Raw genomic sequence first — 57671 nt, 5'->3', positions numbered from 1 at the left:
TTGCAAGGATGGATGCAAATCAGGCAAAAGCCAGTTGCACTATCTGCAAAAATCGTGCTATAGTCTTGGGCTTGGCTGGTGATTGGTTTTCAGGGTTTACCCTAAACGAGTTGCTAGCCACCTGAGCGGTAACCAATCTCTGGATTCCAGAGCCAAAATCGAGGCGCAAGCCAAGGTGGCGGGGTTGCAAGATAGGATGCAAATCAGGCAGAAGCCGGTTGCATAATCTGCAAAAGTTGTGTTATAGTTTCAGGCTTGGCAGTTGCCGAAAAATTAGGGTTTACCCTGATATTTCGATAGCTGCTAAAGAGAAGCAGACCTGAAGAGGTTGTGAGTCAAGCGGTAGAGTGGAGCGAAAGCAGAAACGAAGCCAACTTGACAAACGATAAAAACTCCTTCATAATCTCGCCTCTCTGCTGCTGAAAACAGCAAGCGACGCGGTAGCGAAAGCAGCCCGAAGCGAGCTGGATTGAGGTAGTAGCAGTAAGTAGTACAGAATTTAGCGGTACCGCTCTTTAACAATTAAACAACCGATAAGTGTGGGCGCTTGATGCGATGCACTGTGATTAAGTAAGGGGTTAAACCCGAGTTTATTCACAAGCACAAGAAATCAAGTGCTCACTAGAAGTGAAGTACCTTAGACGTCAAGTTTAAGAACATACCTCACTTCCTTTGAGTAGCGACGTATGACCTGGTTCGGATTTATTCGGACCAAGAATACGAACAAATACAGAGATTAAACTGAAGAGTTTGATCCTGGCTCAGATTGAACGCTAGCGGGATGCCTTACACATGCAAGTCGAACGGCAGCACGGACTTCGGTCTGGTGGCGAGTGGCGAACGGGTGAGTAATGTATCGGAACGTGCCTAGTAGCGGGGGATAACTACGCGAAAGCGTGGCTAATACCGCATACGCCCTACGGGGGAAAGCAGGGGATCGCAAGACCTTGCACTATTAGAGCGGCCGATATCGGATTAGCTAGTTGGTGGGGTAATGGCTCACCAAGGCGACGATCCGTAGCTGGTTTGAGAGGACGACCAGCCACACTGGGACTGAGACACGGCCCAGACTCCTACGGGAGGCAGCAGTGGGGAATTTTGGACAATGGGGGAAACCCTGATCCAGCCATCCCGCGTGTGCGATGAAGGCCTTCGGGTTGTAAAGCACTTTTGGCAGGAAAGAAACGTCATGGGTTAATACCCTATGAAACTGACGGTACCTGCAGAATAAGCACCGGCTAACTACGTGCCAGCAGCCGCGGTAATACGTAGGGTGCAAGCGTTAATCGGAATTACTGGGCGTAAAGCGTGCGCAGGCGGTTCGGAAAGAAAGATGTGAAATCCCAGAGCTTAACTTTGGAACTGCATTTTTAACTACCGGGCTAGAGTGTGTCAGAGGGAGGTGGAATTCCGCGTGTAGCAGTGAAATGCGTAGATATGCGGAGGAACACCGATGGCGAAGGCAGCCTCCTGGGATAACACTGACGCTCATGCACGAAAGCGTGGGGAGCAAACAGGATTAGATACCCTGGTAGTCCACGCCCTAAACGATGTCAACTAGCTGTTGGGGCCTTCGGGCCTTAGTAGCGCAGCTAACGCGTGAAGTTGACCGCCTGGGGAGTACGGTCGCAAGATTAAAACTCAAAGGAATTGACGGGGACCCGCACAAGCGGTGGATGATGTGGATTAATTCGATGCAACGCGAAAAACCTTACCTACCCTTGACATGTCTGGAATTCCGAAGAGATTTGGAAGTGCTCGCAAGAGAACTGGAACACAGGTGCTGCATGGCTGTCGTCAGCTCGTGTCGTGAGATGTTGGGTTAAGTCCCGCAACGAGCGCAACCCTTGTCATTAGTTGCTACGAAAGGGCACTCTAATGAGACTGCCGGTGACAAACCGGAGGAAGGTGGGGATGACGTCAAGTCCTCATGGCCCTTATGGGTAGGGCTTCACACGTCATACAATGGTCGGGACAGAGGGTCGCCAACCCGCGAGGGGGAGCCAATCCCAGAAACCCGATCGTAGTCCGGATCGCAGTCTGCAACTCGACTGCGTGAAGTCGGAATCGCTAGTAATCGCGGATCAGCATGTCGCGGTGAATACGTTCCCGGGTCTTGTACACACCGCCCGTCACACCATGGGAGTGGGTTTTACCAGAAGTAGTTAGCCTAACCGTAAGGGGGGCGATTACCACGGTAGGATTCATGACTGGGGTGAAGTCGTAACAAGGTAGCCGTATCGGAAGGTGCGGCTGGATCACCTCCTTTCAGAGCTTAAGTGCTCGTATTAAGTGTCCACTCTTATCGGTTGTTTAATATAGCTGGGATCAGTTGTAGGCATGGGTCGAGGGGTTCTTCCCCAAGTCTTCAGCTACCTGACTACTGATCCGAGAAGGTTTTGGGTCTGTAGCTCAGTTGGTTAGAGCACCGTCTTGATAAGGCGGGGGTCGTTGGTTCGAATCCAACCAGACCCACCAAAGTATTTCGCGTGGTGTTATCACTGTGTGGGATATGGGGGTGTAGCTCAGCTGGGAGAGCGCCTGCTTTGCAAGCAGGATGTCATCGGTTCGATCCCGTTCACCTCCACCATTGATTCTCAAATAAGTCACCTGGTGGTGATGTAGAGGCTAACTCATAGCATCGTTGTTTACGATTCTATGAGTTAGGTTTTACCTAACAGCTATATTCGTTCTTTAACAATCTGGAAGAAGCACAACGAAATGTACTTATTAAGTACTCAGCGCAAGCTGAAGAAAATAAGTACGGGTTGTGATTGCATTATTTTTGTTCCAAGTTCTCAAGACTGAGGTGAATAACCTCAGACTGCTTTGAAACTTATGAACGGCACAAACGCTAATACTCAGGTCCTATAGCCTACAGCGTTATAGGATCAAGCGACTAAGTGCATATGGTGGATGCCTTGGCGATCACAGGCGATGAAGGACGTAGTAGCCTGCGAAAAGCTACGGGGAGCTGGCAAACAAGCTTTGATCCGTAGATATCCGAATGGGGAAACCCACCGCAGCAATGCGGTATCCCTAGCTGAATACATAGGCTAGTGGAGGCGAACCGGGTGAACTGAAACATCTCAGTAGCTCGAGGAAAAGAAATCAACCGAGATTCCGAAAGTAGTGGCGAGCGAAATCGGAAGAGCCTTTACGTTTTAGCATGCAAGATAATCGAAGGGGATGGAAAGCCCCGCCGTAGCAGGTGATAGCCCTGTAGATGAAATTTTGTGTGTGGAACTAAGCGTAAGATAAGTAGGGCGGGACACGTGAAATCCTGTTTGAAGATGGGGGGACCATCCTCCAAGGCTAAATACTCGTGATCGACCGATAGTGAACCAGTACCGTGAGGGAAAGGCGAAAAGAACCCCGGAAGGGGAGTGAAATAGATCCTGAAACCGTATGCATACAAACAGTAGGAGCCTCCTTGTGGGGTGACTGCGTACCTTTTGTATAATGGGTCAGCGACTTACATTCAGTGGCAAGGTTAACCGAATAGGGAAGCCGTAGCGAAAGCGAGTCCGAATAGGGCGATTCAGTCGCTGGGTGTAGACCCGAAACCAGATGATCTATCCATGGCCAGGTTGAAGGCACGGTAACACGTGCTGGAGGACCGAACCCACTAATGTTGAAAAATTAGGGGATGAGCTGTGGATAGGGGTGAAAGGCTAAACAAATCTGGAAATAGCTGGTTCTCTCCGAAAACTATTTAGGTAGTGCCTCAAGTATTACTGCGGGGGGTAGAGCACTGTTATAGCTAGGGGGTCATGGCGACTTACCAAACTATGGCAAACTCCGAATACCCGCAAGTACAGCTTGGGAGACAGAGCACCGGGTGCTAACGTCCGGACTCAAGAGGGAAACAACCCAGACCGCCAGCTAAGGTCCCGAATTATCGCTAAGTGGGAAACGAAGTGGGAAGGCATAGACAGTCAGGAGGTTGGCTTAGAAGCAGCCATCCTTTAAAGAAAGCGTAATAGCTCACTGATCGAGTCGTCCTGCGCGGAAGATGTAACGGGGCTAAGCGATAAACCGAAGCTGCGGGTGTGCACTTTTAGTGCACGCGGTAGGAGAGCGTTCTGTAAGCCTGCGAAGGTGGCTTGTAAAGGCTGCTGGAGGTATCAGAAGTGCGAATGCTGACATGAGTAGCGATAAAGGGGGTGAAAAGCCCCCTCGCCGTAAGTCCAAGGTTTCCTGCGCAACGTTCATCGGCGCAGGGTGAGTCGGCCCCTAAGGCGAGGCAGAGATGCGTAGCTGATGGGAAACTGGTTAATATTCCAGTACCGTCGTACAGTGCGATGGGGGGACGGATCGCGGAAGATCATCAGGGTGTTGGATGTCCCTGTTGCTGCATCGAAGATGGCGCTTAGGCAAATCCGGGCGCGTAAATCAAGGGTGTGACACGAGCGAGCATTGCTTGCGAAGTGATTGGAAGTGGTTCCAAGAAAAGCCTCTAAGCTTCAGCTGTACGAGACCGTACCGCAAACCGACACAGGTGGACGGGATGAATATTCCAAGGCGCTTGAGAGAACTCAGGAGAAGGAACTCGGCAAATTGATACCGTAACTTCGGGAGAAGGTATACCCCGGTAGTGTGAAGCGCCTGCGCGCTTAGCATGATGGGGTCGCAGAGAATCGGTGGCTGCGACTGTTTATTAAAAACACAGCACTCTGCAAAGACGAAAGTCGACGTATAGGGTGTGACGCCTGCCCGGTGCCGGAAGGTTAAGTGATGGGGTGCAAGCTCTTGATCGAAGCCCCGGTAAACGGCGGCCGTAACTATAACGGTCCTAAGGTAGCGAAATTCCTTGTCGGGTAAGTTCCGACCTGCACGAATGGCGTAACGATGGCCACACTGTCTCCTCCTGAGACTCAGCGAAGTTGAAGTGTTTGTGATGATGCAATCTACCCGCGGCTAGACGGAAAGACCCCATGAACCTTTACTGTAGCTTTGCATTGATCTGTGAACCGGCCTGTGTAGGATAGGTGGGAGGCTTTGAAGCGTGGTCGCTAGATCACGTGGAGCCAACCTTGAAATACCACCCTGGTTTGTTTGCGGTTCTAACCTTGGTCCGTTATCCGGATCGGGGACAGTGCATGGTGGGCAGTTTGACTGGGGCGGTCTCCTCCCAAAGTGTAACGGAGGAGTTCGAAGGTACGCTAGGTACGGTCGGAAATCGTGCTGATAGTGCAATGGCATAAGCGTGCTTGACTGTGAGACTGACAAGTCGAACAGGTGCGAAAGCAGGACATAGTGATCCGGTGGTTCTGAATGGAAGGGCCATCGCTCAACGGATAAAAGGTACTCTGGGGATAACAGGCTGATACCGCCCAAGAGTTCATATCGACGGCGGTGTTTGGCACCTCGATGTCGGCTCATCTCATCCTGGGGCTGTAGCCGGTCCCAAGGGTATGGCTGTTCGCCATTTAAAGAGGTACGTGAGCTGGGTTTAAAACGTCGTGAGACAGTTTGGTCCCTATCTGCCGTGGGCGTTGGATACTTGACGGAGCCTGCTCCTAGTACGAGAGGACCGGAGTGGACGTACCTCTGGTGTACCGGTTGTCATGCCAATGGCATTGCCGGGTAGCTAAGTACGGAAGAGATAACCGCTGAAGGCATCTAAGCGGGAAACTCGTCTGAAGATTAGGTATCCCGGGGACTTGATCCCCCTAAAGAGTCGTTCGAGACCAGGACGTTGATAGGTCAGGTGTGGAAGCGCAGTAATGCGTTAAGCTAACTGATACTAATTGCTCGTGAGGCTTGATCCTATAACACTGATGGTTATTGACCTGGTGATATAGCGTTCCAAGTGTCGTTCAATACAAAATCTGACTGCACCGTCGGCAGTCAGCCAACAATTACACCCCCCTGTGCATGATCATCGAGCTAGCCTCTGATCATCCACACGTTGTGTTTCTTCCAAGATTGGAGCAGTTGCCTAACCGCAGCCGCTCAACCAGTTACGCCTGACGACCATAGCAAGGTGGTACCACTCCTTCCCATCCCGAACAGGACAGTGAAACGCCTTCGCGCCGATGATAGTGGACGGACGTCTGTGAAAGTAGGTCATCGTCAGGCTTTTATTCCGCAAAACCCCACAGGTAATCCTGTGGGGTTTTGTCTTTGGGGCGCGGGTTTTACCTGCGTTATGTATTGGCCGCGCGATGCGCGGTATGAATATCGATACCCAATGTAGAAAACCCCTCGCAGCTGACGCTGCGAGGGGTTTTTTATTGGTCGTTATGTTTAGACGCTGGGAACATTCGGTAGGCCATTATGTATCTGCGGGATTAATCAGAGCCGTCAGAATATGGTCGCTCCACGCGCCATTGATATTGAGATAAGAATGGGCCAACCCTTCACGCTGGAACCCCAAGCGAGCCAGCAGACGGGCGCTACGCGTATTTTCCGGGCGGTAATTTGCCATGATGCGGTGCAGTTTCATTTTCTGGAAAACATGTGTGATGGCAGCCGTTAGTCCTTCGTGCATCAGCCCCAGCCCTTGCAGGGGCTCGGCAATCGAGTAGCCGAGATGGCAGGCTTGGAAGGGGCCGCGGACAATATTGGTGAAATTGCACGCCGCACTGAGCTTGCCATTTTCGGAACTGAAAAACAGCAGGTGCAAGGCATCCCCGCGGGCGGTGGCTGAAGCCATTGCGTTCAACCTTTGCTTGACCGCGTTCAGCTCAAAGAATGCTTCGTTGCGTAGCGGTTCCCACGTTTGGAGATAGGCTCGGTTTTGCACCAAGTACGCTTGCACGCTTTTCGCGTGGGATGCGTCGGCTTTGCGTAGCAGCAGCCGGCCAGTGGAAAGCCCAGCTGACGGAAAGTCGGATATGAGTGGCCCGGTGTTCAAGGTGTTGTGCCGTTGGCGGTGCGTGTGTACTGCTGGCGGTCTATACCGTGACGTTGCAGCTTGTCGTAGAACGTCTTGCGAGGAATGCCCAAGGACTCGAGCGTTGCCTTGATATCGCCGTGGTGAGCCTGAAGCGCGTCGCGAATAAGCTGTGCTTCGAATTGCTCCATGCGTTCAGGCAGGCTTTGTGAGTTGCTGTCGGCGGTTGGGGAATCGCTTGCCGATGTGTTCAACACGCCCAACACCACGCGCTCTGCGTAGTGAGCCAGTTCACGGACGTTGCCCGGCCAATCGTGGGTCAAGACATGCTGGTTAACTGATGCGGGGAGTTCAGGGATGTCGCGGTGAAAGCGGCGCGACGCATGCCCCAAATAGTGAGCAAACAATAGTGGGATGTCGTCCCGGCGTTCGCGCAGGGGCGGGATACGGATCGTGACGACATTGAGCCGGTAGAACAGGTCTTCACGGAACTTGGCACGAATGGCGGGGCTGCCCAGATCTTCCTTGGTGGCGGCGACAACACGCAGATCCAGATTGCGGACCTCGTTGCTGCCTAATGGCGTGATCTGGCGCGACTCCAGCACTCGGAGCAGTTTCACTTGCACGGCCAGCGGCATGCTTTCGATTTCGTCTAGAAAGAGCGTGCCGCCACTGGCGTGTTCGATGCGGCCAATACGCTTTTTCTGGGCGCCGGTGAACGCGCCAGCTTCATGGCCAAACAGTTCACTTTCAATGACGCTTTCTGGCAGTGCGCCGCAATTGATTGCGACCAGAGCACGGTGTCGGCGCCGGCTGAGCCGGTGCAATGCGGTGGCGACCACTTCCTTGCCCGTTCCCGTTTCGCCTTCTACCAGCACATCTACGTCGGCATCGGCAATATGGCGCAACGTTTGTTTAATGCGTTGCATGGCCGGAGTCGTGCCGATGAAGGGCACTTCGTCTGCCTCGACCGCGAAGGCGGCTTCACGCAGCCGGCGGTTTTCCAGAACCAGATGGCGTTTTTCTGCCGCGTGCGTGATGGCGGTGATGAGGCGGTCCGCGGAGTAGGGTTTAGCTAGAAAATCATAGGCACCGTCATGCATGCACTGCACGGCAGTAGCGATATCGCCGTGGCCCGTGATGAGGATGACCGGGATTTCGGGGTCGACATCGCGCAGGCGGTGAAAGAGTTGCAGGCCGTCGATATCTGGCATGCGTATGTCGCTAACGACGACGCCATCGAAATCGCGATGCAGGGTTGGGAGCGCTGAACGGGCCGTCGCGTGGGCGTCCACCGTAAAGCCTTGCAGCTTCAAGGTTTGGACATTTGCGCGCCGTAGTTCGTCATCATCGTCAATAAAGACAACGTGCGGATGAAATGTGTCACGCAGGCTATGGTTCGCCGACACGGCAACCGAGGCGGAAAATTCTGGGGCGCGAGTCATGAAGATAGTGTCGAAACAGGGTGGCCTGGCCGTGCTCTACGCAGGGTCAGGACGAACATGGCGCCGATGCCGGGGCCGTGCGGTGTAGGAAAGCTGGGATCGTTAGGCTGCGCTGCACGCAAATCGCCTCCGAATTCGGTAACGATGTCGCGGCAGATGACCAGACCCAGGCCCAGCCCTTCCGGTTTGGTCGTGTGGAATGGCGTGAATAGGCGGGCGCGGGCGTCTTCCGACAAGCCGGGCCCGTTGTCATTGACGTACACCTGCACCGTGGCGCCCAAGTCTTGAAGTGCCACGATGACGCGGCCGTCGGGGCGGCCTTCCAGGGCCTCCAGCGCGTTTTGCAGCAAGTTCACAAGAACCTGTTCCAACCGGACCCGGTTGGCGCGAACCAGATAGTCCTGCTGTTCTGGTGGACGCTGCAACACGACGCCTTGACGGCGCGCGCGCGGCCCCACAAGCAGCAGCGCGCCTTCCAGCGCTTCTATCAGACGGGTGGGGCCGACCGAGGCGCCGGCTTTGCGAGAGAACGCCCGTAATTCACCGGTGATATGGCCGATGCGGTCGGTCAGCGATGCAATGGTGCCCAGATTTTCTTTTGTGGAGTCGTAATCCCTCCTGCGCAGGAACTCGGAGGCGTTATCGGCATAGGCGCGAATGGCGGCTACCGGTTGATTGATCTCGTGGGCGACACCGGCGGCGACCTGCCCCAACAGAGCCAACTTGCTGGCTTGTACGAGTTCGTCCTGCATGGTGTGCAGACGGGCCTCGGTGCGTTGGCGCTCATCCATTTCGTCATGCAGTTGTTCATTGACTTCAAGCAACTGCGATGTGCGTTCGTCTACCAGCGATGCAAGTTGGCTGCTGATAGCAGCCTGTTGAGCTGCGCGTTCGCGGTTGAGGTGGCGGCGGTAAAGCAGGATGCCAATCAACGCGGCTAGCGCGCTTTGTGCCAATAAGGCCGCCAATTGGGCGTTGGCGGTGGCTTGGCCGATGGCCGCTTGCACGGGCGATAGCAGGTGCAACGTCCAGCCCGGAGATTCAGCGATAGGCAGGGTGGTGTGCAATAAGGGTGCGCCTTTGGGAACCAGAGGCAATGCTTCGTCAGCCCGTACCAATTGTCCTGTGCTGACCTGCGCAAGCGGAGGCGAAAGCGGAAGGGTCTGGAAGCGGGCGTCCCCGAATTGCAAGCTGCTGCGCAGCGATTGGGCCATTTCGGGCGGCAGCGGCGCAAGCACGTCGAAGCGCCAAGTAGGAATGCTGCCCAGCAGGACCACGCCGTGGCCGTCTGTGACAAAGATCGGCGCGTTGGACTGGCGCCAGTCAGACTCCAGATCTCGAAAATCGACTTTAAGTACAACAACGCCAAGCATGGCGCCGTTGGCGTCATCCACCCGGCGAGACAAGTACAGGCCAGCCTCATGGCTGACTGTGCCCAAGGCAAAGTGTTCAGCCGAGCCGTTGATAACGGACCCTTGAAAATAAGGCCGGAATTGGTAATCCACGCCGACAAATGTGGCGGGTTCTCGCCAGTTGCTGGCTGCAACGGCCAAGCCTTTTTTGTCGAGCAGATAGATGGCCGAAGCGCCCACCCCATGGCTCAGCGTGTCGAGCTTGTCGTCCAGGGATTCGATTTGTGCGGCGGACGCGCCTTGCAGTGCCGCTCGCACGTCGACATCACGTGTCAGGACAAAGGGCAGCGCCCTGAATTTGTCCAGGTTATTGCGCAGCAATGCGGCGTTGATCTGGCCGGCGCTGCGTGCCTGAATCGCGGCCTGCTGGATGGCGTCCTCGCGAGCCCATACGGTTGCGGCGTGCAGTACGGCAAACACAATGCCGGCGGCCAGCACGATCATGACCGCCCAGAAGCGCCAAGCCCGGGATCGTGGATGGCGTGGTGGCAGCAATGGGGCGGATTCGATCTGGGAGCCGGAATTTGGCAAGCGGGAATTCGACATGGAGTGTGCGGTTATCCGCACATTCTATCTGAATTCTGTGTGAGATTTCGCCACTCGGTAGCTATGCAAAAACCGTCCTGAAAAGAAAATCCTATGTCTTTCAACGGCTTGCGGGTTCTGTCTGACAGAAATTCCGCTTGGCATGAGTCTTGCATATAGGTATGCAAGCCGCGCGACCTTGACCATGCGGTGAAATCGGCTTGCGGCGAGAACGCAAGGCCATAAAACAGAAAACGTCCCGTCGCCCGTCGCGCACAGCCGCCCGGAGCAAGGGGCAATTGGTGGGGACAATCCCAATGATCGAAGTAGATCAAGTCGCGCCTGCGCGCAAGCTCAAGTTCTATCAAATCCTGTATGTGCAGGTGATTTTCGCCATCGTGGTGGGCATTTTGCTGGGCGCGTTCAAGCCGGAATTAGGCCAGCAGATGCAGCCTTTGGGAGATGCGTTCATCAAGCTGGTGAAGATGATTATTGCGCCGGTGATTTTCCTGACCGTGGCGTCTGGTATCGCTGCCATGAGCGACCTGAAAAAGGTGGGTCGTGTGGCTGGCAAAGCCATGCTGTATTTCCTGATCTTTTCTACGCTGGCGTTGATCGTGGGGATGCTGGTCAGCCATCTGGTTCAGCCGGGCGCAGGGATGCATATTGATCCCAAGACGCTGGATGAGAAAGCGGTGGCAACCTATGTGGCCAAAGCGCATGACTCGACCATCACCGGCTTTTTGATGAACATCATTCCCACGACGATCTTCAGTCCGTTCGTGGGCGGCGATATTCTGCAAGTGTTGTTCGTGGCGGTGCTGTTTGGCATCTCGCTGGCCATGGTGGGCGAGCGCGGCAAGCCGATCCTGTCCTTCATGACGGCGCTGGCTCAGCCGATCTTCAAACTGGTCGCGATTCTGATGAAAGCGGCCCCGATTGGCGCCTTCGGCGCGATGGCGTTCACCATCGGCAAGTACGGCATCAAATCGGTCGTCAACCTGGCAATGCTGGTGGGCACGTTCTACGCGACCTCGGTGTTGTTCGTTGTGGTCGTGCTGGGTCTGGTTGCCCGCTATAACGGCTTCTCTATCCTGAAACTGGTGCGCTACATCCGCGAAGAGCTGCTGCTGGTGCTGGGAACGAGTTCGTCGGAAGCCGCGTTGCCCACCTTGATGCAGAAGATGGAACGCGCTGGGTGTTCGAAGTCCGTAGTTGGTCTGGTCGTGCCCACGGGATATTCGTTCAATCTGGATGGCACCAATATCTACATGACGATGGCCGCGCTGTTCATCGCCCAGGCTTGCGATATTCCGTTGTCGCTGGGCGATCAGATCTTGCTGCTGGCCGTGGCGATGCTGAGTTCGAAGGGCGCTGCGGGTGTGACGGGCGCGGGCTTTATTACGCTAGCTGCAACCTTGTCGGTTGTGCCGTCGGTGCCACTGGCCGGGATGACGCTGATCTTGGGTGTGGATCGTTTCATGTCCGAGTGCCGTGCGCTGACGAATCTGGTCGGCAATGCGACTGCCGCAGTGGTGGTTGCGCGCTGGGAGGGTGAGTTGGACAAGGATCAATTGCATGCCGCGCTTGAGGGACAAGTGCTGGATGCGCCCTTGGCGGAACCGCACGCGGCCTTGGGCCAGCCGGCGGAGCAAGTTTGATTCGTGCAGCATGAAAAAATCCCCCCGCGTTGGAAGACCCGGGGGGATTTTTTTGTGTAGAGAAGGCACTCGGTTCAGGGGATTTGAATACCCGCCATCCGCAGCAGATTGGACGTTTCGAAGAGCGGCAGGCCCATCACGCCGGTGTAGCTGCCCGAAATGTGTGAGATGAACGTGCCGGCCAATCCCTGGATGCCATAGGCGCCCGCCTTGCCAAAAGGCTCGCCGCTGTCGCAATAGCGCCCGATCTCGTCGTCGGTCAGGTCGCGCATACGGACCTCGGTGATGGAAACGGTTTCCAGCAACTGTTCGCCCGTCCAGACGGCGACTGCCGTATGCACTTGGTGGGCTGCGCCGGATAGGGCACGCAGAATGCGTATGGCGTCGTCACGGTCAACAGGTTTACCTAAGACGTCGCCATTCAAGATGACGGTGGTGTCCGCAGCCAGCAAGGGGCGCTTAATCAGGTTCTGCTCTTGCATCCAATCGCGGCCGCGCAAGGCCTTGTCACGCGCGGTGCGCCGCACGTAGTCGGCCGCGCTTTCGCCAGCGTGTTGGGGTTCGTCTTCGCCAGGAGGGGCGGGTACGAGCAGGACGTCATGCGTCAGGCCGATCTGCGTCAGCAATTCTCGGCGCCGCGGGCTGGCCGAGGCAAGATAGAGGCGCGCGGTGGGGGCGGTTTGGTCGGCTTTGTCTGTCATGCGAGAACGGAGAGGGCGCCGGCCCGGCCAGCGGTCAGGCGCGGTGATAGGGGTGATTGGTCATGATGGCCCACGCGCGGTAGAGCTGCTCGGCCAACACCACGCGCACCATCGGGTGCGGCAAGGTCAGCGAAGACAGCCGCAACTGGCCACTGCACGAGGCTTTCAGGTCGGCATCCAAACCATCGGGGCCGCCCACGAGAAAGGCGACGTCTTGTCCGCCTGCCCGCCATTGTTCAAGCTTTTGCGACAAGGCCATGGTGGTGAGATCGCGGCCGCGTTCGTCCAGCGCCAGGCGCAAGGCGCCAGGGGGCAGTGCGGCTTCGATCCGTTTGGCTTCCGCCGCCATCATCTGCGCGGGCGTCTTTCCGGTGGTGCGGGGTTCTGGCTTGATTTCGCGCAGTTCCAGCGCGCAATCGGCCGGCAGGCGTTTGGCGTAGTCAGACCAGGCGGTTTCGACCCAGTCTGGCATCCGAGTGCCCACGGCCACGACAATCAATTTCACGACGCAGACTCAGTCTTCGGCGTCTTGGTAGGCGCTGTCGCTGGGGATGGGCGCCACCCGAGTGGATTCGGGCAGAAGCTTCAAGCGTACCGGTTTGCCGCCCCAGATTTCTTCCAGGTTGTAGTACTGGCGGATGGCGGGCTGCATGATGTGCACCACGATATCGCCCAAGTCGACGACAACCCATTCACCGGTGTCCTCGCCTTCGATGGTGATACCGGTGAGTGACAGCGAGCGGCCGCGATCTGCCACGCTGGAGGCAAGGGCGCGGGTTTGGCGGTTGGAGGTGGCGCTTGCAATCACAACGCGATCGAACAGGCTCGTCAGATGCGTGGTGTTGTAGACCTTGATGTCTTGCGCCTTGACGTCTTCGAGGGCATCGATGACGGCGCGTTGGAGTTTCGTTATATCCATAGCTGCAAATATAACCCGCGGACGGACGGCGGATGCCGGCTCCGTGGCGTTTTTGGCGCCAGGCGGGTGTGGGTTTATCGGTAAAGTTTGTGCGCCGCAATATAGGCGGCAACCGGGGCGGCCAGTTGGCCGTCCGTAGATTCGCCTGCCGCCAGGCGCCGGCGGATGTCCGAAGCGGACACCTGCATAGGGGGAAAAGGGAGTTCTTCGAGGGGATGGCCCAGTTCGGCCAGCCATGCCGCGAGCTCGGCGGGCGGTGCAATTGGCGTGCCGGGGCGCGTTGCCACCGCCAGGTCTACCAGGCGGGCAATGTCCCGCCAGTCGCGCCAGGTGCAAAAGTTGGCGAGCTGGTCGCCGCCCAGCAGCCAGACGTGGCGCGCGTCCTGAGGCAGGGCGCGCAGCGTGTCGATGGTGTAGGTAGCGCCGCCGCGGTCGATTTCAATGGGGTTGACGATCAGGCCGGGGTGTCCCGAGATCGCCAGTTCCAGCATGTCGCAACGCTGTTGGCCGGTAGCGTGCAAGGCCGCTCGCTGCCAGGGATTGGCGGCTGGGATCAATTCCACGGCAGCCAGGTCCAGCGCCTGTAGCGCATTTTCCGCTAACGCGATGTGCGCGACGTGGACGGGGTCGAAACTGCCGCCCAGGAGCCCGATGCGCTTCAAACCCAGTCCCGCGGCGTCAGGAAAGCGGCCAGTTCGGATTCGGGCGTGCCGGCCTCCGGCTGCCAGTCGTAGCGCCATTGCGCCAACGGAGGCATGGACAGCAGGATGGATTCGGTGCGCCCGCCGGATTGCAGCCCGAACAGCGTGCCGCGGTCGAATACCAGATTGAATTCGACGTAGCGGCCGCGGCGGTAGGCCTGGAAATCGCGCTCGCGCTCGGAATAGGGCAATTCGCGGCGGCGTTCGACGATGGGCAGATAGCTGGACAAAAAGGCGTCGCCGACTGATCGGGTCAGGGCAAACGACGCATCAAAGCCCGGCGCATTCAAATCATCGAAGAAAACGCCGCCGATGCCGCGTGTTTCATTGCGGTGCTTCAGGAAGAAGTATTCGTCGCACCAGCGCTTGTAGCGCGGGTAGTACTCAGGCCCGTGGCCGGCCAGCGCGTCGCGGCAGACGGTGTGGAAGTGCCGGGCATCTTCTTCGAAGGGATAGTAGGGCGTCAGGTCGATGCCGCCGCCAAACCAGAAAACATCGGCCTCGTCCTGGCCTGGCCGAGCGGCCGCCACAAACATGCGCACGTTCATGTGCGTGGTCGGGACGTAGGGGTTGCGCGGGTGCAGCACCATGGACACGCCCATGGCTTCCCAGGAGCGGCCGGCCAATTCGGGGCGATGAGCGCTTGCCGAGGGCGGCAGCTTGGAACCCTTGACGTGGCTGAACAGCACGCCTGCCCGTTCGAACAGCTTGCCGCCTTCAAGCAGACGCGACAGGCCGCCGCCGCCTTCCGGCCGGGTCCATTCATCGGCGCGAAAGGCAGAGCCTTCCGCGTCTTCCAGAGCGCCGACAATGCGGGCCTGCAAACCGGTGAGGTAGTCGCGGACGGTGGCAACGGGCAAGGCGTTCATCAGGGCTTTCCGGTTACGCGTTGGACTTGGGTTTTTGTTGCGACGGCTTCAACGCGCGCCAGCCGATGTCGCTGCGGTACTGGCGTCCATCGAAATGGATGCCGTCAATGGCTTCGTACACGCGATCGCGCGCCATCTTGACCGAGTCGCCCAGCGCCGTTACGCACAGCACGCGGCCGCCGGTGGTCTTGACCTCGTCGCCGTCCAGTTCAGTGGCCGCGTGAAAGACCATGCAGTCTTCGGCATCGGCGGGCAGGCCGCGAATGACGTCGCCCGTGCGCGGCGTGTTGGGGTAGTTGTGCGAAGCCAGTACGGCGCCCAACGCGGTGCGGCGGTCCCAGACGATGTCGGCCTGGTTCAGCGTGCCGTCCACGGCGTGCTCAAGGGCGTCCAGCAGGTCGCTCTTGACGCGCATCATGATGGGCTGCGTTTCCGGGTCGCCCATGCGGCAATTGAATTCCAGGGTCTTGATCTCGCGGTCAGGATCATCGCCGGAGGCGATCATCAGGCCGGCGTACAGGAAACCCGTGTACGGAATGCCGTCGCGCGTCATGCCCTGCACGGTCGGCAGGATGATTTCGCGCATGATGCGGTGATGCAGTTCCGGGGTGACGATAGGCGCGGGCGAATACGCGCCCATGCCGCCAGTATTGGGGCCCAGGTCGCCGTCTTGCAGACGTTTGTGGTCCTGGCTGGTGGCCAGCGCCAGCACATTGCGGCCATCGCACATGACGATGAAGCTGGCTTCTTCGCCCACCAGGCATTCTTCGATGACGACACGGGCGCCGGCCGCGCCCATGGAGCCATCGCCCAGCATCGCGTCGACGGCGGCGTGCGCCTCTTCCAGGGTGGCGGCAACCACCACACCCTTGCCAGCGGCCAGGCCATCGGCCTTGATGACGATGGGGGCGCCTTCCTGATCGATATAGGCGTGCGCTTGAACGGGGTCAGTGAAGGTGGCGTAGCGGGCCGTCGGGATGTTGTGCCGGACCATGAAGGCCTTGGCGTAATCCTTCGAGCTTTCCAGCTGCGCAGCGGCCTTGGTGGGGCCGAAGATCTTCAGGCCGCGGGCGCGGAAGACATCGACGACGCCAGCTGCCAGCGGGGCTTCCGGACCGACGACGGTCAGGGCGATGCCCTCTCGCTGCACGAAATCAGCCAATTCCTCGGCATTGGTGAGCGGGATGTTTTCGATCTGCTCGGCCCGTTGCGTGCCGCCGTTACCCGGAGCGACGTACACCTTGTGTACGCGCGGGGAGCGGGCCAGCCGCCAGGCGAGGGCATGTTCGCGGCCGCCAGAGCCAATTACCAGGAGTTTCATGTTGCGTGAGTCTGAAGGTTGCCACTCTAGCCCGTGGAGAAGGCAACGGATCTGGGACAGCCCAGATCCGATTTACATCCTGGTGCGCCAGTGGCTCATGCCCCTGGCGCGTCAGGACATGGGGAGTTACTGCGCTTCGTCGAAAATGACGTTTGTATAGACTTCCTGCACGTCGTCCAGGGCTTCCAGGGCATCGAGCAGTTTTTGCATCTTGATGGCGTCATCGCCGGCCAGCTCGGTTTCGTTCAGGGCCTTCATGACGATACCGTCGACTTCGGCCTTCAGGCCGGCATCGTCGAAAGCCTTGCGGACCACTGCGTAGTCGGGCGGGGCGCAAACCACTTCAATCACGCCTTCTTCGTCGGTCGTCACGTCTTCGGCGCCAGCGTCCAGCGCGATTTCCATGATTTTGTCTTCCGCCGTGCCAGGCGCAAATACGAACTGCCCGCAATGCTTGAACATGAAGGCCACCGAGCCTTCCTGGCCCAGATTGCCGCCGTTCTTGGCAAAAGCGTGGCGGACGTCAGCCACGGTGCGAGTGCGGTTGTCGGTCATGCAGTCGACAATGACGGCTGCGCCGCCAATCCCGTAGCCTTCGTAGCGGACTTCCTCGTAGGCGTCGCCGTCGGCGCCGCCTGCGCCACGCTGGATCGCGCGCTGGATGTTGTCCTTGGGCATGTTGGCGTCGGTCGCCTTGTCCCAGGCCATGCGCAAGCGCGGGTTGCTGTCAGGGTCTGGGCCGCCGGCGCGCGCCGCTACGGTGATTTCACGAATGATCTTGGTCCACAGCTTGCCGCGTTTGGCGTCTTGACGCCCTTTGCGGTGCTGAATATTGGCCCATTTGCTGTGTCCGGCCATGGCTTCCCAGGGTAATTTGTCTGCAAAAAAGGCATTTTACCGTGCCGGCGGCCCGCGCGCCCGGCAGAGGGGGGCATGTGTCCTTATTGCCACGCGCACAAGCCGGCTGCGAGGCTCTACACTTGGACATCCCTAGAATCCCTGGTCCGGAGCGCTGCATATGCCCAACCCCATCGTCATTGCTAAAAATGCGCAGACCGAGTTGGCGCTGCTGCCCGCTCTGGCCAATCGCCACGGATGTATCACCGGGGCCACGGGCACTGGCAAAACTGTCACGCTGCAAGTGCTGGCCGAATCTTTTTCCCGTATCGGCACGCCGGTATTCATGGCGGACGTCAAGGGTGATCTGACTGGCATTTCGCAGGCCGGCACGGCCAGCCCCAAGCTGGCTGAACGCTTGAAGAGCCTGGGCCTGCCGGAACCTGTTTGGGGCGCCAGCCCGGTCACGCTCTGGGACGTGTTTGGCGAACAGGGGTCACCGGTCCGGGCCACCATTACCGATATGGGGCCGCTGTTGCTGTCCCGTATTCTTGAATTGAACGACACCCAGGAAGGGGTGCTGACGCTGGTCTTCAAAGTGGCCGACGATGAAGGCCAGTTACTGCTGGATCTGAAAGATCTGCGCGCCATGCTGCAGAATGTGGCCGACCGGTCCGCTGAATTGAAGACCCGCTACGGCAACGTGTCAGCGGCCAGCGTCGGCGCTATTCAACGAGGCCTGTTGGCCCTGGAATCGCAAGGCGCAGAAAAATTCTTTGGCGAACCCATGCTGGACGTGGCGGACCTGATGCGCACCGACGCTCAGGGCCGCGGCATGGTGAACGTGCTGGCAGCAGACAAGCTGATGCAGGCGCCGCGCCTCTACGCCATTTTCCTGCTCTGGCTGCTGGCGGATTTGTACGAAAAGATGCCTGAAGTGGGCGATATGGACCAGCCCAAATTGGTCTTTTTCTTCGATGAGGCGCATTTGCTCTTCAACGACGCGCCGCAAGCGCTGCTGACGAAGATCGAGCAGGTGGTGCGTCTGGTCCGCTCCAAGGGGGTAGGCGTCTATTTTGTGACGCAGAATCCGCTGGATATTCCGGATACTGTGCTGGGCCAACTGGGTAACCGTGTCCAGCATGCCTTGCGGGCGTTCACGCCGCGCGACCAGAAGGCGGTCAAGACGGCAGCGCAAACCATGCGCCCCAACCCTGGCCTGGATATCGAAGCGGCCATTACAGAATTGGGCGTAGGCGAAGCGCTGGTGTCGCTGCTGGATGCCAAGGGCCGGCCTATGCCCACCGAGCGCGCATACATCGTGCCGCCCGCCAGCAGGATCGGCCCCGCAACGGACGCGGAACGTCTGGCCTTGCGCCAAGGCAGCCCGATGGCGGCCAAGTACGAAAAGGCCATCGACCGGGAGTCGGCCTACGAAGTGCTGGCTGGTCGCGCCGCTGTGCCGGCTGGACAGGCGGGCGCAAAGGGCGCGCCCGCTCAAACCGGAGGAGGCGCCCAGGCGCCAGCCGAGGAATCGGGTGGCGGCCTGATGGGCAGTCTTAACGACGTTTTGTTTGGGTCAACCGGCCCGCGCGGCGGCAAACGCGACGGCGTCGTGCAGACCATGGCCAAAACCACTGTCCGGTCAATCGCACGCGAATTGGCTCGCGGCATTCTGGGATCTCTGCTGGGGTCGAAAACCCGCCGTTGACAGGTCATTTCGTAACTGCCACCTTCTCTAGTCTGCCGTTTTGTAACTAAGGTGTTGCAGTTTTGCCGTTTATGCCTATGATTCTGGGCGGCATATCCAAGGCAAATAAAGGAAACGTGGTGGCTAAGAAACACAAGATTGCAGTGCTCCCAGGGGACGGAATTGGCAAGGAGGTCGTTCCGGAAGGTCTGAAAGTGCTGGATGCTGTCGCGACGCGATTTGGCATCGATTTCCAGTGGGACCATTTCGACTGGAGCTGCGACTACTACGCCAAGCACGGCAAAATGATGCCGGACGATTGGAAGGCGCAGATCGGTCAGCACGAAGCGATTTTCTTTGGATCGATTGGCTGGCCCGCCACGGTGCCGGACCACGAAGCGCTGTGGGGATCACTGTTCAAATTCCGCCGCGAGTTCGACCAATACATCAATTTGCGTCCGGTGCGCCTGATGCCTGGTGTGCCGTCGCCGCTGGCGGACCGCAAGCCGGGTGATATCGATTTCTTTATCGTCCGCGAAAATACCGAGGGCGAATACTCCAATAGCGGCGGTCGCCTGTTCGAGGGGACTGAGCGCGAAGTGGTCATCCAGGAAAGCGTGTTCACCCGCATCGGCGCCGATCGCGTGCTGAAGTTTGCCTTCGACCTGGCCCAAAAGCGTGGCAAACACCTGACCGCGGCAACCAAGTCCAACGGCATCTCGATTTCAATGCCGTGGTGGGATGAGCGAGTGGCCGACATCGCCGGGAACTATCCCGACGTTCGTTGGGACAAATACCACATCGATATCCTGTGCGCGCATTTTGTGCAGCATCCGGATTGGTTCGACGTGGTGGTGGCTTCCAACCTGTTTGGCGACATTCTTTCCGATCTCGGACCGGCATGCACGGGTACGATTGGTATCGCCCCTTCCGCGAACCTGAATCCCGAGCGCAAATTCCCGTCGTTGTTCGAACCGGTACACGGCTCGGCGCCAGACATCTATGGCAAGGGTATTGCCAACCCAATCGGCCAGATCTGGAGCGGTGCGCTGATGCTCGATTTTCTGGGGTATCCCGAAGCGTCGGCCGCTGTCGTGAAGGCGATCGAGACCGTTCTGGCGGAAGGTCCGCGTACGCGCGACATGAAGGGCAACGCTTCCACCGTCGACGTTGGCAACGCAATTGCGTCGCTGATCTAGGTTTGTTCAAAGCACTTTGCGGGTAGGCCACTCAGGCTTGTAATGGAAGACTCAACCCTCTCATCCTCCGGCGACCATGTAGGCGGCGGACGGGCCGATCGTTTTGTGCGCAAGCTCTTTCGCGTACTGCGCTCACGCACGCAACGGCACAATCAGCATTTGTGGCCGTTCGTCCGGATTTGGAGGGATAGGTCTGGCGCTATCTGCGGGTTTCGCGCCTTTGGCCGCTCACTGCCAGTAACGCCGCTCGCGCAGGGTTATGACCCTGCCGACAAAGCGGTGCATTTGATTTTGAGCGGTCCATCGGTCTCTGAAATTCCCTATGACCGCTTGGATATCGGGGTGGCGATGGGCGTCAACGGCGCTATTGCGCTGGCCCGCAAGTTCGACCTGCCGTTCAAGTATTACTGCATCATCGATCAGAATTTCGTGCGGGACCGTATCGAACTGGTCCGCGAAATCGTGATGAGAGATCTGACGCTGTATGTCTTCCCGGAGGTCTTGCGCTACATCATGCAGGGCATTCCGCAGGAGTACATCCGGTGCCGGATCTGCATTATTGAGTTGATTTCCGAGCGAGCCTATCAGCGTAGTGCGGCGCCTGCCGTGTTGAAGCGCATTGCCGCGGCAACGCCCGACGTGCATTTACTGGATGCCAAGCAGGGTTTGGGCTACAGCTTTGATGCGTCCCTGGGGGTGTTCGACGCCGACACGGTGGCCTATGCTGCCTTGCAGGTGCTTGTTTCCAGCGGAGCCCGGCAGGTGTATGTGCACGGGCTGGATCTGACCTTGCACAGCGGGCTGCGCTTTTATGATGAAGGCGAACGTCCGCAAGCCAGCCGGCTGGCGCGCAATTTCACGCGCCTGATCGAGCCGTCGTTCCGGTTCGCGTCCAAGCACTGGCGTGACCGCGGCGTGTCCGTGTTCAACCTGTCTCCGGTCAGCGCGCTGCCGCCCGATATCATCGAGCGGATGGACTGGCAGGTATTGCTAAAAGACGAGTCGATTCGAGCATGAAGCAAGGGCGCCAATTGGCGCCCCTGCTTATTCAGTCTTCGGCTGGCGTATCAGTGCGCGCCTGCTGCGGCTTCCGCGGCGCCGCCACCGCCCGCCTTGGCAGAGCGGGGACGAGCAAACCACACCAATACCGTCAACATCAAGAAGATGACTGCCGAGGCGTAAAACACGTCCGTGGCGGACATGGTGAATGCCTGCGCGTTGACCAGTCCGTCGACCATGCTCAAAGCCTGTTCGTGGGACATGCCCATGCCATTTTGCAAGGTGTTCATGGTCTGGTCGAATGCCTGCTGCCCGGGCCTGGCGATCTCGGTCAGTTGCGCATGGTGCATGGTGGCGCGGTTTTCCCATAGCGTCGTGGCGATGGATGTGCCGAACGCGCCTGCGGTCAAACGCAGGAAGTTCGACAGGCCCGACGCGGCGGGAATACGCCAGGGTTCGATGCTGGATAGCGTGATCGACGTCAGCGGCACAAAGAACGCCGCCATGGCCGCGCCCTGGATGATGGTCGGGAGCATCAGCGTGCGCACATCGGTCTGGGTATTGAAGCCCGAACGCATGAAACACACCAGCGCGAAGATCAGGAATGCCACCGTCACGATCTGGCGTGGATCACGCGTGGCCAGCATCTTGCCCACAATCGGCGTCAGCAGAATGGCGAGCAGCCCGACCGGTGCCGTCACCAGCCCAGCGTAGGTGGCGGTGTAGCCCATATTGCTTTGCAGCCAAAGGGGCAGCAGCACGACGTTGCCGAAAAACACTCCATAGGCCACCGCCAGCGTGACGGCGCCGACTGAGAAGTTGCGGATCTTGAACAGGCGCAAGTCCACCACGGGGTGGGCGTCGGTCAACTCCCAGATCAGGAAGAAGACGAACGCCACGAATGCGGTCGCCGCCAGGGCGATGATGGTGGGGCTGGCGAACCAATCCAGTTCCTTGCCCTTGTCCAGCATGATTTGCAGGGCGCCCACCCAGACAACCAGCAGCACCAGGCCGAGTTTGTCGATGGGCAATTTGCGGGTCAGAGATTCGCGGTTGCCATAGATGCGCCAGCTGATCCAGGCCGCCAACAAGCCTACCGGCACGTTGATGTAGAAGATCCACGGCCAGGTGTAGTTGTCGGAAATCCAGCCGCCCAGCAATGGTCCGGCGACTGGCGCGACCAATGTGGTCATGGACCAAACCGCCAGCGCCATGCCCGCCTTCGACTTGGGAAAGCTGGCCAGCATCAGCGTCTGCGACAACGGAATCATGGGGCCGGCCACCGCGCCTTGCAGCACGCGGAAGGCAATCAACGCTTCCAGTGAAGGCGAAAAGCCGCACAGCCACGATGCCAGCACGAACAGCAAGGTGGAGATCAGGAACAGGCGAACCTGTCCGAAGCGTTGCGTCAGCCAGCCCGTCAACGGCACGGTGATGGCGTTGGCAACGGCAAACGATGTGATGACCCACGTACCCTGGCTGGAGCTGACGCCCATGTCGCCAGAGATGGTCGGAATGGATACGTTAGCGATCGACGTGTCCAGCACATTCATGAATACCGCCGTAGACAGCGCGATAGACCCGATGATGCGGGTCGCGCCTTCCAGCGGCGGATAAGTGCCCGCCGGCAAGACCGGCGGCACATCGGGCGCGCCAGCGCCCGCGGGCTGGGCGGTCGTGCTCATGATGCCAGGTTGTCCTGAATGATTTTGGAGATCATGGTGTCGACCTCATCGTGCGCGGGTTCAAACGCGCGTGTCGACCAAGCCGGTTCCTTGCGGGACACCTGCGTCAGCGGCTCGCCTTCCTGCTTGCCGACGTCAACTTCCACATCCATGGACAGGCCGACGCGCAAGGGATGCGACTTCAGATCTTCCGGGTCCAGCGTGATGCGCACCGGAACGCGCTGCACGACCTTGATCCAGTTGCCCGTGGCATTCTGGGCAGGAAGCAGAGCGAAAGCGCTACCTGTGCCGGCGTCCAGGCCCGAGATCTTGCCGTGATAGGTGATGGAGCTGCCGTACAGGTCGGCGACCATCTTTACCGGTTGGCCGATGCGCATTTTGCGCAACTGGCCTTCCTTGAAGTTGGCTTCCACCCAGACCTGGTCCAGCGGAACCACGGTCATCAAAGCGGCGCCGGGGGCCACACGCTGGCCTACCTGTGCGCTGCGGCGTGCGATAACGCCGCTTACGGGTGCGGGCAGAACAGTACGCGATCGTGCGAGCCAGGCATTGCGCAATCCGGCAGCAGCCTGGCGCACATCGGGGTGATCGGCAACGGAGGTGCCTTGTGTCAACGCCTGATTGGTGGCCAGCTTGGCGCGCGAGGCGGCAAGCGAAGCCTTGGCTTGCGCCAGACCAGATTGGGCGGACTTCAAAGCGGCTTCAGCGTGCAGGATCTCTTCACCGCTGACGCCGCCGGACTTGGCCAGTTGCTGACGACGGGTAACGTCGCTTTGCGCGCGGGTCAGTTCGGCTTGGGCACGCAGGATGTCGGCGTTTCGCAGATCAACATCGGCGGCCAGTGCGTCGTTTTGAACGTAGTAGGTGCGCACCTGACGCACCATCTGCGCCAGCTTGGCTTGCGCCTGTTGCAGCGCGACGTCCGTGTCGGCGGGGTCCAGACGCACCAGCGGCTGGCCTGCGGTAACGGTTTCGGTGTCGTCGGCTTCGATAGCGATGACGGTGCCAGGCACTTGCGGCGTGATCTGCACAAGGTTGCCGTGCACGTATGCGTCGTCTGTGCTTTCGAAGTGGGAGCCAAACAGGGCCCACCAGATGCCGTAGGCGATGCCGACAAGAATGAAAACCCCAGTCGCCAGCAGCAGCAGGCGTTTACGGGCGGGGTTGGTGGTAGGGGTAGCAGCGTTCATGACGTCTCAATCCGGGGATTGTTCAATGAATGGGGTTCGTGGCGGGGGCGGGGGCGGTCTCGGGCCTGGCTTCTGGCTGCGAGCCCGCTTGAGCATCAGCGCCGGATTCCGGGGCGTATCCGCCGCCCAGCGCGTTGGCCAGGTTGGCATCAAGCTGGTAGGCCCGAATACGCAGATCGGTATCCATGCGGGCTTGCGTCAGGACGCCGGTTTGCGCGATCAGCACAGTGATGTAGTTGCCTAAGCCGGCCTTGTAGCGGTTCACCGCCAGTTCGTAGGCTGCCTCGATGGCTTCACGGGCCTGGTGCTGCTGGGCCCGTTCCTGGTCCAGCAAACGCAGGCCGTCCAGCGCGTCGGCCACCTGGTGCACGGCGTCCAGCACGGTCTGGTTGTAGTCCGAAACGGCCAGATCGGCGTCGGCGCGCTTGCCCGCCAGATTGGCGTTCAGTTCACCGCCATGGAAGATGGGCAGCGTGATGGCGGGACCAATGCCAGCAGTGCGCGCAGCAGCGCCCAGCAGATTGCCCGTGCCCAAAGCCTGGAATCCCACGAATGCCGTCAAGTTGACGTTGGGGTAGAACTCGGCGCGGGCGGTGTCGATGGCACTGCGGGCCGCTTCAGCACGCCAGCGCGTGGCGACGACGTCGGGGCGATGGCCCAGCAGATCCAGCGGAATGTCCGTCGGCACGACGCCTGCCGGGGCGGTCAACGCCACGGCAACCAGCGATTGACCGCGTTGGGGACCGGCGCCGGACAACGCAGCGACCTGGTTACGCAATTGGGCCAGCGTGGTTTCCGTTTGGGTCAGTTCCACGCGGCCCGCGGCCAGCGAAGACTCGGCCTGTTTGACTTCCACTTGCGTGTCCAGCCCGGCAGAGTAGCGTCCTTGCGTCAGCGACAGCACATCGGCGCGTTGTGCAATGACGCGTTTGATCACATCGCGTTGGGCGAATGCGTTCTGCAGGTTCAAGTAGGCGCGCACCGTGGCGCTGGCCAGCATATTGCGGGCCGCCTGGGCATCTGCGACTGCGGCTTCGCGTTCAGAAACGGCCGACTTCAGGCGCGAACGATTCTTGCCCCAAAAATCCAGCTCGTAGCTGAAGTCCAGCGCCAGCCGATTGTCGCTGACGACGGAACCGCCCAGCGGGGCTGGGTAGATGTAGTCGGAAGACAGGTGTTCGCGGTTCAGGGAGTAATCGGCGTCCACGCGCGGCAACAGTGGGGCGCGCGCCGTGCTGACCGCTGCATTGGCTTTGGCCAGACGGGCCTGCGCGGCGCTCATCGACGGGCTATTGGCCAGCGCTTCGTCCATCAGCGTATTGAGCTGAGTGTCGCCATAACGTTGCCACCATTGCGTGGCGGGCCAAGTGGTGGATTGACCGGTCAGTCCCAATTTGGCGGCATCCAGCGCCGCCACGGGTTCAGGCCCGGGTTCCATTAGTGCGCAGCCGCTCAGGGCTAGCACCAATACGGTAGAAAGAAGACGTTTCATCCTGACTGTTTGCTGAAAGTAATTGATTGGTCTGTATTTGCCTAGGCAGGTATCATGCCAAATAAAGCCCCAGCTCATTGGGGCGGTGCCGCGTAGGTGGTAAGCGCCGTCAGCGTTCGGGAGCAGTCCCGGAGGCAGAGCCGTTGGCAATCATGCGGCGCAGAAAATGCATCAGCTGCGCAACTTCATCAGTAGAGAATCCGCGCAGATGATGGTTCAGCGCGCGGGCAATACTAGGGGGAATTTCTCGGGCGACGGAATCGCCCTGTTCGGTCAGTTCAATCTTGACGACGCGGCGGTCTTCTTGACTGCGGTTACGGCGCAACAGGCCTTTTGCTTCCAGGCGATCCAGCGCGCGGGTCATGGCGCCGGTGTCCATGGCGTTCAAACGCGCCAGTTCGGCGGGCGTATCAGCACGGCCCAGATAGACCATGGCCAGCGGCCGCCATTGCATGGCCGTGAGATCCAGAGGGGCCATTTCCTGATCCAGCATACGGGTCAGCGAGTGATAGGCAAGCTTGATCAGGTAGCCGGCATTTTCTTCCGCCATGCAGCGGGTGTCATTGCGGTAGTGGACAGGGGAATCAGGCGAAGACGGAGGAATTGCTGCGTTCATGCGCCAAATTTTACTGCCTAGTCAGTTATTGTCAAGGTGGGTTTTGGGGGCCGGATTCGGGATGTGCCGGCGCGCTTTTACGCAGACCGGACCAGACGATGGCCGCCACAATCAAAGCGGCGCCTGCGATCATCCGGGGTGTGGGCTGCTGACTGAACAGCATCCACGCAAAGGCGATGGCGTACACCGGTTCCAACGCGATCACCAAGCCAGCGCTGCGTGCGTTCAGGCGAGTCAGGCTGGATACGAACAGGAAATGCGACAGGCCTGTGCAGAAAACACCCAGCAAAGCGAGCCAGAACCAGTCTATGGCGGGCAGCGCAGGCAACTGGCCGGCGGCGACAGGCAGCATCACCAGAGCCACGACCACGTTCTGCCAGCACGCGACCTGCATCGGGTCCATGCCCGAGGCCGACCGGCGGTTACTCAGGGCAAGCAGCGCAAAGGTCAGGCCCGACAGCAGGCCCCACGCCAGACCGATGGTGCCTTGATCCGCCAGATCGAAAGAGGGGGTCACCAGCACAAGGCCGGCCGTGACCAGGCCCAGCAGCAGCCATTCAGCGGTGCGTACGCGTTCCCGGAAGATCAGGCCTTCGAATAGGGTGATGAAGGCGGGGAAGCTGGCAAAACCCAGGGTGGCGATGGCAATGCCGCCCACCTTGACCGAGATGAAGAACGTCACCCAATGCGCAGCCAGCAGCGCTCCGGAGATGACCAGCACGAACAATTGCGCGGGGGTCAAGGCGCCCAGCAGCGGCTTGCGGCGCATACGGGCGAACAAGCCCAGTGAAATCACCGCGAAAATCGCGCGGCCCAGCGTGATGACGGCGGCGCTGGCTTGGATCAACTCCCCGAAAACGCCGGTCAGGCCGAATAGCACGGCGGCAATATGGATATAGGTCAGTGCGCGTTGTCGGGTCATGCCAGGGGTGTGTGATGCCAAAAAAAACAGGGGCGGGTGTGCAATTACTTTTGCACTGAACATAAAATCATCGCATGAATCGCATTGCCAGGTTTTTGCCCACTTCCCTGCCGTCCGGCCGCGCGGCGGGAATTCTTATGGCAACGGTGGGCGCAATCCTGTTTTCCGCCAAGGCGATCGTCGTCAAATTCACCTACCGCTACGGCATAGATGCGGTCACCCTGATTGCTTTCCGCATGCTGTTCGCGATGCCGTTCTTCGCGGCGATCGCCTGGTATCAGTCGCGCCGCGCGGCGCGTGGTGAGATCGTCGTGATGACGGGCAAGGAACGCGTCCAGGTCATCGTGCTGGGCCTGTTGGGTTATTACCTGTCCAGCTTTCTTGATTTCCTGGGGCTGCGCTACATCACCGCCAGCCTGGAACGCCTGATCCTGTTCCTGTCACCATCGTTAGTCGTGTTGTTGTCGGCGTTCTGGTTCAAACGACCGGTTGAGCACCGGCAATGGCTGGCAATGGTGCTGTCCTATGCCGGGGTGGTGCTGGTGTTTGCCCACGATCTGTCCTTCGGCGGGGGCGGCGAGGTGCTGTTAGGGTCTTTGTTCGTTTTTGGTTCGGCGGCAAGCTATTCTGTCTACCTGATTTGTTCCGGGGAACTGATCAAGCGAGTCGGTCCGACGCGGCTGGTTGCCTATGCCATGCTTGTGTCGTGCGTGGCCTGCCTCATTCAGTTCTTTGTGATCCACCCGCCATCAATGCTGATTCAGCCTGCAGGGGTCTACGGATATTCCGTAATCCACGCCACGTTGAATACGGTGGTGCCGGTCTTCATGCTGATGTGGGCGGTGTCGCTGATCGGTGCGCCGACGGCGTCGCTGCTCGGCATGGTGGGACCGGTGTCGGTGTTGTTCCTGGCATCGTGGTTCTTGGATGAACCCATCACTGTGTGGCAGATGGCGGGCACGGCGTTGGTGCTGGCAGGAGTATTTGCCCTGATGGGCGTCGGGTCTGGCAAACGTGCGCCCGCCCCGCAGCGCGACGCCAAATCGACGCAATGAAGTCTGGTTTTCCCGGTTTATTCGCATAATTTCCTATAGAAAGGAGGCCAGCATGGCCAGCAATCTCGTCAAGGCAATTCGTATCGAGCAACACGGTGGTCCCGAAGTCCTGAAGCTGGTCGAGGTCGAAGTACCGCCGCCTGCTTCTAATGAAGTCACGATCGAGCAGCACGCTGCCGGCCTGAATTTCATCGATATCTATTTCCGCACGGGTTTGTATCCCCATCCGCTGCCGCATGGCCTGGGCTTTGAAGGCGCGGGCGTGGTGACGGCCGTAGGCGCCGACGTCAAGCATCTGAAGAACGGCGACCGCGTCGCCTATGGTCAAAGCCCGATTGGCGCCTATGCCAAAGCGCGCAATGTGCCGGCAGCCCAAGTTGTGAAGGTGCCCAACGGCATTGGTTTTGACGAGGCCGCCGCGCTGATGCTCAAGGGCCTGACGGTGCAATATTTGTTCCGCCAGACCTATCGTCTGCAAGGCGGCGAAACGATTTTGTTCCACGCTGCTGCGGGCGGCGTCGGCCTGATTGCTTGCCAATGGGCCAAGGCCTTGGGCGTGAAGCTGATCGGTACGGTCTCCAGCCCGGAAAAGGCCGAACTGGCCCGCGCCAACGGCGCCTGGGAAACCATCGACTACTCGCGTGAAAACGTGGCCGAGCGCGTGCTGGAATTGACCGGCGGCAAGAAAGTGCCCGTGGTGTATGACGGCGTGGGCAAAGACACATGGGAAACCTCGCTGGACTGCATCGAGCCGCGCGGCCTGATGGTCAGCTTTGGCAATGCGTCGGGCCCGGTGGCTGGCGTCAACCTGGCCGTGCTGAACCAGAAGGGCAGCCTGTACGTTACGCGCCCGTCGCTGGGCGTACACATCAATACGCTGGAAAAACTGCAAGCCGCCTCGAAAGAAGTGTTCGACCTGGTCCTGAAGAAGAAGATCAAGGTTCGCATCGACCAGCGCTACAGCCTGGAACAGGCAGGCGAAGCGCAAACCGCGCTGGCCTCGCGCAAGACCACGGGCGCTACGGTGCTGATGCTGGACTGAGTGCAAGGCGATTGATCTGGCAGCCCCCCGCAAGGGGCTGCAACGGGCCTGGCAAGACGCGCGATGCGCGGATTGCCAGGCTTTTTGCTTTTGCGCGGCCGTGCGCAGAATGACAAATCGCCATGCACGGCCCGACAAGCCAGCCTCAGACGCCGTTGCTATTCTGGCTTCCACACTTTTCGTTGGAGCTTTGAATGTCCTCAGCAAACGTATTGGCGGGTTCCGCCGGGTCCGAGCGCCCGGAACTGGGCGCGATCAGGGAATTCATGCTGATCGACGGCAAACCCGTTTACGAAGGACAGGGCGGCCAGATCCCGGTCTACGACCCGGCCACGGGTCAGATCATTGCGCATCAGCCCAACGCTGGCCCCGCGCAAGTGGACCTGGCCGTGCAGGCGGCGCGCCGGGCGTTCGAGTCTGGCGCCTGGCATGACACCTTGCCAGCGGGCCGAGAGCGTCTGTTGCTGAAGCTGGCGGACGTGCTTGAAGCGCATGGTACCGAGCTCGCCCGGCTGGAAACGCTGAACAACGGCAAGCTGCTTGGCGTGGCGCAGGGGCTGGAAGTGGGGGCGGGCGCGCAGTGGTTGCGCTATATGGCGGGCTGGGCCACCAAGATCACGGGCGACACGCTATCCCTGTCGATCCCGTTCCCACCGGGCGTTCAATACAGCGCGTACACGCTGGCGCAACCCGTGGGCGTTGTCGGCGCGATCATTCCGTGGAATTTCCCCTTGCTGATGGCGATCTGGAAGATCGCGCCCGCGCTGGCCGCTGGCTGCACCGTGGTGCTCAAACCTGCCGAGGAAACGCCCCTGACTGCGATAAGGCTGGCCGAGCTGGTGCTTGAGGCTGGTTTCCCGCCGGGCGTCGTCAATGTCATCACGGGACGGGGCGAAACCGCGGGCGCGGCGCTGGTGGCGCATCCGGGTATCGACAAGATCGCATTTACGGGTTCGACCGAGGTCGGCAAGCTGATCGGGCGGGCCGCAATGGACGACATGAAGCGGGTGTCGCTGGAACTGGGTGGAAAGTCTCCCGTGATCGTGCTGGATGATTGCGATGTGGACCGCGCCGTGCAGGGAGCCGCCGCCGCAATCTTCTTCAATCAAGGGCAAGTGTGTACGGCGGGTTCCCGCTTGTATGTGCAGAAGGGCCTGTATGCCAAGGTGGTGCAGGGCTTGGCCGATGTGGCGGCCAGCATGACGCTGGGCTCCGGCTTTGACCCTGCCACGCAGATCGGTCCGCTGATCTCGGCCCGCCATCAGAAACGTGTGATGGACTACATCGGTATCGGCCGAGCGGAAGGCGGGCGGGTCCTGACCGGCGGGGCTGCTGGCGAAGGGGCCGGCTACTTCGTTCAGCCCACCGTATTTGCCGATGTGCGGCAAGACGCGCGGATCGCCCAGGAAGAAATTTTCGGCCCCGTAGTCGTGGCGCAGTCCTTCGACAGTCTTGATGATGCCGTGCGGCTGGCCAATGACAGCGCATTTGGTCTGGGCGCCAGCATCTGGAGCAATGACTTGTCCCGGGTGCAGCGCCTGATTCCGCGCATCGATGCGGGCACGTTGTGGGTCAACACGCACAACATGTTGGACCCCAATATGCCGTTCGGCGGGTTCAAGCAATCTGGCATCGGCCGTGAGCATGGCCGCGCCGTGCTGGAGATGTACCTGGAGAAGAAATCCGTCTGCATTGCGTACTAGAACGCCGAATCGTGCCGTCCAAGCCGGGATATACCGGCGGCGGCGCCTTCGCGACATCAAGGGGAAAGGGATGGCAGGCAAGTCATGTAGCCGCGCCCGGCTGGGCGCAGCAGTTGCACTGGCATGCGCCGGTGCTTCGCAATCGGCGTGGGCGGGAGACCCCAGCGCGCGCGATTGGATACCCGCGCCAGTTGGTACCAATATCGTCGCGGGATACTTGGCGGGCTTGCGCTCGTCAGGGCTGTATTCCGAGGGCAAGCGTGTAGAGGGCGCGTCGGTCGACGTCAATGCGCTGGTCTATCGTCAGATGCACTACCGCGACTTCTACGGCAAGACCGTACAGCTGGAATTCATTGTGCCGATGTACCGGACGTCGTTGGATTTGCCTGGTGCGCCAGGCGATCATCAGACGGGTATAGGCGACCTGACCTTGGGCTCGGCGATCTGGCTCTACAACAACGAGCAGACCAAAACGTGGTTCGCATGGGAGCCTTTTGTGGTGGCGCCTGTGGGGCGTTATGACCGCTCGCGCCCGGATGTTTCGCCAGGCAAAAACCGCTGGTCCACGATTCAGGATTTCTCTTTCGTGAAAGGGGTGGGCGAATCCACGTTTCTTGAAGCCATTGCCGAAGTGGAAATCTATGGCCGCAATACGGACTGGTACGGGCAGACGCTGAAAAAAGATCCGTCCTTCCGATTCTTCGCCTTGGCGTCGACCAATCTGACGCCCGATACCTACACCGGTATCCGCTACCGCTATGAGACAGGCGGCCGCGAAACGTCTTCGGGTGAAACCGTTGCTACCCGCGCCCGCAATCACCAGTTGGCCGTCGAATTGACCCATCAGATCAACGACGCCAACCAGATTCAGATGCAGTACATCCACGACCTGAAGGTCGAGAACGGACCCAGGATGCGTGGCGTGCAATTGCGCTACGTCTACGCGTTCTAAAGGAATCGGATCATGAGACCAGGAGAATATCGATGATTGCGTTTCGTGCCAGATCGCGCGCATCGCGGGCCGGACGGTGGGCGTTGTGCGCCGCTTTGCTTGGCGCCTCGGGCCTGACTTGGGCAGACCTGCCGATCGAAGAACTCAAGGGCGGCACGCGGCTGCCTCCCGCCACGCCGCACCGGCTGTACGTCATGGACGCAGCCTTCAACCACCTGGTCGACAGCCGGGTCAATATTTACGACGGCGACTCTTTGAAGTTTCTGGGGCTTGTGCCGACCTCGTTTAACGGCCACATGACGGTGTCCGCCGATGGCCGCGACATCTATGTCATGACGACCTATTACGAACGCTTGAACCGCGGCAAGCGAACCGACGTCATCGAAGCCTGGGACGCCGAAACCCTGACGCCCAAATACGAGGTGCCCATTCCGCAGAAGCGCGCTCAGGCGTTGAACTACCGCAATTATTTGCGGCAGAGCACGGACGGCAGTCTGCTGTTCGTGCAGAACGCCACGCCAGCAACGTCGGTCACCATTGTGGATCTGAAGTCGCGCCAGTTCGCTGACGAAGTCACTGCCGCCGCCGGCTGCTGGAGCATCATTCCGCTGCCGTCACGGCCGCGCAGCTTTGCGACGATTTGCGGCGACGGCGCGTTGCTCACCATTGACCTGGACGCGGCTGGCAAGCCGTCCGCGCAGCAGCGCAGCAAGCCGATGTTCGACCTGGAAAAGGACCCCATCTTCACGCACACCGAGAATCTGGGCGACACCTTTTATTTTGTGTCCTACAACGGCAACGTGTACAGCGCTGACTTCAGCGGCCCTGAAGTCAGCTTTGGCGCACCGTGGCCGCTGTTGGACAAGTCCGGCAAGGACCGGGGCTGGCGGCCAGGCGGCTACAACCTGCTGGCCGTGAATCAAGCCACGAAACGCCTGTATGTGGGCATGCACCCGAACGGCGTGGAAGGGTCGCACAAGACGCCGGCCGCTGAGATCTGGGTTTACGACCTGGTCACACACAAGCGGCTGGCGCGCGTGCCGGGCAAGAACGCGTTGTCGATGTCCGTTTCGCAAGACGACAAGCCGCGCCTGTTCACCATCGATGGCGGCAACGTCAATATTTTCGATGCGCAACCGGCGGCGCCGGTGTTCAAAGGCACCATTCAGGCGGCAGGCGAAACGGCCTTGCAAGTGGAGCCGCAACCGGCAGGAGGCGCACGATGAACGATCCTGTGCTGCTCTACGCCGCCAGCGCCGCGCTGGCCTGCGTGTTGCTGTTGGGGGCGCTCGAAAAACTGAAGGACATGCCTCGATTTTCGGCTGCGGTATCCGCCTACGGCATTTTGCCTACGGGTTGGGGCGGCGCTTTTGCGCGGGGTTTTGTGCTGGCTGAGGCGGCGGCTGGCGTGTTGCTGCTGACGCCGCCCTGGCAAGCGGCAGGAGCCGTCCTGGCGTTGCTGGTGGTGGCGGTGGCCACGTTGGGTCTTGTCGTGAACCTGGCGCGCGGGCACCGCGATATCGACTGCGGCTGCGGCGGACCGGCATCGCGTGGGCTGGCTGGACGGGGCGGCGGTTTGTCCTGGTGGCTGGTGTTGCGCAATGCCGTTCTGGCGTTATGGACCCTGCCGGTGCTGGTGGCCGCCGCAGGCCAGGGCCGGCACTTGCAATGGGCGGATGCCGCTTCGGTCTTTGGCCTGGCGATGACCGCCGTTGGCCTGTACTTCACCGCCAATCACCTGTTGGCCTCGCATCTCAAGCTGCGCAATCTCTGAAGGAGTGTCATATGGATGCCTTGATCATTTCCAATTTCCTGTTGTGGGGGGTGGTGCTATGCCTGGTGCTGGTCATCCTGGCCTTGTCCCGCCAAATCGGTGTGTTGTACGAACGCGTGGCGCCGATGGGGGCGCTGACCATGGACAAAGGTCCCGGCGTGGGTGAAGCCGCGCCGCGCTTCGAACTTTCCGATCTGCTTGGACGTCGCGTGACCATCGGCGAACGGGGGCAGCACAGCCAGTTGCTGTTCTTCCTGTCGCCCACCTGTCCGGTGTGCAAGAAGCTGTTGCCCATTCTGAAATCGGTCGCCAGCACGGAAAGCGCCTGGCTGCGTATTGTGTTGGCCAGCGATGGTGAAATGCCTGAACATCTGGCGTTCTACAAGCAAGCCGGGCTGGAGCGTTTCCCGTATCTGCTGTCGGCAGAGCTGGGCATGAAGTTTCAGATCAGCAAGCTGCCGTATGCGGTGCTGATGGACGAATCGGGCATCTTGCGCGCCAAAGGCCTGATCAATTCACGCGAGCAACTCGAAAGCCTGTTCACGGCCAAGGAACTGGGCGTGGCGTCAGTTCAAGACTTCCTGGCCGCAGGCAACCTGGAAGAGACCCGCATTTCCCGCAAGGAGAGTGGCAATGCAATGGCTGGATAAACTCTCTGAGCGCGCTACGCGATCGGTGGCGCACACCACGTCGCGCCGCAGCGTGCTCAACCGCATTGGCAAGATGCTGGTCGGAACCGCTTTTCTGATGCCGGTGCTGCCGGTGGCGCGTTCGGCCCCGGCAGCCGCCAAGAAGCCGCAGATGGACGACACCGCATGCGACTACTGGCGCTATTGCGCAGTGGACGGATTTCTTTGTTCCTGCTGCGGCGGCAGCATGACGTCGTGCCCGCCGGGTACCTCGCCGTCGGCCGTCTCGTGGGTGGGCACCTGCCACAACCCGTTAGATGGCAAGGACTACCTGATCAGCTACAACGATTGCTGCGGCAAGACCGCGTGCGGCAAATGTATGTGCGCGGCGGCGGAGCGTGAACGGCCGGGTTATCAGATGTTTTTGCACAACGATGTGAACTGGTGCATGTCCAACGAGTCTTCGATCTTCCACTGCACGACCTCGGTGATTGTGGGGCTGGCCAAGGCGAAGCCTGCATCATGAGGCCTGGCTCGCCCCGCAAACGAACAGGATGGCGCGGCGGTTGGGCCGCCGCCATTCTGCTTTGCGCTGGTCCGGCCATGGCGGGTGGATTGACGGCGGGGGGCCCCGTAGCAACAACTGGCGCGGATCAACTGCGGCAGGCAGTGCGCGCCGATTTTGTGCTGCAGTGCGCAGGGTGCCACCGCGTGGACGGGCGCGGCAGCAGCCGGCACGGCATTCCAGACTTTCGGCAATCCGTGGGCGCTTTTGTGCATCTGCCTGCCGGGCGTGAATATCTGATCCGCGTTCCGGGCGCGGCGCATTCTCAATTGAATAATGCAGAGCTTGCAGCGGTGCTGAATTGGGTACTCACCGAGTTCAGCGCGGCGCAGTTGCCGCCGGACTTCCATCCCTATACCGAACAAGAAGTGGCGGCGGCACGGCCGCAACGCTATGACGATGTGGTGCCCGTGCGCCACGGTCTGGCGCGGACGCTCTCGTCAATGGGCTTCTCCTTGTCCGACTATTCGTATGGCAGCGACAGAAAACCGTGATGTGGCACGCACTTAGGGGTTGTCACCGATATTCCCCTCACGCGTGCGGTGCTAGAAAGAGGCAGCCCCCCCATTCAACGCTGTAGCTGTGCCGTTGGGCCATGCCCAAGGCATAAAAGGCACGCCGTTTCGAGACGCCGGAGTCGCCATGTCATCATCCGTTTTGCACAGCGTGCCCAGGCAATTCCTGGATTGCGCCAGTTGGCAGGAAAGCATCAGCAGCACTTTCGTTCCGTTGGAAGTGTCTGCCGTATTTCCCTCGCGCTTTCGCAACAGCGTCGCGGTGGGTTCGCTGGGCTGGATGCAGGTCAGCGAACTGCGCAGCAGCGCGCAGCGCGTGCGCCGCAGCAAGTTGCTGGCGGGCCGCTCGGAAGAAGCCGGGTACAAGGTCACGCTGCAATTGGCGGGCCGTAGCGAAATTCGTCAGTCCAGCCGCAGCGCATTGCTGATGCCGGGCGAATGGAGCATCTACGACACCACCCGGCCCTACGAAGTCGATGTCGATGATGGCGCGCATTTTCTGGTGATGCAGGTGCCGGGCAAGCACACTGAAGCCTGGCAGCCATTCATGCAAAACGCCGTGGCCCGCACGTTTAGCGGCAGCCAAGGTTGCGGCCGCATGGCCATGGATTTGTTGCGCGTGGCCCTGGGCGAACACGCCCACCTGTCCGAAAGCGCCGCGCGCGATGCGGCCAATGCCGTGTTGCAGATGATGGGGCTGGACATCAGCGAGCGGGCAGGGGGGCTGGCCGAACAAGATCAGGCCGGGTTACGTCAGGCCCAGTTGCGCCGCGTGCAGCAGCATATTCTTGAAAACCTGCATGACCCGGCGTTGTCGCCGGCGACGGCGGCAGCCGCGTTCAGGATGTCGCGGCGGTATCTGTACAACTTGTTTGCGCAAGCTGCCACCACACCCGCCGACTTTATTCTCAGCGCCCGGCTGGAACGCTGCCGGGACGTGCTGTGCGACACCGCGCAGTCTGCCCGGCAGATTGGCGATATCGCATACCGTTTTGGTTTTTCAGATGCTGCCCGTTTCAGTCATGCGTTCCGAAAACGTTTTGGCGCATCACCCTCTGAATACCGGCGGCATGGCCGGACTACGCTTGCTTAGAGCTGTTCTTCGTTGATCAGGTCTTCTTTGCCGTAGAACTTGACGCCGATGTGGATGCGTTCACGGCCTTGCGAACGGCGATGGCGATTCGTGTCGCGCAACGAATAGACGCAGCCGCAATATTCCTGCTGGTAGAAGTTCTCGCGCTTGCTGATTTCAATCATGCGGGCGGAGCCGCCGCCCTTGCGCCAGTTGTACGTCCAGTAAACCAGATCGTCATAGCGGCCTGCGGCGCGTTCGCCGCAACCGTTGATCTGGTTCATGTCTTTCCAGCGCGAGATCCCCAGCGAGCTGGTGATCGTATCGAACCCGTGCTCGTGGGCGTAGAGCGCGGTGCGTTCAAAGCGCATGTCGAAGCAGGCGGTGCAACGTTCGCCGCGTTCGGGCGAGTCTTCCAGCCCCTTGACGCGGTCGAACCAGTTGTCCATGTCGTAGTCGGCATCGATGAATTCAATGCCGTGCTGCTCGGCGAAGCGGATGTTCTCCTGCTTGCGGATCTCGTATTCTTTGACCGGATGGATGTTCGGGTTGTAGAAGTAGATCGCGTAGTCGATACCGGAGGCCGTCATGGCTTCCATGACTTCACCGGAACAGGGCGCGCAGCAGGAGTGCATCAGCACCTTGCTGCGGCCAACGGGCAGGTCGAGTTTGGGACGCACGAGTTCAGACATGGCTTGCAGGCGAAAAGGCGGAAAAGTCCTTATTTTACGACGAGTTGCCGTTCAGGGCCGATTGCCTGGATCAGCAGGGGGAGCCGCCAGCCCTCCGTCATCCCAGCACCGCCGTCCAGAGTTCGCGCACGGCGGCCCGTTCATCGATCAATTGGTCAGGCGCCACCCGGGCTTTCTCTACGCCCTGCATGCGCAATTGATGCTGTACACGGCGCAAGACGCGGTAGGCATCGGCTGCCCGCGCGGCCAGTTCCGGGGCGATCAGCCCCGCTTCGCCAGCCAGGCGCAGCAGGGTGATGTTGCCCAGGTTGTGCACCAGCACCGGATGCGTGCCTGCATAGCAAAGCACCAGGTATTGGGTGACGAATTCCACATCGACCATGCCGCCGCGGTCGTGCTTCAAGTCGAATTTCTGGCTGGTGTTCGGGTGGCCCGCGTTAATCTTTTCGCGCATGGCCAGCACTTCTTCGCGCAGTGCAGCGGGGTCCCGTGGCTGGACCAGGATGGCTGCCCGGATCTGCTCGAAGCGGGCGCCGACAGCAGCGTCGCCCGACGCATACCGGGCGCGGGTCAGCGCCTGATGCTCCCAGGCCCAGGCGTGCTTGTTCTGGTATTGCTCAAAGGCCTCCATGGAAACCGCCAGCAGACCGGCGTCGCCGTCGGGACGCAGGCGCAAGTCCACTTCGTACAGCCGGCCTGACGAGGTCATGGTTGACAGCCAGGAGCTCATGCGCCGGCCGAGCTTGGCGTAGACCTCTGCGGCATCTTCGCGTGCATCGTCAAACAAGAAAACCAGATCCAGATCAGACGCATAACCCAGCTCCTTGCCGCCCAGCTTGCCGTAGGCAATGACAGCAAAGTGCGGCTGGGCGCCTTCAACCTTGTTCACCAGCGGCCAGGAGCGGCGTATGGTCTCGGTCAGCAGCAGGTCGGCCAATGCCGACAATTGGTCTGCCAGCTTTTCCACCGTCAGCTCGCCTTCCAGATCCTGCGCCAGCAGCTGGAAGCTGGCCTGGCGTTGCACATCGCGCATCAGATTCATCTGGCGTTCGATGTCAGGGCTGCCATCCGGCAGCCGGCAAGCATCCAGGTCTGCCGTCAACTGACGGGCGATTTGCGTGAAGTCCAAAGGCTCGAACAGCGTGCGCCAGTCGATCAGGCTGTCGAGCAGCAAGGGATGTTGCGTCAGGTATTGCGCGGCCCAGGGGCTGGCCGCCACCATACGCGCCACGCGAGCCAGGGTATCAGGGTATTCGGCCAGAAGCGCCAGATACGCGCTGCGCTGGGCAATTTTTTCGATCAGGTCGAACAGCCTGACGGCGGCGTCCAGCGGTGCGGAAGTCTGGCGTGCGGCGCGCAGCGCGGCGGGAAGCAAAGCCTCCATGCGCCGGCGGCTGCTTTCGGGCAGGCTGCGAACGCGGTGGCTGCCCAACAGGGTTTCCGTCCGGCGCAACAAGTCCTGGGCCTCGTCGCCAAAGGCCTGACGGATCTGCTCGGCCAGTTCACATTCGTTGCCGGGTTCGTCCTGGGCGCCGGCGCCCTCTGCTGGCGTGGCCGGCTCTTCCTGCTCCCCCATGCCAACCATGCGGAAGACGTTGCGGAAAGTCTGCGAAACGAACTGGCGGTGCGCGGCCAGCGTGGTTTCGAAGTCCTGCGGGCTCATCCCCAGGGCGGCAGCCAGCGCGGCGCGCTGTTCAGGGTCGCCGGGAAGCAGGTGCGTTTGCTCATCTTCGCGGTACTGCAAGGCGTGCTCGGTGCGGCGCAGGTAGCGGTAGGCTTCTTCCAGGCGCCGGGCATCTTCCTCGGGGATCAGGCCGGCGACCTGCTCCGCGTGCAAGGCTTCCAGAAGGCCGCGCTTTTGCAGTGCGGGCATGCGCCCGCCGCGAATCAGCTGCGCCAGTTGCACGACGAATTCGATTTCGCGGATGCCGCCGTCGCCCAGCTTGATATTGTTTGCGCTGTCGATGCCGTTACGCGCCATAGCGCGCCGCTGCCAGTCTTGACGGATGCGCTCACGCAGCGAACGCAGGGCGGCTAACGCATCGAAGTCGAAATACTTGCGATAGACAAAGGGCACGCGCAGGCTTTCCAGCTGGCGCGCCTGTGTGGCGCTGTCGCTGCCTTCAAATGCCTGGGCGGGCATCAAGCGGGCCTTGAGCCAGGCATAGCGTTCCCATTCGCGGCCCTGGCCGATCAGGTAGTGTTCCAAGGCGTCCAGGCTCCAGGCCAGCGGACCCGAATCGCCATCCGGCCGCAGGCGCAGGTCGGTACGGAACACCTGACCGTTCTCGTCCACTTCGGATATCACGGGCATCATGCGCCGCGTCAGGCGGCCGTAGAACTCGTGATGGCTGATGCGGCGGGGGCCATCGGTTTCGCCTTCCTCGCCGTACAGCATGATCAGGTCGATGTCTGACGACACATTCAATTCGCAGCCGCCCAGCTTGCCCATTCCGACAATCAGCATTTCTTGGGGTTTGCCTGTGGCCGGATCGCGCGGCACGCCGTGCACCGCTGCCAGGTCGGCAGCCACACTGCGATAGGCCGCAGCCACCGCAATGTCCGCCAACTGGGTCATCGCGCCCACCACTTCTTCCAAATCAGCGTGGCCCGCCAGGTCGCGCACGATCAGAACGCTGAAGACGCGCTCGCGCAATTTGCGCAATACCTTGCGGCAGGCATCCACAGGCAGGATGTCCGGCGCATCTGGGCCAGCCAATTCGGATTGCCATTGCGCCATGAGTGCAGGCGTCACCGGCTGTTCGACGGCTTTTTCCAGCCAGGCGGCCTGGTCCGGGTGGGCATCCAGGCGGCGGCGCAGATGACCGGACCAGGCGAGGGCGGGGGCGAGCATAGTGGACGATGACATGGCGTAAGGGCGGCAGACGAATGGGCGCGTTTCAGGTATAAGTGGGGACGATACCGCAAGACATATTTTCCTGCCCACCGATCCGTGTCTGTTTCAGAAAAAGACCCTACGCCGCGCAAGCAAGGCGAGCCTGCGGCCCCTCACTCGGGCCGCTTTTTGCATTGGGGCGTTCCTGTCACCAAAAAAGTGTTCTGCTGCCTGTTCTGGGTAGCGCTGACGCTCTATGGCATTGTGGCGATCGGGCTTTTGGGCGTGCGTTACTGGGTGCTGCCGCGGGTGGATCAATGGCGCCCTCAAATCGAAGCTTACGCCAGCGAGGCCTTGGGCGCCCGCGTGAAGATCGGCGCCATCCAGGCGAATTGGCAAGGGTTGAATCCCCGGCTTGATCTGACTTCGGTCCAGGTCTTTGACGACGGGACGGACCCGGTTCTGGCATTGCCATCGGTATCCGCCGTGCTTGCCTGGCGCAGCATTCTTGCGTTGTCGCCCACGCTGGTGCGGTTGCAGGTGGAAAAGCCCGAGCTGATTCTGCGCCGTGATGCCTCAAATCATCTGTGGGTAGCTGGGCAAGATATCGACCTGAACAGCAGCGATCATCAGTCAGACCTGAATCACCCCGGATTGCGCTGGCTGATGGCGCAGCGCGAGCTGCTGATTCAGGACGCGACCATCACCTGGCAGGACGACTGGCGCAAAGCCCCGCCGCTGACATTGACCAATGTTGATTTCCTGGCGCGTAACGGCAGCTTGTCTCATCGATTCGTTGTGCGTGCCGAGGCCAGCGAGGTCTTGGCTCGCAAGGTGGAGTTGCGCGGTGAGTTCAACCGCAGCCTGTTCGCGGCCCGTTCGTCAAACCCAGCGAACTGGAGCGGGCAGCTCTACGCCCAATTGGATGATGTGGAGCCGCTGGCCTGGTCGCCCTGGCTGGACGTTCCTGTCATTGGGGGGCGGATCGCGGGCCGGGCATGGCTACAGTTGGATCGCGGAAAATTTACCGAGCTGGTTACAGATGTTGCGGTGCGGGGCGTGGACTGGGCTGCGGCCAAGGATGCGCCGGGCATGCGCGCCGGCGCCGCGCAGTTCCGTATCCAAGGGACGCCGGGCGACTTTGTGCAGCTTGATGATCTACCGCTGGCGCGCAGCACGGGCGCGGCGAATCTGTCTGTAAAAGGGGCAGTGCAGCGCTTGCGTGTAACGCTGCCCGGCATCTTTGAAGACCCCACGCTGGTGGCGCATGAGTTGACACTGGATGCGGCCGTGAAGGGGCCGGATGCGCGCAACTGGTTCGTTGATGTCGCCCAAATGCAGGTGACCAACGATGACCTGGACGTGCGACTGCAAGGGCAATGGCACCGTGAGGGCAAAACCCCGGCGGGGAGCGTAGACATGCGCGGCACGATGGTGCGCGGCGCCATGTCGTCCATCCACCGCTACCTGCCTTTGGAAGTCAATGCGGATGCACGCGAGTGGCTGGCCACGGGTCTACCGGCAGGCGAAATGCGTTCCGCCGCCATTACCCTCAAGGGCGATCTGGACGATTTTCCGTTTGCCAATCCTGCGGCAAAGGGTGAGTTCGTGATCGCCGGCGCCTATGCCGGCGCCAAGGTCGACTACGCACCCGCGCGCGAAAATCGCAAGGGCTGGCCGATGCTGGATAACCTGTCTGGCAACTTCCGTATCGACAAAGTGAGTCTGGCGCTAGACAGCGCAGGCGGCGCAGTGGCGCATACCGGCCCAGGCCAGACGGTCAATCTGGGCGCGGTCACGGCCATCATCCCCAACTTGGAGCATGACTCTGAGCTGGAGGTCAATGGCGAGACGTCCGGGCCAGTGACGGCCTATCTGGCAATGGCGGCGAACTCTCCGTTGGGCGGGCTGTTGGACGGCGCGCTGGACGAGGCGCGTGGCACGGGCGATTGGCGCATGCCGCTCAAGCTGAAGGTGCCGTTACTGAACGCTGACGACACGCAGGTCCATGGCCGTATTCAGTTTTCAGAGAATTCATTCACGTTCATGCCTGAGATGCCGTTGCTCAGCAAGATGCAGGGCGATTTGGTCTTTTCGGAAAAAGGGGTCCAGACCAAAGAAATCCGCGCCCAGTTTCTAGGAGGCCCGGTCAAAATACATGGCGCTTTACTGCAAAGCTCGGACGCCCTGCAATTCGATGGCACCCTTGCGGCAGCGGGCCTGAAGCAACTCAGCAGCGCTCCATCAATGGCCCGTTTTTCAGGTAACGCAGGCTACAAGGGCAAGCTGGGCTATCAGAAGGGCGGCTCGGTTGAAATCTCCGTGGAATCCGATCTGGCAGGCATGGCGATCGACATGCCCGCGCCAGTGGGGAAGACGGCGCAGGCGTCGCAGTTGCTGAAATTGCAATGGGGTTCGGCACAGGACCGCGGCGCTAAAAACCGGCGTTGGCTGACGGCCAGCCTGGGTGAAAACACGAACGCATTGTTTGAGCGTGATCCGGCAGAAGGCGCCTCTTACTTCGCGCGTGGCGCATTGGGGATCGGACGCCCGGCTAGTCTGCCCGAGCGCGGCTTGAGCTTGAATGCCAGTCTTCCTGTCTTGGATATGGATGGCTGGGAAACGGTGTTGGACGGATTCGATACGCCGCCTCCAAAGGGCGGGGCCAGAAAGGCTCCTGCCAAACCGATGTTTCCCCAACCTGAGCGAGTCAGCCTGGCCACCGGTACGTTGCACGCCAGCGGCTACACGTTGAATGACCTGACGCTATACGCCACGCGGCCCAGTCCGTCGCAATGGCGCGTAGATCTTCAGTCGCGGCAGGCCACGGGCACGCTGGAATGGCGTGAGGCGTCGGGGGCCATTGCGGGTCAGATCACGGCGCGGCTGAAACATCTGTCATTTGGGGGCGCGGACGACTCCAACGAGGCGGACAAGGCGCTGGCCTCAGGCAACGATTTGTCCGACATCCCGGCAATCGATCTGCAAGCCCAAGAATTTCTGCTTTACGGCAAAAACATGGGCGAGCTGCAGGTGTTGGGAACCAATCAGGAACGCGGCCGCAAGTGGCGTCTGGATAAGCTGTCCATCACCAATGATGCTGCGACGCTTAACGCCACGGGCAATTGGGCGCTGGAAGGGGCTGACCGGGGGCTGACGGTGGACGCAATCGTCAAATTCAAGGACTTGGGCAAGTTCCTGAATCGGATTGGTTTCGAGAATATGGTGTCCGCAGGCGAAGGCACGGCGCAAGGCAAGGCAACATGGCGCAACCTGCCGTGGACCCACAATATTGCGGACGTGGTGGGCGAAGTGGATATCAGTCTGGACAAGGGGCGGTTCATGCACGTGAACTCCCGTACCGCGCGATTGTTGGAGCTGTTGTCCCTGCAATCATTGCAGCGTCTGGCGCGGCTGGATATCAACCCGACCAATCTGCTGCGCGATGGCTTTCCGTTTGACACCATACGCGGCCGCGTGAAGATGGCGGATGGCGCACTGACTACCGAGGGTTATAAGGTGAACGGACCGGTGGCGGCCATTGTCCTGGCTGGCGGGGTCAACATCATCAAAGAACGCTGGGATTTGAAGGCCGCGGTGATCCCCAATCTGGATGCCAGCGGGGCGGCTATGGTGACCGCGTTGGCGGTCAACCCGCTGATCGGTCTGGGCGCGTTCGTCACCCAGTGGTTGCTCAAGCAGCCGCTCGCCCGCGCGATGACCATGGAATATTCCGTGACTGGCAATTGGGACGATCCGAAGATCGAACCGATTGATGCCTCGGGCAAAGAAGCCCCCAAGCAGACACCGCGTCCAGCCGACGCAACACCGCGCCGCATGCCGGAATTCATCGAACATTGATGCCGGGTCGCCGGCGAGCCAGCGCGGTTATTCCCGCTACGGCGTTTGGACGAAAAAAAACTGCCCGACAAGGGCAGTTTTTTTGCATGCAAGCCTGAGCTTACTTCTTCTTCATCATGTCGAAGAATTCGGCGTTGGTCTTCGTGGCGCGCATCTTGTCCAGGATGAATTCCATGGATTGCACTTCGTCCATGTCGTGGATGAACTTGCGCAGCACCCAGACCTTTTGCAGCAGGTCCGGCGCGATCAGCAGTTCTTCGCGGCGGGTGCCCGACTTGTTCAGGTTGATCGACGGGTAGACGCGCTTTTCAGCCAGACGACGTTCAAGGTGAACTTCGGAGTTACCCGTGCCCTTGAATTCTTCGTAGATGACTTCGTCCATGCGGCTGCCGGTTTCGATCAGCGCCGTACCCAGAATCGTCAGCGAACCGCCTTCTTCCAGGTTACGAGCTGCGCCGAAGAAGCGCTTGGGGCGTTGCAGGGCATTGGCGTCCACGCCGCCCGTCAGCACCTTGCCGGATGCCGGCACCACGGTGTTGTAGGCACGGGCCAGACGAGTGATCGAGTCCAGCAGGATCACGACGTCCTTTTTCATTTCGACCAGGCGTTTGGCCTTTTCGATGACCATTTCAGCCACTTGCACGTGACGGGTAGCGGGTTCGTCGAAAGTCGACGCCACCACTTCGCCACGCACCGTGCGTTGCATTTCGGTCACTTCCTCGGGGCGCTCATCGACCAGCAGGACGATCATGACCGCGTCGGGGTAGTTGGTGGTGATGGCATGCGCAATGTGCTGCATCATCACCGTCTTGCCGGACTTGGGGCTGGCGACGATCAGGCCGCGCTGGCCCATACCGATGGGGGCGAAGACGTCCAGAATACGGCCCGTCAGGTTTTCTTCGCTCTTGATGTCGCGTTCCAGACGCATCGTCCGGTTCGGGTGCAGCGGCGTCAGGTTTTCGAACATGATGCGATGCTTGATCGCTTCAGGCGCTACGCCGTTGACCTTGTCCACTTTCACCAGAGCAAAGTAGCGTTCGCCATCCTTGGGCGTGCGCACTTCACCTTCGATCGAGTCGCCGGTGTGCAGGTTGAAACGGCGGATCTGCGACGGCGAGATGTAAATGTCGTCCGTGCTGGCCAGATACGAGGTCTCGGGCGAGCGCAGGAAACCAAAACCGTCGGGCAGGACTTCCAGCACGCCGTCGCCAAAAATCTGCTCGCCCTGTTTGGCGCGCCGTTTCATGATGGCGAACATCAGCTCCTGCTTACGCAGGCGGTTGGCGTTCTCGATTTCCAGGCCAGCGGCCATTTCCAGCAGCTGCGAGACATGCAGCGCCTTCAGTTCGTTGAGGTGCATCGCGGTGATTGGTGGGGAAAAGTAAAGGAGGGGTCTGGCGGCGCGCCACGGACGGGCTCGCGCGGGTTTGAATGAGCGCCGCCCCCGGGGCGGCGCCTTCGTTCACAGCACGCAGTTTACAACGCGCCGTCCAGGAATGCGGTGAGTTGCGACTTCGACAGCGCGCCAACTTTGGTGGCGGCGGCTTGGCCGTCTTTAAAGAGCATAAGGGTAGGAATGCCGCGGATGCCGTATTTGGTGGCGGTACCCTGGTTTTCGTCCACGTTCAGCTTCGCGATCGTCAGGCGACCTGCGTACTCGTTGGCGACTTCTTCCAGGATCGGGGCAATCATCTTGCAGGGGCCACACCAGGCAGCCCAGTAGTCCACCAGCACTGGCTGGCCGGATTTCAACACATCGGCATCGAAGCTCGCGTCACTGACGTTCTTGATTTGGTCGCTCATGATGGTGATTCTCGGTTCGGCAGCAAAAGGCGCGTGAGAGACGCGCCTTGCCGTTGTTCTTGTTTGTGGAATGGACTAAAGCATACCACTGTCAATAACAACAGGCATACCACTGTTAATAACAACAGGGTTTGCAGGATTTGTGTAGGATGTTGCGGCGCAGTTGTCGCGTTTATGAGGGATCAACCCCGGCGCGCTGGCTGTGACTGTCATCATCCTACCGAATTCGGTGCTGGTCAGGTCGTGCGCATCCCACCCGGAGCCGCGCAGAATCTAGGCTTAACCGTAAAATGTCGGTTTTTTTCCACAGATGTTGGGGATAACTTGGCCACTCCACGTTACACCGAGGCGTCCATTCGCGTCCTTAAGGGGCTGGAGCCCGTGCGCCAGCGCCCGGGCATGTACACCCGCACCGAAAACCCTCTGCACGTTGTGCAGGAGGTTATTGATAACGCCGCAGACGAGGCCTTGGCTGGCTACTGCAAACAAATACAGGTCACGCTGCACCTGGATGGCAGCGTGTCCGTCGAGGACGACGGGCGGGGCATTCCCGTCGGTCTGCATCCCGAAGAGCACGCGCCCGTTGTTGAACTGGTCTTCACCCGCCTGCACGCGGGGGGCAAGTTCGACAAGGCGGGCGGCGGCGCCTATGCCTTCTCCGGCGGCCTGCACGGGGTGGGCGTTTCCGTCACCAACGCGCTGGCGACCCGGCTGGAAGTCGTGGTCTGGCGCGATGGCGCGGTAAATCGTCTGGTTTTCAAAGGCGGCGACGTCGATGAGCCGCTGGCGCCCTACGATCAGGGTGGCCGCAAAAAATCCGGCACCCGCGTGCGCGTCTGGCCGGACCCGAAATATTTCGACAGCCCCAATATTCCGTTGGGCGAGCTCACGCACTTGATGCGCAGCAAGGCCGTACTGCTGCCCGGGGTGAAAGTCTCGCTGGTCAACGAAAAGACCGGCGACACCAAGACCTGGCAGTACCAGGACGGGCTGCGCGGCTATCTGGCCGAGGCCCTGTCCGGCGCCGAATTGATGGTGCCGTTCTTTGAAGGCCAGCAATATGCTGGCGCCGATCACGAGAACTTCGCCGAAGGCGAGGGCGCCCAATGGGTCGTGGCCTGGACCGAGGACGGCAACGCCGTGCGCGAGTCCTACGTCAACCTGATCCCCACGCCTGCTGGCGGTACGCACGAATCCGGCTTGCGCGAAGGCTTGTTTGGCTCGGTAAAGAGCTTTGCTGAACTGCACAGCTTGTTGCCCAAGGGCGTGAAGCTGCTGCCTGAAGACGTCTTCGCCCGCGCCAGCTTTGTGTTGTCGGCCAAGGTGCTGGACCCGCAATTTCAGGGCCAGATCAAAGAGCGCCTAAATAGCCGTGACGCGGTGCGTCTGGTGGGCGGCTTTGCCAAGAGCGCGCTGGACCTGTGGCTGCACAGCAATGTGGAGTACGGCAAGAAACTTGCCGAGCTGGCGATTCGCCAGGCGCAGGCGCGCCAGCGATCCGCCCAGAAGGTCGAAAAGCGCAAGAGCTCGGGCGTGGCTGTGCTGCCCGGCAAACTGACGGATTGCGAGTCCAGCGATGCGACCCGCACCGAAGTTTTCCTGGTCGAGGGCGATTCCGCAGGCGGTTCCGCCAAGATGGGCCGCGACAAGGAATTCCAGGCCATTCTGCCGCTGCGCGGCAAGGTCCTGAATTCCTGGGAAGTGGACCGCGACCGGCTCTTTGCCAACAACGAAATTCATGACATCTCCGTAGCCATTGGTGTGGACCCGCATGGCCCAGGCGATACGCCGGATCTGTCCGGCCTGCGCTACGGCCGCATCTGCATCCTGTCCGATGCAGACGTTGACGGCTCTCACATTCAGGTTCTGCTGCTGACGCTGTTCTACAAGCACTTTCCCAAGCTGGTCGAAGCCGGGAATGTCTATGTGGCCAAACCGCCGTTGTTCCGGCTGGACGTGCCGGCGCAGGGCAAGCGCCCGGCCCGCAAGATCTATTGCCTGGACGAAGGCGAGCTGGAAGCCGCGCAAGACAAGTTGCGCAAGGAAGGCGTGCGGGAAGGCGCCTGGGCAATCAGCCGATTCAAGGGCCTGGGTGAAATGAATCCCGAGCAGTTGTGGGAAACCACCATGAATCCGGACACGCGCCGGTTGCTGCCCGTGGGTTATGGCGATCAGACTCCTGAAGACACCACCCGCATGTTCGACATGCTGATGGGCAAGGGCGAGTCCTCGCAGCGCCGCGCCTGGATCGAAGAAAAGGGCAACCTGGCGGAGCTGGATATCTGATGACGTCCGCCTTGCCCGGCCAAGCCCGGATGACCGTCGACATGACGGCTGATGACTACGCGGAGTTCGCCGCCTACGTTTACAAACGCCCCGAGCTGCGCCGCCGCCGCTACCGGTCGCACCTGCGATTCGGGGTGTTGATGATCGTGGCTTTGCTGGCCTACCTGATCTGGCAAACATGGGATGGCAAGGGGCCAAATTGGGGCCAATTGCTGCCGGTGTACTTCCAGGGATTGGCGGTGGGCTTGGGCATTCTGGCGCTGCTGGCGCTGGCGTATGAGTTTGTGCTGCCTCCGCTGGTCAGGATGAACACGCGCCGCATGCTGAAAAAGCGGCCCGATGATTTGTTCCTTGGCCGTCATCAGCTGGATTTCGGGCCCGACGGCATTTTGGATACCACTGCCACGGCCTCCGGGCGCATGGAGTGGTCCGATATCCGCCGGGTGGAAGAAACCCCGCAGCATCTGTACGTCATCCTGGGCACCTTGCAAGGCGTGATCATTCCCAAGCGCGGCCAGGACGCCGCTACGTTAGAGGCAGTGCGCGCCCAATTGCGCGCGCATGTCGCTGATACGCAGCTGGCGCCGTCCGCTTGAGGCGCATTGACGCCGTTCCGATGAAATTGTCTACCTGAACACATCATGACCGACAGCAATCAACCCGGTTTGTTCGACTCCAACCTGCCGCCTGATGGCGATGGCGACGCCAATGCCGCCATCACGCTGGCGCGTTACGCCGAGCAAGCCTATCTGGACTATGCGGTTTCCGTGGTGCGCGGCCGCGCCTTGCCCGACGTGGGGGATGGCCAAAAACCCGTGCAGCGCCGCATCTTGTTCGCCATGCAGGCGATGGGCCTGGCCGCTGGCGCCAAACCCGTGAAGTCCGCGCGTGTCGTGGGCGACGTGCTGGGTAAATACCACCCGCACGGCGACCAGGCCGCGTACGACGCCATGGTGCGCATGGCGCAGGACTTTTCTCTGCGCTATCCGCTGATCGACGGCCAGGGCAACTTCGGTTCGCGCGACGGCGACAACGCCGCCGCGATGCGATACACCGAAGCCCGCCTGACGCCCATCGCCAAGGTGCTGCTGGACGAGCTGGACGAGGGCACTGTGGATTTCGTGCCCAACTACGACGGCAGCCAGCAAGAACCGCAGATGCTGCCCGCGCGTCTGCCCATGATGTTGCTGAACGGCGCATCGGGCATTGCGGTTGGCATGGCGACCGAGATCCCGTCACACAACCTGCGTGAAGTGGCTCAGACCTGCGTGGCGCTGATCAAGAACCCGCAACTGCCGGATTCGGATTTGCACGCGATGATTCCCGGTCCGGACTTTGCCGGCGGCGGTCAGATCATTACGCCGGCGGCCGATATCGCGCAGATCTACGGTGTAGGCCGTGGCTCGTTGAAGGTGCGTGCGCGTTGGCAATTTGAAGAAATGGCGCGTGGCCAATGGCAGTTGGTGATCACGGAACTGCCCCCAGGCTCGTCCGGCCAGAAGGTGCTGGAAGAGATCGAAGAAATCACCAACCCCAAGGTCAAGTCCGGCAAGAAGAGTCTCACGCCCGAGCAGTCGCAGGCCAAGGCCGTCATGCTGAATCTGCTGGACGCCGTGCGCGATGAATCCGGCAAGGATGCCGCAGTGCGTCTGGTCTTTGAACCCAAGACCTCGCGCGTTGACCGTGATGAATTCGTCAACACCTTGCTGGCGCAGACCAGCATGGAATGCAGTTCGTCGATCAACCTGGTTTGTATCGGCACCGATGGCCGGCCGCGTCAAAAGGGGCTGCGCGACATCCTGGTCGAATGGGTGGCGTTCCGCACCAACACCGTGCTGCGCCGTACGCGCTTCCGGCTGGACAAGGTTACGGACCGCATCCACGTGCTGGAAGGCCGCATGCTGGTCTACCTGAACGTGGATGAAGTCATTCAGACCATCCGCGAATCCGATGAACCGCGCGCGGCGCTGATGGAACGCTTCAAGCTGTCCGAACGGCAAGCTGAAGACATTCTGGAAATGCGCCTGCGCCAATTGGCCCGTCTTGAAGGCTTCAAGATCGAGCAGGAACTGGCCGACAAACGCAAAGACCAGATCAGTCTGCAAGAGCTGCTGGACAATCCGGCGACGCTCAAGCGCGTGTTGATCAAAGAAATCGAGACGGACGCCAAGCAGTATGGCGATGATCGCCGCACGCTGATCGAAACGGCCGAGCGCGCCGTGCTGGAAACCAAGGTGTTGGACGAACCCGTCACTGTCGTGGTGTCGCAAAAAGGATGGTTGCGCGCCCGTCAGGGGCATGGCCATGACGCTGGGCAATTCGGCTTCAAGCAAGGCGACGATATGTACGGCGCCTTTGAATGCCGCACGACCGACACGCTGATCGCCATAGGCGACAACGGCCGCGTCTATTCCGTGCCGGTGTCGGGATTGCCTTCGGCTCGCGGCGACGGCCAACCGGTAACCACCATGATTGATCTGGAGTCCGGTACGCGCATCGTGCACACGATTGCAGCGGCGTCCGACTCACGCTGGCTGTTGGCCACGCGTGGCGGCTATGGTTTTGCTGCCAAGCTGTCCGACATGATGACCCGCCAGCGCGGTGGCAAGCAGTTCATTACGCTGGAAGAGGGCGATGAAATGCTGCGCCCGGTGCCGCTGTTCCAGGGCGCGACGCAACTGGCGTTGCTGTCTGCCAAGGGCAAGTTCCTGGTGTTCGGTCTGGACGAGGTCAAGTCTTTGTCGGGCGGCGGCCGCGGCACGATTCTGATGGGGCTGGACGGCACCGACAAGCTGGACCAAACCGTGCCGATCAGCGCCCGTGGCCTGCGCGCCGCAGGCATCTACCGCAACAAGCAGACCGAAGACATTCTGGCTGGTGACGCGTTGGCGCCTTACGTGGGCAAACGCGCACGCAAGGGGCGTCAGTTGGATGTGCGGCCGAAGGCTCCGGTGGTCTTGTCGCCAGTACTGGGGTGAGGGCGGGCTGATTAGCCAGGTTCAAGCGCTGCATACGGCGGGCCATCAGGCCCGCCGTTTTCTTTCTGCCTTGGTGTAGATGTTCTTGACTGGTTTTCTCGTCTTGTTATTTAATAGATAGATCAATCAGTCTATTAATTATAAAGGCACAACGCGGTGCGCAAAATCGACCCAGTCAGGCAGCAAGAGCGTCGCAACCAGATCCTGGCCGCGGCGGCGGATTGCTTTGCCGAGCATGGCTTTCATGCCACGTCCACGGCACAGATCTGCGCCCGCGCTGGCATGAGCCCCGGCAATCTTTTCCACTACTACGGCAGCAAAACCGACATCATCGAAGCGCTGATCGCCGTCGATACCGAAACCTCGCGGTTGCGCATGCAGGCCGCTTGCAGCGCGCCTGACGCACGGCAGGCACTGGTGGAGTGGATTGCGCAGCAGTTGGCGCTGCATCAAGACCCCGCGTACGTGCGGCTGGGCATGGAAGTGCTTGCGGAAGCCGTGCGCAATGTGCGCGTTCACGCACTAGTGATGGAAAACGAAGCAAGCCGCAAGGGCGGTCTGATCGCGCTTCTGGGGGCGATCTGGGGAGCGCGCGAATCACCAGAACCGCTGGCCGAGATGGCCGATGTGCTGTTGCTGTTGCTCGATGGCGTCTACAGCCGGTCGGTGGTGGACCCGGCCTTTGGCGCTGCCGCCGGCCGCCGTCTTCTGGATCAGGCCTTGCTGCGATGCCTGCCCGGCGGCGCCCCGGACGGGGCCGTCCGCACATCCAAGCAAAGGAGCCGCGGATGAGCAACACGCCCGTGGCGCCGCATCGACTGGCGCAGGTGGACGCTCTGCGCGGTTTCGCGCTATTTGGCATTCTGGTCGTGAATATCGGCGTGTTCTCGTCCCCGTTTTACGGGGCCGGCGCCGCCGATCCGAATTTTTCCGGCCCCGTGGATCTGACGGCGCGCTGGTTGATCGCCTGGCTGTTCGAGACCAAGTTCTACCTGTTGTTTTCTTTTTTGTTCGGCTATAGCTTCACCTTGCAGATGGCGGCGGCCGAACGCAGTCAGGCAGCATTCACGCCGCGTTTCCTGCGGCGGCTGGCGGGCCTGGCTATTCTGGGCATGGCGCATGCGGTGCTGTTCTATCAGGGGGACATCCTGGTCACCTACGCGCTATTGGGCTCGGCATTGCTGCTGTGCCGCCGAATCGAGCCAAAGCGGGCGTTGCGTATTGCGCTATGGATCATTGTGCTGACTGCCATGATCTGGGCGATATTGGCCGCGCTGAGTTTTCTTGACCCCGTGCAAGCCGATTACATGGCGCAATACAAGGCTGAAGCGTTGTCTGCGATCAAAGCCTATCGCGGCACCATCGCCACCACAATCGCGCAGCACATCAAGGAATTGACCGAGACCATCTGGTTCATGGTCCTGTTCGTGCAAGGGCCGTTCGTCTTTGCCATGTTCCTCGTCGGCTATGCGCTGGGCCGGCGCAATGCGCTGGCCGATCCGTGGCGGCAGCCGCGGGTGCTCTGGTTGTTATGCGCTTTGGGGCTGCTGCCCGGCTTGGCCGGGTCGGCGCTGTACGCGACCTCGTCATTGCCCTTTGCGGGAGCCAGCTGGGAGCTGCCGGGGCTTGCCGCGGATCTGCTGACCGCGCCGCTGTTGAGCATGTCTTATGCCGCCGCGTTCTTGCTGCTGCTGCGCACACGGCTGGGCGTTTGCGTCGGGTTCTGGCTCGCGCCTGCGGGGCGGATGGCGCTGACCAATTACCTGATGCAGTCCGTCATCTGCGCGCTGTTGTTCACAGGATGGGGATTGCGCCTGTTTGCCTCCGTGTCTCCGCTGGCCGCGTTCGGCATGGCGCTGGCGATCTTTGCGGGGCAATTGCCTCTATCCGCATGGTGGTTGCGCCGCTACGCCTACGGGCCAGTGGAGTGGATATTGCGTGCGCTGACCATCGGCGCGTGGCCAGCCTGGCGCCGAAACGGCGCTGGCTGACTCGGCGGCTGCCACCAGCTCGATGGCTCAGGCGCGCGTTTCCGCAATAGCGGCATCGATTGCGCCCGTCAGCCGCACGGTCAGTTGATCCAATTCGTCGTCCGAGATAATGAAGGGCGGGGCCAGCAGCACATGGTCGCCCTGGCGGCCGTCGATGGTTCCGCCCATCGGATAGACCATCAACCCTTGCGCCATGGCCTGGCGCTTGATGCGTGCGTGCAGTGTCAGCGCAGGGTCAAAGGTCTGTTTGGTGGCGCGGTCCTGCACCAGCTCAACCCCCATGAACAAACCGCGGCCGCGGATATCGCCTACGTGCGGATGCTGGCCCAGCGCCTGTTCTAGCCTTGCGCGCAGGCCTGCACCCTGAGTGCGGACTCGCTCCAGCAGATTGTCGCGGCGGATCACGTTCTGCACGGCCAGCGATGCCGCGCAAGCCATGGCGTGACCAAGATAGGTGTGTCCGTGCTGAAAGAACCCGCTGCCTTGCTGCATGGCCTCTACGATGCGTTGCTGCGCCATCACTGCCCCTATGGGCTGGTAGCCGCCGCCCAAACCCTTGGCGATGGTGATCAGGTCTGGCACGACATCCTCTTGCTCGACCGCATACAGCGTGCCGGTGCGGCCCATGCCGCACATGACTTCATCGGCAATCAGCAAGACGCCATGGCGGTCGCAGACCTCTCGAATACGGCGGAAATAGCCGGGCACCGCTGTCACCGCGCCAGACGTGGCACCGACTACCGGCTCGGCGACAAAGGCCATGACGGTGTGGGACCCCAGGCGTTCAAACGTCTGATCCAGCTCTTGGGCCAGGCGCGCGCCGTACTGTTCCGGCGTTTCGTCGGCGCGCTGGTCCCGATAGGCGTAGCAGGGCGTTACATGCTCCACCGGAATCAGCAGCGGCGCGAACTGCGCGCGGCGCCAGGCATTGCCGCCGACTGCCAGCGCGCCCAGCGTGTTGCCGTGATAACTCTGCTTTCGGGCCACGATGTGGCGGCGTTCAGGCTGGCCAATTTCAACGAAATACTGGCGCGCCATTTTCAACGCAGCTTCTATGGCTTCCGACCCGCCCGAGACGAAGTAGGCGTGGGACGTGCCCGCCGGCGCATCTTCGACCAGACGGGCGGCCAATGCTTCGGCCGGCTCGGTCGTGAAGAAGCTGGTGTGCGCGTAGGCCAACGCGTCGATCTGCGCGTGCATGGCGGCCTGCACGTCCGGGTGGTTATGCCCCAGGCAGGACACGGCGGCGCCACCCGATCCATCCAGGTACGCGCGGCCGGACTGGTCGTAGAGCCACACACCTTGGCCGCGCTGGGCGACGGGGGGAGTGGCGCGCAAGGAACGGTGCAAAACACGAGTGCTGGTCATTGGAGTGGTTCCGGGTGGCAGGAGGGGTGCGGGTCAGTTTTTAGAAGAGATGCGGCCGCGCTTGCGTGGCGCTTCCGTCCAGTACACGCCTTCGGCGTGCAGACGGGTTTCGATGTCGTTCAGCCGTTGCAGGACTTCGTCGCCCCCGTGCGCAGCCAACCGGGCGATCAGGTGTTCCGCCAGGCCCAGCAGGCCCGCTGTGCTGTGAAAAAAAGAGCCGGGGCCGCGCTGGCCGGATAGGTCAGCGGGATCGGTCTCGGCGGGCGGGGTGAAATGCAGCACGTGCCGGGCGGCCAACGCGACCGGGTTGGTCGGGCTGTCGGTCAGGGCCAGCACCGTTACGCCGCGCTGGGCGATTTGTTGGGTCAGTTGCAGGGTGGCCGCGGGGTAGGGCGCTTGAGAAATCACGACCAACGCATCACCGGCTTGCAGGCAATCTGCTTCTTCTGCTGGTGTTCCGCCCAGGCCCTCGATCAGGATGCCGTTGCGGCGCAACAGATGGTAGGCATAGCGCATTTGATGGGCGATGCCGAACGCGGAACGCAGCCCCAGAAAGCCTACTTGCCGGGCGGCCAGCAAGGCAGCCACGGCTGCATCGAAATGGGCGTCGTCATTAACGTGGCAGACAGAGGCGATGGCGTCTGTCTGCACTTGAGTGAGGGCGTCGTGCCCTTCTGGGGCAGCGTGATCCCGCGATGCTTGCAAGCGCGCTGCCCGGTCCCGCAGGCCAAGCCCGGAGCCACCGGCCAGCGCTCGTTGGAAAGGGGCGCGGAAGGCTTCGTAGCTTGTGTAGCCGGCAGCGCGAGCCATGCGCAACATGGTCGCCGGGGCGACGCCGACGGCTTGTGCCTGGCGGCGCATGGACCACAAGCCCACTTCTGCCGGATTGGCCAGAACCCAAAAGGCAGCTCGTTGAAGTTCAGCGGGCAAGGTCGCGGACAGATTGCGCAGATGTTCCTGCAAAGGGGAAATCATGGGTGAAGGCTACGCGCGAAGCTCAGGAAATAAAACAAATGATACTTTATCGGATAAATAAAAAAACAGATGTTTTATTTACGAAACGTAAGGCCCTCTCAAACAGCCTGTAACGCGTCGCGCCCCTCTGACCGCTTGGGAGACATGACGGCGAAAAGCGCGGAAATGATTACAAAATGGGGGGCGATACGGTTTGACAGGGTACTCATGCACCCATATCATTTGAACAGAAATCAATTTAGCTGAACTAATTCAGTCATGAATAAACAGACCGTAACCGATCCGTCACAGCAGTACGACCTGCGTATCTTGCGTGCCTTGCGCCGCATCACGCGTTCGATCGCACTGCATTCGCGCCAGCTCTCCGCAGTGAGTCACATCACCGCGCCGCAGCTGATGTGCCTGCATACGGTGATTGCGAACGGCCCGATGACGGCCACCGCGATCAGCCGTGAAATCCATGTCAGCCCCAGCACGGTCGTAGGCATTCTGGACCGTCTGGAAGACAAGGGCTTCATCCGCCGCGAACGCGGCCGTGAAGACCGCCGCATTGTGTTTGTTACCGCGACCGATGCGGGACGAGAGCTGGCACAGCAAGCGCCTTCGCCGCTGCAAAAACACTTGGCGCACGCATTGAACGCCTTGCCCGAGCTGGAGCAAGCCACCATCACGTTGTCGCTGGAACGCATCGTGGCGCTGATGGAAGAAGGCGGCCAGGCAGACGTCGCGGACGCGCATGGTGACGTGTCGTCGCCCATCCTTGAAGTGCCCACGGGCGGGGCACCCCCAGAATCGGGAATCGTTGCATGAGAATAAACGTACTGGATACCCCAACACTTTCAAGTGCCGTGGCGCCGGCGATTGGCGCACAGACCCACACGATGCGTCTGCCCAATCGCAAAGACGGCGCCGCCATTCACCGCCTCATTTCCGAGTGCCCGCCACTCGACCTGAATTCCCTCTACGCCTACTTGCTCCTTACTGAGCATTTCAGCGACACCTGCGTTCTGGCCGAAAGTACCGGCGGACGTATCGACGGTTTTATCTCCGCTTATGTGATCCCGGCCCGGCCCGACGTGTTGTTCGTCTGGCAGGTCGCGGTGCACGCCCGCGCACGCGGCCATCGGTTGGGCCGCGCCATGCTTCGCGAACTCTTGCAGCGCAAGGGGCTCGAGCATGTTCGTCATCTTGAAACCACGGTGGGGCCTGATAACCAGGCATCGCGCCGCAGCTTTACCGGTCTGGCCGGCGAGCTGGGCGCCCATGTATCCGAACAGCCGTTCTTCGACCGGCAACTGTTCGGAGGCGCGGACCATGACGACGAGATGTTGTTGAGGATAGGCCCGTTCGCCTTACCCGCCCCGTAGGGCGCGGCAAGCTCAGAGGGTCTTATCGAAATACCGGGATGGTTGTGCTGATCCGAATGCGTTCCCGCATCCGGAGGGGCTCTGGCCGTCTGTCAACTTATGAGATGAAAGGGAGGATTAATCATATGGACTTGAAAATCTTTGACCGGATGGAATCAGAGGTGCGTGGCTACATTCGGTCGTTTCCCGTGATATTCAGCCAGGCCAGAGGCTCTACGCTGATCGATGAAGACGGCACCGAATACATCGATTTCTTCAGCGGAGCCGGCACGCTGAACTATGGCCATAACAATCCTGTTCTCAAGGAAAAGCTGCTGGAATATGTTCAGTCGGACGGCGTCGTCCATGGCTTGGACATGGCGACCAGCGCGAAGAAGCGTTTCCTGGAGACGGTGGATCGCGTGCTGCTCAAGCCGCGTAACTGGCAATACACCTTGCAGTTCACCGGCCCCACCGGCACCAATGCCGTGGAAGCCGCGCTGAAGATCGCGCGTCAGGTCAAGGGGCGTCCCAATGTGATCTCGTTCACGCATGGTTTCCATGGCGTCAGCGGCGGTTCACTGGCGGTGACGGCCAACATGAAGTTCCGTGAGGCATCGGGCTACGCGCTGGGCAACACCACGTTCATGCCGTATGACGGCTACTTCGGTCCGGACGTGGACACGATGGCCTATCTGGAACGCATGTTGGAAGATCCCAGCAGCGGCATGGACAAGCCTGCTGCCGTGATTGTGGAAACCGTGCAAGGCGAAGGCGGCGTCAATGTGGCGACTTTGCGTTGGTTAAAAGAGCTGGACCGTCTGTGCAAGCGTCACGACATGCTGTTGATTGTGGATGACATCCAGGTGGGCTGCGGCCGGACAGGCACGTTCTTCAGCTTCGAGTCTGCCGGTATCCGCCCGGACATCATTACCTTGTCGAAGTCGCTGTCAGGCTTTGGCCTGCCGATGTCGCTGGTGCTGATGAAGCCGGAGCTGGATATCTGGAAACCGGGCGCGCACAGCGGCACGTTCCGCGGCAACAACCTGGCTTTCGTCACCGCCACGCAAGCGCTGGAAACCTATTGGGCCAATACCGCGTTTACCGCGGACATCCAGCGCAAAGAGCGCCAGGTGCGCGACTGGCTGGAAAACCTGGTGCACAGCTATCCCAATGCCGGTCTGTCAGTGCGCGGCCGCGGTT

The 57671-nt window shown here is 60.5% G+C and carries 43 protein-coding genes, 2 tRNA genes, 3 rRNA genes and 1 pseudogene (1 of these 49 only partly in view); 28 read left to right on the top strand and 21 right to left on the bottom strand.

The features are described from left to right. The first annotated feature begins 738 nt into the window (after positions 1 to 738). The 5 genes from RAS12_RS12735 (at position 739) to rrf (ending at position 6084) form a co-directional block, all read left to right on the top strand. Positions 739 to 2269: ribosomal RNA gene (locus RAS12_RS12735) — 16S ribosomal RNA — on the top strand. A gap of 132 nt (positions 2270 to 2401) precedes the next feature. Then, positions 2402 to 2478, top strand: a tRNA-Ile gene (locus RAS12_RS12730). Positions 2479 to 2514: 36 nt separating this feature from the next. Continuing rightward, positions 2515 to 2590: transfer RNA gene (locus RAS12_RS12725), tRNA-Ala, on the top strand. A gap of 299 nt (positions 2591 to 2889) precedes the next feature. Further along, a 23S ribosomal RNA gene (locus RAS12_RS12720) occupies positions 2890 to 5774 on the top strand. Positions 5775 to 5971: 197 nt separating this feature from the next. Beyond that, positions 5972 to 6084, top strand: a 5S ribosomal RNA gene (gene rrf, locus RAS12_RS12715). The 16S, 23S and 5S rRNA genes sit together here with 2 tRNA genes alongside, the layout of an rRNA operon. 196 nt (positions 6085 to 6280) lie before the next feature. Here the strand turns inward: rrf and RAS12_RS12710 are convergent. From RAS12_RS12710 to RAS12_RS12700, 3 genes are read right to left on the bottom strand one after another with little or no spacing between them, the layout of a single operon-like run. Further along, complete coding sequence (locus tag RAS12_RS12710) at positions 6281 to 6862, bottom strand: GNAT family N-acetyltransferase (protein WP_306950075.1); 582 nt, start codon at positions 6860 to 6862, stop codon at positions 6281 to 6283. Next, positions 6859 to 8286 (bottom strand): sigma-54-dependent transcriptional regulator, encoded by a 1428-nt coding sequence (locus tag RAS12_RS12705; RefSeq protein WP_306950074.1) that lies wholly within the window; start codon positions 8284 to 8286, stop codon positions 6859 to 6861. The genes RAS12_RS12710 and RAS12_RS12705 overlap by 4 nt, the downstream gene beginning before the upstream one ends. Beyond that, positions 8283 to 10142 (bottom strand): sensor histidine kinase, encoded by a 1860-nt coding sequence (locus RAS12_RS12700; RefSeq protein ID WP_371321299.1) that lies wholly within the window; start codon positions 10140 to 10142, stop codon positions 8283 to 8285. The genes RAS12_RS12705 and RAS12_RS12700 overlap by 4 nt, the downstream gene beginning before the upstream one ends. A gap of 398 nt (positions 10143 to 10540) precedes the next feature. Between RAS12_RS12700 and RAS12_RS12695 the strand changes: the two genes are divergently transcribed. Next, on the top strand, positions 10541 to 11884 hold the full coding sequence (locus RAS12_RS12695; RefSeq protein ID WP_306950070.1) for a dicarboxylate/amino acid:cation symporter: 1344 nt from the start codon (positions 10541 to 10543) through the stop codon (positions 11882 to 11884). A 74-nt stretch (positions 11885 to 11958) separates the two neighbouring features. Here the strand turns inward: RAS12_RS12695 and RAS12_RS12690 are convergent, their stop codons facing one another. The 7 genes from RAS12_RS12690 to RAS12_RS12660 form a co-directional block, all read right to left on the bottom strand. Further along, the gene (locus RAS12_RS12690) at positions 11959 to 12585 is read right to left on the bottom strand and encodes a Maf family protein (RefSeq protein ID WP_306950068.1); all 627 of its coding nucleotides are present in this window, start codon (positions 12583 to 12585) and stop codon (positions 11959 to 11961) included. Positions 12586 to 12619: 34 nt separating this feature from the next. Beyond that, on the bottom strand, positions 12620 to 13090 hold the full coding sequence (gene rlmH / locus RAS12_RS12685) for a 23S rRNA (pseudouridine(1915)-N(3))-methyltransferase RlmH (protein WP_306950067.1): 471 nt from the start codon (positions 13088 to 13090) through the stop codon (positions 12620 to 12622). 9 nt (positions 13091 to 13099) lie between these two features. Next, positions 13100 to 13504, bottom strand: a complete 405-nt coding sequence (rsfS, locus tag RAS12_RS12680) for a ribosome silencing factor (RefSeq protein WP_306950065.1) — start codon at positions 13502 to 13504, stop codon at positions 13100 to 13102. Between the two features lie 74 nt (positions 13505 to 13578). Then, on the bottom strand, positions 13579 to 14166 hold the full coding sequence (gene nadD, locus RAS12_RS12675; protein WP_306950063.1) for a nicotinate (nicotinamide) nucleotide adenylyltransferase: 588 nt from the start codon (positions 14164 to 14166) through the stop codon (positions 13579 to 13581). Further along, positions 14163 to 15074 (bottom strand): oxygen-dependent coproporphyrinogen oxidase, encoded by a 912-nt coding sequence (gene hemF / locus RAS12_RS12670; protein ID WP_306950062.1) that lies wholly within the window; start codon positions 15072 to 15074, stop codon positions 14163 to 14165. Before hemF ends, nadD begins: the two co-directional genes overlap by 4 nt. A 13-nt stretch (positions 15075 to 15087) precedes the next feature. After that, a complete protein-coding gene (gene purD, locus RAS12_RS12665) occupies positions 15088 to 16395 on the bottom strand; it encodes a phosphoribosylamine--glycine ligase (RefSeq protein WP_306950060.1) in 1308 nt (435 codons plus the stop codon). A gap of 126 nt (positions 16396 to 16521) precedes the next feature. After that, complete coding sequence (locus tag RAS12_RS12660) at positions 16522 to 17253, bottom strand: YebC/PmpR family DNA-binding transcriptional regulator (protein WP_306950058.1); 732 nt, start codon at positions 17251 to 17253, stop codon at positions 16522 to 16524. Between the two features lie 160 nt (positions 17254 to 17413). Between RAS12_RS12660 and RAS12_RS12655 the strand changes: the two genes are divergently transcribed. The 3 genes from RAS12_RS12655 (at position 17414) to RAS12_RS12645 (ending at position 21138) form a co-directional block, all read left to right on the top strand. After that, entirely contained in the window at positions 17414 to 18943 is a 1530-nt protein-coding gene (locus RAS12_RS12655; protein ID WP_306950056.1) for a helicase HerA-like C-terminal domain-containing protein, read from the top strand. A gap of 119 nt (positions 18944 to 19062) precedes the next feature. Next, entirely contained in the window at positions 19063 to 20121 is a 1059-nt protein-coding gene (locus tag RAS12_RS12650) for a tartrate dehydrogenase (RefSeq protein WP_306951427.1), read from the top strand. Positions 20122 to 20163: 42 nt separating this feature from the next. After that, positions 20164 to 21138, top strand: a complete 975-nt coding sequence (locus RAS12_RS12645) for a WaaZ-like lipopolysaccharide core biosynthesis protein (protein ID WP_306950054.1) — start codon at positions 20164 to 20166, stop codon at positions 21136 to 21138. 50 nt (positions 21139 to 21188) lie between these two features. Here the strand turns inward: RAS12_RS12645 and RAS12_RS12640 are convergent, their stop codons facing one another. The 5 genes from RAS12_RS12640 to RAS12_RS12620 all read right to left on the bottom strand — a co-directional run bounded on the left by RAS12_RS12640 (position 21189) and on the right by RAS12_RS12620 (position 27025). Continuing rightward, positions 21189 to 22805 (bottom strand): DHA2 family efflux MFS transporter permease subunit, encoded by a 1617-nt coding sequence (locus RAS12_RS12640; protein ID WP_306950052.1) that lies wholly within the window; start codon positions 22803 to 22805, stop codon positions 21189 to 21191. After that, the gene (locus tag RAS12_RS12635; RefSeq protein WP_306950050.1) at positions 22802 to 23995 is read right to left on the bottom strand and encodes an HlyD family secretion protein; all 1194 of its coding nucleotides are present in this window, start codon (positions 23993 to 23995) and stop codon (positions 22802 to 22804) included. Before RAS12_RS12635 ends, RAS12_RS12640 begins: the two co-directional genes overlap by 4 nt. A gap of 22 nt (positions 23996 to 24017) precedes the next feature. Next, positions 24018 to 25487, bottom strand: coding sequence for an efflux transporter outer membrane subunit (locus RAS12_RS12630; protein ID WP_306950048.1), 1470 nt, complete (start codon positions 25485 to 25487; stop codon positions 24018 to 24020). A gap of 109 nt (positions 25488 to 25596) precedes the next feature. After that, on the bottom strand, positions 25597 to 26103 hold the full coding sequence (locus RAS12_RS12625) for a MarR family winged helix-turn-helix transcriptional regulator (protein WP_306950046.1): 507 nt from the start codon (positions 26101 to 26103) through the stop codon (positions 25597 to 25599). Between the two features lie 31 nt (positions 26104 to 26134). Then, the gene (locus tag RAS12_RS12620; protein WP_306950044.1) at positions 26135 to 27025 is read right to left on the bottom strand and encodes a DMT family transporter; all 891 of its coding nucleotides are present in this window, start codon (positions 27023 to 27025) and stop codon (positions 26135 to 26137) included. A 74-nt stretch (positions 27026 to 27099) separates the two neighbouring features. Here RAS12_RS12620 and RAS12_RS12615 point away from each other — a divergent pair, with 74 nt between their 5' ends. From RAS12_RS12615 to RAS12_RS12570, 10 genes are all read left to right on the top strand, one after another. Continuing rightward, a complete protein-coding gene (locus RAS12_RS12615; protein ID WP_306950042.1) occupies positions 27100 to 28080 on the top strand; it encodes a DMT family transporter in 981 nt (326 codons plus the stop codon). A gap of 52 nt (positions 28081 to 28132) precedes the next feature. Then, positions 28133 to 29122 carry a quinone oxidoreductase family protein gene (locus tag RAS12_RS12610; protein ID WP_306950040.1) on the top strand — a complete coding sequence of 330 codons (990 nt, stop codon included), beginning with the start codon at positions 28133 to 28135 and terminating at the stop codon, positions 29120 to 29122. 194 nt (positions 29123 to 29316) lie between these two features. Further along, positions 29317 to 30825, top strand: coding sequence for a phenylacetaldehyde dehydrogenase StyD (styD, locus tag RAS12_RS12605; RefSeq protein ID WP_306950038.1), 1509 nt, complete (start codon positions 29317 to 29319; stop codon positions 30823 to 30825). A 70-nt stretch (positions 30826 to 30895) separates the two neighbouring features. Continuing rightward, a complete protein-coding gene (locus RAS12_RS12600) occupies positions 30896 to 31777 on the top strand; it encodes a transporter (protein WP_306950036.1) in 882 nt (293 codons plus the stop codon). A 32-nt stretch (positions 31778 to 31809) separates the two neighbouring features. Next, the gene (locus tag RAS12_RS12595) at positions 31810 to 33003 is read left to right on the top strand and encodes an amine dehydrogenase large subunit (RefSeq protein WP_306950034.1); all 1194 of its coding nucleotides are present in this window, start codon (positions 31810 to 31812) and stop codon (positions 33001 to 33003) included. Further along, positions 33000 to 33551, top strand: a complete 552-nt coding sequence (locus tag RAS12_RS12590) for a MauE/DoxX family redox-associated membrane protein (protein ID WP_306950033.1) — start codon at positions 33000 to 33002, stop codon at positions 33549 to 33551. The genes RAS12_RS12595 and RAS12_RS12590 overlap by 4 nt, the downstream gene beginning before the upstream one ends. Positions 33552 to 33562: 11 nt before the next feature. After that, a complete protein-coding gene (gene mauD, locus RAS12_RS12585) occupies positions 33563 to 34201 on the top strand; it encodes a methylamine dehydrogenase accessory protein MauD (RefSeq protein WP_306950030.1) in 639 nt (212 codons plus the stop codon). Further along, positions 34185 to 34706, top strand: a complete 522-nt coding sequence (locus RAS12_RS12580; RefSeq protein WP_306950028.1) for a methylamine dehydrogenase light chain — start codon at positions 34185 to 34187, stop codon at positions 34704 to 34706. Before mauD ends, RAS12_RS12580 begins: the two co-directional genes overlap by 17 nt. Further along, positions 34703 to 35239: a cytochrome c family protein gene (locus tag RAS12_RS12575; protein WP_306950027.1), complete on the top strand. Its 537-nt coding sequence runs from the start codon at positions 34703 to 34705 to the stop codon at positions 35237 to 35239. The genes RAS12_RS12580 and RAS12_RS12575 overlap by 4 nt, the downstream gene beginning before the upstream one ends. 148 nt (positions 35240 to 35387) lie before the next feature. Continuing rightward, positions 35388 to 36353 carry an AraC-like ligand-binding domain-containing protein gene (locus tag RAS12_RS12570; protein ID WP_306950025.1) on the top strand — a complete coding sequence of 322 codons (966 nt, stop codon included), beginning with the start codon at positions 35388 to 35390 and terminating at the stop codon, positions 36351 to 36353. On the opposite strand, the gene RAS12_RS12565 is transcribed toward RAS12_RS12570, so the two are convergent. Both RAS12_RS12565 and glnE read right to left on the bottom strand, forming a co-directional pair. After that, entirely contained in the window at positions 36350 to 37024 is a 675-nt protein-coding gene (locus tag RAS12_RS12565; protein ID WP_306950023.1) for an epoxyqueuosine reductase QueH, read from the bottom strand. The two genes, RAS12_RS12570 and RAS12_RS12565, sit on opposite strands and share 4 nt — an antisense overlap. 97 nt (positions 37025 to 37121) lie before the next feature. Continuing rightward, on the bottom strand, positions 37122 to 39893 hold the full coding sequence (gene glnE, locus RAS12_RS12560; RefSeq protein WP_306950021.1) for a bifunctional [glutamate--ammonia ligase]-adenylyl-L-tyrosine phosphorylase/[glutamate--ammonia-ligase] adenylyltransferase: 2772 nt from the start codon (positions 39891 to 39893) through the stop codon (positions 37122 to 37124). Positions 39894 to 40079: 186 nt separating this feature from the next. Between glnE and RAS12_RS12555 the strand changes: the two genes are divergently transcribed. Next, on the top strand, positions 40080 to 43721 hold the full coding sequence (locus RAS12_RS12555; protein ID WP_306951425.1) for a YhdP family protein: 3642 nt from the start codon (positions 40080 to 40082) through the stop codon (positions 43719 to 43721). A gap of 100 nt (positions 43722 to 43821) precedes the next feature. Here the strand turns inward: RAS12_RS12555 and rho are convergent, their stop codons facing one another. Together rho and trxA are read right to left on the bottom strand one after the other, a co-directional pair. Next, positions 43822 to 45081, bottom strand: coding sequence for a transcription termination factor Rho (gene rho, locus RAS12_RS12550; protein WP_006218533.1), 1260 nt, complete (start codon positions 45079 to 45081; stop codon positions 43822 to 43824). A gap of 116 nt (positions 45082 to 45197) precedes the next feature. Beyond that, a complete protein-coding gene (trxA, locus tag RAS12_RS12545; RefSeq protein ID WP_306950013.1) occupies positions 45198 to 45524 on the bottom strand; it encodes a thioredoxin TrxA in 327 nt (108 codons plus the stop codon). Positions 45525 to 45848: 324 nt separating this feature from the next. Between trxA and RAS12_RS12540 the strand changes: the two genes are divergently transcribed. The 5 genes from RAS12_RS12540 to RAS12_RS12520 all read left to right on the top strand — a co-directional run bounded on the left by RAS12_RS12540 (position 45849) and on the right by RAS12_RS12520 (position 52779). Further along, on the top strand, positions 45849 to 47810 hold the full coding sequence (locus RAS12_RS12540; protein WP_306950011.1) for a DNA topoisomerase IV subunit B: 1962 nt from the start codon (positions 45849 to 45851) through the stop codon (positions 47808 to 47810). Further along, positions 47810 to 48406, top strand: coding sequence for a YcxB family protein (locus RAS12_RS12535; RefSeq protein ID WP_306950009.1), 597 nt, complete (start codon positions 47810 to 47812; stop codon positions 48404 to 48406). Before RAS12_RS12540 ends, RAS12_RS12535 begins: the two co-directional genes overlap by 1 nt. A gap of 45 nt (positions 48407 to 48451) precedes the next feature. Continuing rightward, positions 48452 to 50788 carry a DNA topoisomerase IV subunit A gene (parC, locus tag RAS12_RS12530; RefSeq protein ID WP_306950007.1) on the top strand — a complete coding sequence of 779 codons (2337 nt, stop codon included), beginning with the start codon at positions 48452 to 48454 and terminating at the stop codon, positions 50786 to 50788. Positions 50789 to 50944: 156 nt separating this feature from the next. Next, positions 50945 to 51580: a TetR/AcrR family transcriptional regulator gene (locus tag RAS12_RS12525; RefSeq protein WP_306950006.1), complete on the top strand. Its 636-nt coding sequence runs from the start codon at positions 50945 to 50947 to the stop codon at positions 51578 to 51580. Continuing rightward, positions 51577 to 52779, top strand: a complete 1203-nt coding sequence (locus RAS12_RS12520; RefSeq protein ID WP_306950005.1) for a DUF418 domain-containing protein — start codon at positions 51577 to 51579, stop codon at positions 52777 to 52779. The genes RAS12_RS12525 and RAS12_RS12520 overlap by 4 nt, the downstream gene beginning before the upstream one ends. A gap of 27 nt (positions 52780 to 52806) precedes the next feature. Here RAS12_RS12520 and RAS12_RS12515 read toward each other — a convergent pair whose 3' ends face one another. Next, on the bottom strand, positions 52807 to 54147 hold the full coding sequence (locus RAS12_RS12515) for an aspartate aminotransferase family protein (RefSeq protein ID WP_306950004.1): 1341 nt from the start codon (positions 54145 to 54147) through the stop codon (positions 52807 to 52809). A gap of 33 nt (positions 54148 to 54180) precedes the next feature. Then, positions 54181 to 55172: pseudogene (locus tag RAS12_RS12510) on the bottom strand (MurR/RpiR family transcriptional regulator). Positions 55173 to 55380: 208 nt separating this feature from the next. Here RAS12_RS12510 and RAS12_RS12505 point away from each other — a divergent pair. The 3 genes from RAS12_RS12505 to ectB form a co-directional block, all read left to right on the top strand. Next, on the top strand, positions 55381 to 55932 hold the full coding sequence (locus RAS12_RS12505) for a MarR family winged helix-turn-helix transcriptional regulator (protein WP_306950001.1): 552 nt from the start codon (positions 55381 to 55383) through the stop codon (positions 55930 to 55932). Continuing rightward, positions 55929 to 56489 (top strand): diaminobutyrate acetyltransferase, encoded by a 561-nt coding sequence (gene ectA, locus RAS12_RS12500; RefSeq protein WP_306949999.1) that lies wholly within the window; start codon positions 55929 to 55931, stop codon positions 56487 to 56489. Before RAS12_RS12505 ends, ectA begins: the two co-directional genes overlap by 4 nt. A 125-nt stretch (positions 56490 to 56614) precedes the next feature. Continuing rightward, positions 56615 to 57671 carry the 5' portion of a diaminobutyrate--2-oxoglutarate transaminase gene (ectB, locus tag RAS12_RS12495; protein ID WP_306949997.1) on the top strand. The gene runs 251 nt beyond the window's last position, so the window shows 1057 of its 1308 coding nt (coding positions 1-1057); its start codon is at positions 56615 to 56617; its stop codon lies beyond the right edge, outside the window.

Source organism: Achromobacter seleniivolatilans (genome assembly GCF_030864005.1).
In the GTDB taxonomy this organism is placed as follows: Bacteria; Pseudomonadota; Gammaproteobacteria; order Burkholderiales; family Burkholderiaceae_B; genus Achromobacter; species Achromobacter seleniivolatilans.
Note: the sequence above shows the minus strand (reverse complement) of the source record. Positions and strands in the feature narration are given on the sequence as shown.

Bases quoted from the DNA above. Each gene is read 5' to 3' on its own strand.
- RAS12_RS12610 (WP_306950040.1), top strand. From the start codon at position 28,133: ATGGCCAGCAATCTCGTCAAGGCAATTCGTATCGAGCAACACGGTGGT.
- RAS12_RS12700 (WP_371321299.1), bottom strand. From the start codon at position 10,142: ATGATCGTGCTGGCCGCCGGCATTGTGTTTGCCGTACTGCACGCCGCA.
- RAS12_RS12690 (WP_306950068.1), bottom strand. From the start codon at position 12,585: ATGACAGACAAAGCCGACCAAACCGCCCCCACCGCGCGCCTCTATCTT.
- rho (WP_006218533.1), bottom strand. From the start codon at position 45,081: ATGCACCTCAACGAACTGAAGGCGCTGCATGTCTCGCAGCTGCTGGAA.
- glnE (WP_306950021.1), bottom strand. From the start codon at position 39,893: ATGTCATCGTCCACTATGCTCGCCCCCGCCCTCGCCTGGTCCGGTCAT.
- ectA (WP_306949999.1), top strand. From the start codon at position 55,929: ATGAGAATAAACGTACTGGATACCCCAACACTTTCAAGTGCCGTGGCG.
- RAS12_RS12630 (WP_306950048.1), bottom strand. From the start codon at position 25,487: ATGAAACGTCTTCTTTCTACCGTATTGGTGCTAGCCCTGAGCGGCTGC.
- rsfS (WP_306950065.1), bottom strand. From the start codon at position 13,504: ATGGATATAACGAAACTCCAACGCGCCGTCATCGATGCCCTCGAAGAC.
- RAS12_RS12625 (WP_306950046.1), bottom strand. From the start codon at position 26,103: ATGAACGCAGCAATTCCTCCGTCTTCGCCTGATTCCCCTGTCCACTAC.
- RAS12_RS12635 (WP_306950050.1), bottom strand. From the start codon at position 23,995: ATGAACGCTGCTACCCCTACCACCAACCCCGCCCGTAAACGCCTGCTG.
- RAS12_RS12615 (WP_306950042.1), top strand. From the start codon at position 27,100: ATGAATCGCATTGCCAGGTTTTTGCCCACTTCCCTGCCGTCCGGCCGC.
- purD (WP_306950060.1), bottom strand. From the start codon at position 16,395: ATGAAACTCCTGGTAATTGGCTCTGGCGGCCGCGAACATGCCCTCGCC.
- RAS12_RS12595 (WP_306950034.1), top strand. From the start codon at position 31,810: ATGATTGCGTTTCGTGCCAGATCGCGCGCATCGCGGGCCGGACGGTGG.
- RAS12_RS12535 (WP_306950009.1), top strand. From the start codon at position 47,810: ATGACGTCCGCCTTGCCCGGCCAAGCCCGGATGACCGTCGACATGACG.
- RAS12_RS12590 (WP_306950033.1), top strand. From the start codon at position 33,000: ATGAACGATCCTGTGCTGCTCTACGCCGCCAGCGCCGCGCTGGCCTGC.
- RAS12_RS12580 (WP_306950028.1), top strand. From the start codon at position 34,185: ATGCAATGGCTGGATAAACTCTCTGAGCGCGCTACGCGATCGGTGGCG.
- RAS12_RS12520 (WP_306950005.1), top strand. From the start codon at position 51,577: ATGAGCAACACGCCCGTGGCGCCGCATCGACTGGCGCAGGTGGACGCT.
- trxA (WP_306950013.1), bottom strand. From the start codon at position 45,524: ATGAGCGACCAAATCAAGAACGTCAGTGACGCGAGCTTCGATGCCGAT.
- RAS12_RS12600 (WP_306950036.1), top strand. From the start codon at position 30,896: ATGGCAGGCAAGTCATGTAGCCGCGCCCGGCTGGGCGCAGCAGTTGCA.
- RAS12_RS12515 (WP_306950004.1), bottom strand. From the start codon at position 54,147: ATGACCAGCACTCGTGTTTTGCACCGTTCCTTGCGCGCCACTCCCCCC.
- RAS12_RS12655 (WP_306950056.1), top strand. From the start codon at position 17,414: ATGCCCAACCCCATCGTCATTGCTAAAAATGCGCAGACCGAGTTGGCG.
- RAS12_RS12695 (WP_306950070.1), top strand. From the start codon at position 10,541: ATGATCGAAGTAGATCAAGTCGCGCCTGCGCGCAAGCTCAAGTTCTAT.
- RAS12_RS12505 (WP_306950001.1), top strand. From the start codon at position 55,381: ATGAATAAACAGACCGTAACCGATCCGTCACAGCAGTACGACCTGCGT.
- RAS12_RS12645 (WP_306950054.1), top strand. From the start codon at position 20,164: ATGGAAGACTCAACCCTCTCATCCTCCGGCGACCATGTAGGCGGCGGA.
- RAS12_RS12620 (WP_306950044.1), bottom strand. From the start codon at position 27,025: ATGACCCGACAACGCGCACTGACCTATATCCATATTGCCGCCGTGCTA.
- hemF (WP_306950062.1), bottom strand. From the start codon at position 15,074: ATGAACGCCTTGCCCGTTGCCACCGTCCGCGACTACCTCACCGGTTTG.
- RAS12_RS12660 (WP_306950058.1), bottom strand. From the start codon at position 17,253: ATGGCCGGACACAGCAAATGGGCCAATATTCAGCACCGCAAAGGGCGT.
- RAS12_RS12570 (WP_306950025.1), top strand. From the start codon at position 35,388: ATGTCATCATCCGTTTTGCACAGCGTGCCCAGGCAATTCCTGGATTGC.
- parC (WP_306950007.1), top strand. From the start codon at position 48,452: ATGACCGACAGCAATCAACCCGGTTTGTTCGACTCCAACCTGCCGCCT.
- mauD (WP_306950030.1), top strand. From the start codon at position 33,563: ATGGATGCCTTGATCATTTCCAATTTCCTGTTGTGGGGGGTGGTGCTA.
- RAS12_RS12705 (WP_306950074.1), bottom strand. From the start codon at position 8,286: ATGACTCGCGCCCCAGAATTTTCCGCCTCGGTTGCCGTGTCGGCGAAC.
- RAS12_RS12565 (WP_306950023.1), bottom strand. From the start codon at position 37,024: ATGTCTGAACTCGTGCGTCCCAAACTCGACCTGCCCGTTGGCCGCAGC.
- RAS12_RS12575 (WP_306950027.1), top strand. From the start codon at position 34,703: ATGAGGCCTGGCTCGCCCCGCAAACGAACAGGATGGCGCGGCGGTTGG.
- styD (WP_306950038.1), top strand. From the start codon at position 29,317: ATGTCCTCAGCAAACGTATTGGCGGGTTCCGCCGGGTCCGAGCGCCCG.
- RAS12_RS12640 (WP_306950052.1), bottom strand. From the start codon at position 22,805: ATGAGCACGACCGCCCAGCCCGCGGGCGCTGGCGCGCCCGATGTGCCG.